The 54,958-nt window shown below is 66.6% G+C and carries 54 protein-coding genes, 1 tRNA gene and 1 CRISPR repeat array (1 of these 56 cut by a window edge); of the genes, 35 read left to right on the top strand and 20 right to left on the bottom strand.

Translation table 11 applies throughout. The annotated features are described in order from the left end of the window. The 3 genes in view from astD to ED208_RS13845 are tightly spaced (at most 10 nt apart) and all read right to left on the bottom strand, a layout consistent with a single transcriptional unit that may run on beyond the window. On the bottom strand, positions 1 to 578 hold the beginning of the coding sequence (gene astD / locus ED208_RS13855; protein ID WP_123212518.1) for a succinylglutamate-semialdehyde dehydrogenase. It extends 895 nt beyond the left edge of the window; the window shows 578 of its 1,473 coding nt (coding positions 1-578); the start codon lies at positions 576 to 578; its stop codon lies beyond the left edge, outside the window. After that, on the bottom strand, positions 575 to 994 hold the full coding sequence (locus ED208_RS13850) for a type II toxin-antitoxin system death-on-curing family toxin (protein WP_199720624.1): 420 nt from the start codon (positions 992 to 994) through the stop codon (positions 575 to 577). Before ED208_RS13850 ends, astD begins: the two co-directional genes overlap by 4 nt. A gap of 10 nt (positions 995 to 1,004) precedes the next feature. Next, the gene (locus ED208_RS13845) at positions 1,005 to 1,232 is read right to left on the bottom strand and encodes an AbrB/MazE/SpoVT family DNA-binding domain-containing protein (RefSeq protein WP_123212517.1); all 228 of its coding nucleotides are present in this window, start codon (positions 1,230 to 1,232) and stop codon (positions 1,005 to 1,007) included. 257 nt (positions 1,233 to 1,489) lie between these two features. Here ED208_RS13845 and cas1f point away from each other — a divergent pair, with 257 nt between their 5' ends. The 6 genes from cas1f to cas6f are packed head-to-tail and all read left to right on the top strand — an operon-like array spanning position 1,490 to position 9,858. Next, complete coding sequence (gene cas1f / locus ED208_RS13840) at positions 1,490 to 2,467, top strand: type I-F CRISPR-associated endonuclease Cas1f (protein WP_123212516.1); 978 nt, start codon at positions 1,490 to 1,492, stop codon at positions 2,465 to 2,467. Beyond that, positions 2,464 to 5,868 (top strand): type I-F CRISPR-associated helicase Cas3f, encoded by a 3,405-nt coding sequence (gene cas3f, locus ED208_RS13835; protein WP_123212515.1) that lies wholly within the window; start codon positions 2,464 to 2,466, stop codon positions 5,866 to 5,868. Before cas1f ends, cas3f begins: the two co-directional genes overlap by 4 nt. A 32-nt stretch (positions 5,869 to 5,900) precedes the next feature. Continuing rightward, positions 5,901 to 7,232, top strand: a complete 1,332-nt coding sequence (csy1, locus tag ED208_RS13830) for a type I-F CRISPR-associated protein Csy1 (RefSeq protein ID WP_123212514.1) — start codon at positions 5,901 to 5,903, stop codon at positions 7,230 to 7,232. Next, on the top strand, positions 7,229 to 8,227 hold the full coding sequence (gene csy2 / locus ED208_RS13825) for a type I-F CRISPR-associated protein Csy2 (protein ID WP_123212513.1): 999 nt from the start codon (positions 7,229 to 7,231) through the stop codon (positions 8,225 to 8,227). The genes csy1 and csy2 overlap by 4 nt, the downstream gene beginning before the upstream one ends. A gap of 27 nt (positions 8,228 to 8,254) precedes the next feature. Continuing rightward, complete coding sequence (gene csy3 / locus ED208_RS13820; RefSeq protein ID WP_123212512.1) at positions 8,255 to 9,295, top strand: type I-F CRISPR-associated protein Csy3; 1,041 nt, start codon at positions 8,255 to 8,257, stop codon at positions 9,293 to 9,295. A 5-nt stretch (positions 9,296 to 9,300) separates the two neighbouring features. After that, positions 9,301 to 9,858 carry a type I-F CRISPR-associated endoribonuclease Cas6/Csy4 gene (cas6f, locus tag ED208_RS13815; RefSeq protein ID WP_123212511.1) on the top strand — a complete coding sequence of 186 codons (558 nt, stop codon included), beginning with the start codon at positions 9,301 to 9,303 and terminating at the stop codon, positions 9,856 to 9,858. A 128-nt stretch (positions 9,859 to 9,986) separates the two neighbouring features. Beyond that, positions 9,987 to 13,376: a CRISPR direct-repeat array (repeat unit 28 nt; unit sequence GCGCACTGCCGCGTAGGCAGCTCAGAAA). 166 nt (positions 13,377 to 13,542) lie between these two features. Here cas6f and astA read toward each other — a convergent pair. The 4 genes from astA to ED208_RS13795 form a co-directional block, all read right to left on the bottom strand. After that, complete coding sequence (astA, locus tag ED208_RS13810; RefSeq protein ID WP_123212510.1) at positions 13,543 to 14,556, bottom strand: arginine N-succinyltransferase; 1,014 nt, start codon at positions 14,554 to 14,556, stop codon at positions 13,543 to 13,545. 119 nt (positions 14,557 to 14,675) lie between these two features. Then, a complete protein-coding gene (locus ED208_RS13805) occupies positions 14,676 to 15,029 on the bottom strand; it encodes a tRNA-binding protein (RefSeq protein WP_123212509.1) in 354 nt (117 codons plus the stop codon). Beyond that, positions 15,026 to 15,838, bottom strand: coding sequence for a DUF3298 and DUF4163 domain-containing protein (locus ED208_RS13800; RefSeq protein ID WP_123212508.1), 813 nt, complete (start codon positions 15,836 to 15,838; stop codon positions 15,026 to 15,028). Before ED208_RS13800 ends, ED208_RS13805 begins: the two co-directional genes overlap by 4 nt. Further along, positions 15,829 to 17,043: a hydrolase gene (locus ED208_RS13795; RefSeq protein ID WP_123212507.1), complete on the bottom strand. Its 1,215-nt coding sequence runs from the start codon at positions 17,041 to 17,043 to the stop codon at positions 15,829 to 15,831. Before ED208_RS13795 ends, ED208_RS13800 begins: the two co-directional genes overlap by 10 nt. A 243-nt stretch (positions 17,044 to 17,286) precedes the next feature. Between ED208_RS13795 and ED208_RS13790 the strand changes: the two genes are divergently transcribed. The 3 genes from ED208_RS13790 to ED208_RS13780 all read left to right on the top strand — a co-directional run bounded on the left by ED208_RS13790 (position 17,287) and on the right by ED208_RS13780 (position 19,922). Next, a complete protein-coding gene (locus ED208_RS13790) occupies positions 17,287 to 18,093 on the top strand; it encodes a transporter substrate-binding domain-containing protein (RefSeq protein WP_123212506.1) in 807 nt (268 codons plus the stop codon). Continuing rightward, positions 18,090 to 19,025, top strand: a complete 936-nt coding sequence (locus ED208_RS13785) for an amino acid ABC transporter permease (protein ID WP_123212505.1) — start codon at positions 18,090 to 18,092, stop codon at positions 19,023 to 19,025. The genes ED208_RS13790 and ED208_RS13785 overlap by 4 nt, the downstream gene beginning before the upstream one ends. A 144-nt stretch (positions 19,026 to 19,169) precedes the next feature. Then, on the top strand, positions 19,170 to 19,922 hold the full coding sequence (locus ED208_RS13780) for an amino acid ABC transporter ATP-binding protein (RefSeq protein WP_123212504.1): 753 nt from the start codon (positions 19,170 to 19,172) through the stop codon (positions 19,920 to 19,922). Positions 19,923 to 19,946: 24 nt separating this feature from the next. On the opposite strand, the gene ED208_RS13775 is transcribed toward ED208_RS13780, so the two are convergent. Continuing rightward, a complete protein-coding gene (locus ED208_RS13775) occupies positions 19,947 to 21,236 on the bottom strand; it encodes a lipase family protein (protein ID WP_158608564.1) in 1,290 nt (429 codons plus the stop codon). A 104-nt stretch (positions 21,237 to 21,340) separates the two neighbouring features. On the opposite strand from ED208_RS13775, the gene ED208_RS13770 reads away from it, so the two are divergent. Next, positions 21,341 to 21,417, top strand: a tRNA-Arg gene (locus ED208_RS13770). Positions 21,418 to 21,477: 60 nt separating this feature from the next. On the opposite strand, the gene ED208_RS13765 is transcribed toward ED208_RS13770, so the two are convergent. Next, complete coding sequence (locus ED208_RS13765) at positions 21,478 to 22,041, bottom strand: TetR/AcrR family transcriptional regulator (RefSeq protein WP_123212502.1); 564 nt, start codon at positions 22,039 to 22,041, stop codon at positions 21,478 to 21,480. 90 nt (positions 22,042 to 22,131) lie between these two features. Between ED208_RS13765 and ED208_RS13760 the strand changes: the two genes are divergently transcribed. Further along, complete coding sequence (locus tag ED208_RS13760; RefSeq protein ID WP_123212501.1) at positions 22,132 to 23,421, top strand: flavin monoamine oxidase family protein; 1,290 nt, start codon at positions 22,132 to 22,134, stop codon at positions 23,419 to 23,421. Positions 23,422 to 23,434: 13 nt separating this feature from the next. Here the strand turns inward: ED208_RS13760 and ED208_RS13755 are convergent, their stop codons facing one another. Further along, positions 23,435 to 25,234 carry a CocE/NonD family hydrolase gene (locus tag ED208_RS13755; protein ID WP_158608563.1) on the bottom strand — a complete coding sequence of 600 codons (1,800 nt, stop codon included), beginning with the start codon at positions 25,232 to 25,234 and terminating at the stop codon, positions 23,435 to 23,437. Between the two features lie 206 nt (positions 25,235 to 25,440). On the opposite strand from ED208_RS13755, the gene ED208_RS17380 reads away from it, so the two are divergent. From ED208_RS17380 to ED208_RS13735, 5 genes are all read left to right on the top strand, one after another. Then, on the top strand, positions 25,441 to 25,710 hold the full coding sequence (locus tag ED208_RS17380; protein ID WP_158608562.1) for a hypothetical protein: 270 nt from the start codon (positions 25,441 to 25,443) through the stop codon (positions 25,708 to 25,710). A gap of 29 nt (positions 25,711 to 25,739) precedes the next feature. Then, complete coding sequence (locus tag ED208_RS17375; protein ID WP_158608561.1) at positions 25,740 to 26,303, top strand: nitroreductase family protein; 564 nt, start codon at positions 25,740 to 25,742, stop codon at positions 26,301 to 26,303. Between the two features lie 187 nt (positions 26,304 to 26,490). Continuing rightward, positions 26,491 to 27,297: a metallophosphoesterase gene (locus ED208_RS13745; RefSeq protein ID WP_123212498.1), complete on the top strand. Its 807-nt coding sequence runs from the start codon at positions 26,491 to 26,493 to the stop codon at positions 27,295 to 27,297. A gap of 79 nt (positions 27,298 to 27,376) precedes the next feature. Continuing rightward, positions 27,377 to 28,183 carry a crotonase/enoyl-CoA hydratase family protein gene (locus tag ED208_RS13740; protein ID WP_123212497.1) on the top strand — a complete coding sequence of 269 codons (807 nt, stop codon included), beginning with the start codon at positions 27,377 to 27,379 and terminating at the stop codon, positions 28,181 to 28,183. A gap of 224 nt (positions 28,184 to 28,407) precedes the next feature. Continuing rightward, the gene (locus ED208_RS13735) at positions 28,408 to 30,330 is read left to right on the top strand and encodes an Ig-like domain-containing protein (RefSeq protein WP_123212496.1); all 1,923 of its coding nucleotides are present in this window, start codon (positions 28,408 to 28,410) and stop codon (positions 30,328 to 30,330) included. Positions 30,331 to 30,441: 111 nt separating this feature from the next. On the opposite strand, the gene ED208_RS13730 is transcribed toward ED208_RS13735, so the two are convergent. Next, on the bottom strand, positions 30,442 to 30,786 hold the full coding sequence (locus ED208_RS13730; protein WP_123212495.1) for a hypothetical protein: 345 nt from the start codon (positions 30,784 to 30,786) through the stop codon (positions 30,442 to 30,444). A gap of 94 nt (positions 30,787 to 30,880) precedes the next feature. Here ED208_RS13730 and ald point away from each other — a divergent pair, with 94 nt between their 5' ends. Next, entirely contained in the window at positions 30,881 to 31,999 is a 1,119-nt protein-coding gene (ald, locus tag ED208_RS13725; RefSeq protein WP_123212494.1) for an alanine dehydrogenase, read from the top strand. Positions 32,000 to 32,201: 202 nt separating this feature from the next. Here the strand turns inward: ald and ED208_RS13720 are convergent, their stop codons facing one another. Genes ED208_RS13720 through flgA form a run of 5 tightly spaced genes read right to left on the bottom strand, consistent with a single transcriptional unit; the run spans position 32,202 to position 34,551 of the window. After that, the gene (locus ED208_RS13720) at positions 32,202 to 32,954 is read right to left on the bottom strand and encodes a flagellar brake protein (protein WP_123212493.1); all 753 of its coding nucleotides are present in this window, start codon (positions 32,952 to 32,954) and stop codon (positions 32,202 to 32,204) included. Further along, positions 32,951 to 33,412 carry a flagellar export chaperone FlgN gene (flgN, locus tag ED208_RS13715; protein WP_158608560.1) on the bottom strand — a complete coding sequence of 154 codons (462 nt, stop codon included), beginning with the start codon at positions 33,410 to 33,412 and terminating at the stop codon, positions 32,951 to 32,953. The genes ED208_RS13720 and flgN overlap by 4 nt, the downstream gene beginning before the upstream one ends. 13 nt (positions 33,413 to 33,425) lie before the next feature. Next, positions 33,426 to 33,731 carry a flagellar biosynthesis anti-sigma factor FlgM gene (gene flgM / locus ED208_RS13710; RefSeq protein ID WP_123212491.1) on the bottom strand — a complete coding sequence of 102 codons (306 nt, stop codon included), beginning with the start codon at positions 33,729 to 33,731 and terminating at the stop codon, positions 33,426 to 33,428. Further along, positions 33,728 to 33,907, bottom strand: a complete 180-nt coding sequence (locus tag ED208_RS17155) for a hypothetical protein (RefSeq protein ID WP_148044765.1) — start codon at positions 33,905 to 33,907, stop codon at positions 33,728 to 33,730. The genes flgM and ED208_RS17155 overlap by 4 nt, the downstream gene beginning before the upstream one ends. After that, positions 33,904 to 34,551 carry a flagellar basal body P-ring formation chaperone FlgA gene (gene flgA, locus ED208_RS13705; RefSeq protein WP_158608559.1) on the bottom strand — a complete coding sequence of 216 codons (648 nt, stop codon included), beginning with the start codon at positions 34,549 to 34,551 and terminating at the stop codon, positions 33,904 to 33,906. Before flgA ends, ED208_RS17155 begins: the two co-directional genes overlap by 4 nt. 160 nt (positions 34,552 to 34,711) lie before the next feature. Here flgA and flgG point away from each other — a divergent pair, with 160 nt between their 5' ends. The 9 genes from flgG to ED208_RS13660 all read left to right on the top strand — a co-directional run bounded on the left by flgG (position 34,712) and on the right by ED208_RS13660 (position 42,708). After that, positions 34,712 to 35,497, top strand: coding sequence for a flagellar basal-body rod protein FlgG (gene flgG / locus ED208_RS13700; RefSeq protein ID WP_123212490.1), 786 nt, complete (start codon positions 34,712 to 34,714; stop codon positions 35,495 to 35,497). Between the two features lie 19 nt (positions 35,498 to 35,516). After that, entirely contained in the window at positions 35,517 to 36,206 is a 690-nt protein-coding gene (gene flgH / locus ED208_RS13695; RefSeq protein WP_123212489.1) for a flagellar basal body L-ring protein FlgH, read from the top strand. Positions 36,207 to 36,341: 135 nt separating this feature from the next. Further along, positions 36,342 to 37,502 carry a flagellar basal body P-ring protein FlgI gene (locus ED208_RS13690; protein WP_123212488.1) on the top strand — a complete coding sequence of 387 codons (1,161 nt, stop codon included), beginning with the start codon at positions 36,342 to 36,344 and terminating at the stop codon, positions 37,500 to 37,502. 5 nt (positions 37,503 to 37,507) lie between these two features. Then, positions 37,508 to 38,431 carry a flagellar assembly peptidoglycan hydrolase FlgJ gene (gene flgJ, locus ED208_RS13685; protein ID WP_123212487.1) on the top strand — a complete coding sequence of 308 codons (924 nt, stop codon included), beginning with the start codon at positions 37,508 to 37,510 and terminating at the stop codon, positions 38,429 to 38,431. Positions 38,432 to 38,635: 204 nt separating this feature from the next. After that, positions 38,636 to 39,775: a flagellin gene (locus ED208_RS13680; RefSeq protein ID WP_123212486.1), complete on the top strand. Its 1,140-nt coding sequence runs from the start codon at positions 38,636 to 38,638 to the stop codon at positions 39,773 to 39,775. 63 nt (positions 39,776 to 39,838) lie between these two features. Then, the gene (locus ED208_RS13675) at positions 39,839 to 40,225 is read left to right on the top strand and encodes a flagellar protein FlaG (protein WP_123212485.1); all 387 of its coding nucleotides are present in this window, start codon (positions 39,839 to 39,841) and stop codon (positions 40,223 to 40,225) included. A gap of 10 nt (positions 40,226 to 40,235) precedes the next feature. Further along, positions 40,236 to 41,600, top strand: coding sequence for a flagellar filament capping protein FliD (gene fliD, locus ED208_RS13670; protein ID WP_123212484.1), 1,365 nt, complete (start codon positions 40,236 to 40,238; stop codon positions 41,598 to 41,600). Positions 41,601 to 41,715: 115 nt separating this feature from the next. Beyond that, positions 41,716 to 42,144, top strand: coding sequence for a flagellar export chaperone FliS (gene fliS / locus ED208_RS13665; RefSeq protein ID WP_123212483.1), 429 nt, complete (start codon positions 41,716 to 41,718; stop codon positions 42,142 to 42,144). A gap of 9 nt (positions 42,145 to 42,153) precedes the next feature. Then, positions 42,154 to 42,708: a PilZ domain-containing protein gene (locus ED208_RS13660; protein WP_123212482.1), complete on the top strand. Its 555-nt coding sequence runs from the start codon at positions 42,154 to 42,156 to the stop codon at positions 42,706 to 42,708. A 36-nt stretch (positions 42,709 to 42,744) separates the two neighbouring features. Here ED208_RS13660 and msrB read toward each other — a convergent pair whose 3' ends face one another. After that, positions 42,745 to 43,176 carry a peptide-methionine (R)-S-oxide reductase MsrB gene (gene msrB / locus ED208_RS13655; protein ID WP_123212481.1) on the bottom strand — a complete coding sequence of 144 codons (432 nt, stop codon included), beginning with the start codon at positions 43,174 to 43,176 and terminating at the stop codon, positions 42,745 to 42,747. A 115-nt stretch (positions 43,177 to 43,291) separates the two neighbouring features. Here msrB and ED208_RS13650 point away from each other — a divergent pair, with 115 nt between their 5' ends. The 4 genes from ED208_RS13650 (at position 43,292) to ED208_RS13635 (ending at position 47,547) form a co-directional block, all read left to right on the top strand. Then, positions 43,292 to 43,948: a response regulator gene (locus tag ED208_RS13650; RefSeq protein ID WP_123212480.1), complete on the top strand. Its 657-nt coding sequence runs from the start codon at positions 43,292 to 43,294 to the stop codon at positions 43,946 to 43,948. 187 nt (positions 43,949 to 44,135) lie between these two features. Further along, complete coding sequence (gene rpoN, locus ED208_RS13645) at positions 44,136 to 45,602, top strand: RNA polymerase factor sigma-54 (protein ID WP_123212479.1); 1,467 nt, start codon at positions 44,136 to 44,138, stop codon at positions 45,600 to 45,602. Positions 45,603 to 45,650: 48 nt separating this feature from the next. Next, positions 45,651 to 46,037 (top strand): response regulator, encoded by a 387-nt coding sequence (locus ED208_RS13640; RefSeq protein WP_123212478.1) that lies wholly within the window; start codon positions 45,651 to 45,653, stop codon positions 46,035 to 46,037. A gap of 1 nt (position 46,038) precedes the next feature. Next, positions 46,039 to 47,547 carry a sigma-54 interaction domain-containing protein gene (locus ED208_RS13635; RefSeq protein ID WP_123212477.1) on the top strand — a complete coding sequence of 503 codons (1,509 nt, stop codon included), beginning with the start codon at positions 46,039 to 46,041 and terminating at the stop codon, positions 47,545 to 47,547. A 64-nt stretch (positions 47,548 to 47,611) separates the two neighbouring features. Here the strand turns inward: ED208_RS13635 and ED208_RS17480 are convergent, their stop codons facing one another. The 3 genes from ED208_RS17480 to ED208_RS13620 all read right to left on the bottom strand — a co-directional run bounded on the left by ED208_RS17480 (position 47,612) and on the right by ED208_RS13620 (position 50,683). After that, on the bottom strand, positions 47,612 to 48,403 hold the full coding sequence (locus ED208_RS17480; RefSeq protein ID WP_199720623.1) for a hypothetical protein: 792 nt from the start codon (positions 48,401 to 48,403) through the stop codon (positions 47,612 to 47,614). 91 nt (positions 48,404 to 48,494) lie between these two features. Continuing rightward, entirely contained in the window at positions 48,495 to 49,745 is a 1,251-nt protein-coding gene (locus ED208_RS13625; RefSeq protein ID WP_123212476.1) for a hypothetical protein, read from the bottom strand. Next, positions 49,742 to 50,683 carry a CE1 family esterase gene (locus tag ED208_RS13620; protein ID WP_123212475.1) on the bottom strand — a complete coding sequence of 314 codons (942 nt, stop codon included), beginning with the start codon at positions 50,681 to 50,683 and terminating at the stop codon, positions 49,742 to 49,744. Before ED208_RS13620 ends, ED208_RS13625 begins: the two co-directional genes overlap by 4 nt. A gap of 258 nt (positions 50,684 to 50,941) precedes the next feature. On the opposite strand from ED208_RS13620, the gene rpsF reads away from it, so the two are divergent. The 5 genes from rpsF to alr all read left to right on the top strand — a co-directional run bounded on the left by rpsF (position 50,942) and on the right by alr (position 54,757). Then, positions 50,942 to 51,361, top strand: coding sequence for a 30S ribosomal protein S6 (gene rpsF, locus ED208_RS13615; RefSeq protein ID WP_123212474.1), 420 nt, complete (start codon positions 50,942 to 50,944; stop codon positions 51,359 to 51,361). Continuing rightward, the gene (gene rpsR, locus ED208_RS13610; protein WP_123212473.1) at positions 51,361 to 51,591 is read left to right on the top strand and encodes a 30S ribosomal protein S18; all 231 of its coding nucleotides are present in this window, start codon (positions 51,361 to 51,363) and stop codon (positions 51,589 to 51,591) included. The genes rpsF and rpsR overlap by 1 nt, the downstream gene beginning before the upstream one ends. Positions 51,592 to 51,606: 15 nt before the next feature. After that, positions 51,607 to 52,059, top strand: coding sequence for a 50S ribosomal protein L9 (gene rplI, locus ED208_RS13605; protein WP_123212472.1), 453 nt, complete (start codon positions 51,607 to 51,609; stop codon positions 52,057 to 52,059). A gap of 126 nt (positions 52,060 to 52,185) precedes the next feature. Next, positions 52,186 to 53,634, top strand: coding sequence for a replicative DNA helicase (gene dnaB, locus ED208_RS13600; protein ID WP_123212471.1), 1,449 nt, complete (start codon positions 52,186 to 52,188; stop codon positions 53,632 to 53,634). A 34-nt stretch (positions 53,635 to 53,668) separates the two neighbouring features. Next, on the top strand, positions 53,669 to 54,757 hold the full coding sequence (alr, locus tag ED208_RS13595; RefSeq protein ID WP_123212470.1) for an alanine racemase: 1,089 nt from the start codon (positions 53,669 to 53,671) through the stop codon (positions 54,755 to 54,757). Positions 54,758 to 54,958 lie beyond the last annotated feature (201 nt).

Genomic DNA, 54,958 nt, shown 5'->3' with positions numbered 1-54,958 from the left:
GGCAGGCCGGCCTCTTCCCAGAGCTTCACGGTTTCCTGCGCCACCATCGGCGTCAGTTCGCTGGGTTTGAACACCACCGCATTGCCCGCCAGCAGCGCCGGCACGATGTGGCCGTTGGGCAGATGGCCGGGGAAGTTGTAGGGCCCGTAGACCGCAACCACGCCGTGCGGCTTGTGGCTCAAGAAATGGCGGCCGAATTCCTGCGGCTGCTCGCGGCTGCCGGTGCGCTCCTGGTAGGCCGCGATGGAGATGGGGATCTTGCCAGCCATCGCCGCGACCTCGGTGCGCGCCTCCCACACCGGCTTGCCGACTTCGCGGGCGATGGCGCGCGCCAGGTGCTCGCTGTTGGCCTTCAGCAGCTCGGCAAACCTCTTCGCAATCGCCGCCCGCGCCTCGAAGCCCAGGTCGGCCCAGGCCTCGAAGGCGTGGCGCGCGGCCCTGAAGGCGAGATCGACATCGTGAGCGTCGGCGCTGTTGCCGCTCCAGAGGGTTTCGCCAGTGGAGGGATTGACGCTGGCAAAGGCCGGCCCGTGACCGGGCAGCCAGTGGCCGTTGAGGTAGTGGACGGGAGTGGTCATGGGGTTTCGTTAGTCGGGAGGATGACGAGCGCCCGCAGACGCTCGGTGGTCCGGTCGCGGTCCAGCAGGCTGGCGCCGACATCGACCATCAAGGCTTCCCATTCGGGACCATCAGCGGCCGTTTGCAGACCGTTGATGCGCAGGAAAACGATGGCCGTCAGCATGGCGGTGCGCTTGTTGCCATCGAGGAAGGCGTGGTTGCGGGCCAGGTAGTACAGATAGGCGGCGGCGACTTCCACCAGGTCCGCGAATGGAGACTGTCCGCCGAACGTCGCCTGCGCTGCCGCCACGGCAGACTGGAGCAGAGCCTCTTCGCGAATGCCCTGCAATCCTCCGTGGCGCGCCAGTGCCGCATCGTGCAGCGTCTTGACGATATCGACGGTGAGATGCGTGCAGTTGTCGGGAGTCAGGCTCACGCGGTAGCTCTCAGGCCAGCTTCTTCAGCGTGTCCTGGTAGTCATCCAGCGTCTTGGCGATGGTTGCCTGCACCGCTGCCAACGGTGGCGCCTTGCGGATGGGCGTGATCACCATCGAGCCACCCGGGGAGACTGTGATGTTGACCTGATCGCCGACCCGCAGGCCTGCGAGGTCCAGAAGGGCGCTGTCGAAGATTAGCCCCTGGGAGTTGCCGATCTTGCTGATGGTTTTGAGCATAAGGGCTCTATGCGGAGAGAGGCTGGGGAGAGTATAGCCCGCAGTAAAACAATGTTTAACAACCTCGACCCGCTCAGGACGACAGACGGTACGCATCAGTCTCGCCTTTTGAGACGTCGCTTGCTTAGCGTATGTCAGTGACATTGATTTTCCGCAGCGGCGAATCGATCAGGCCTTTTCCCGGTGGCTCCTGGAGCTCAGGCTGGGATTGTTGAAAATCAACACATAACTAGCCACGCATTACAGGGAATCAGGGAATGTCCGAAGCAGAAGGCTCGAATCTAAAGTCGATCCTCCACTCGAAGAGGGCAAATCTTTACTACCTAGAGCATTGCCGTGTGTTGGTGAACGGTGGTCGGGTGGAGTTCGTTACCGAAGAAGGCCGGCGTTCCGTCTACTGGAATATTCCCATCGCCAACACCACAACCGTGCTGCTCGGTACCGGCACCTCGCTGACGCAAGCGGCCATGCGTGAGCTGGCGAAAGCTGGCGTGCTGGTGGGCTTCTGCGGCGGCGGCGGCACGCCGTTATTTGCAGCCAATGAAGTTGATGTAGAGGTGGCTTGGTTGTCGCCGCAGAGTGAGTACCGGCCTACGGAATACCTGCAGCTCTGGGTTAAGTTCTGGTTCGACGACGCACAGCGACTCAAGGCGGCCAAGGCTTTTCAGGTGGCGCGGCTGGACCGCGTGCGCCGTTTGTGGACTGACGCGCGCTGGTTGCGTGAGACAGGTTTTGCCGTTGATGTACGCGCACTTCAGACAGCGCTGGACGAGTCGCTGCGCCGCATCCAGGGTGTGCCGGACAATCCCAATCTTCTGGCAGAGGAGGCTCGGCTCAGCAAAGAGTTATTCAAGCTAGCGGCGCGCGCGGTGAGCTACGGCGACTTCGTGCGTGCCAAGAGGGGCATAGGCGCTGATCCGGCCAATCGCTTTCTCGATCACGGCAACTATCTGGCCTATGGTCTGGGCGCCACCGCTACCTGGGTGCTGGGCTTGCCGCATGGCCTGGCCGTCCTGCACGGCAAGACCCGGCGCGGCGGATTGGTCTTCGATGTGGCGGATCTGATCAAAGACGCCACAATCCTTCCGCAAGCCTTCCTATCGGCCATGCGTGGCGACGAGGAGCAGACTTTCCGCAGTGCCTGCATCGAGGCGTTGACGCAGTCCGAATCTCTGGATTTCATGATCGACACGCTCAAGGCGGTTGCCGAGCGGGTGGGATTGCAGGCGCAGTGAATATCCTACTGATCTCGGAATGCGACAAACGGGCGCTGAAGGAGTCGCGGCGCATTCTGGATCAGTTCGCCGAGCGCCGGGGTGAACGCACTTGGCAGACCTCCATCACGCAGGCAGGGCTTGATGCGCTCCGGAGCCTGTTGCGCAAGACCGCCCGCAAGAACACCGCTGTAGCTTGCCACTGGATACGCGGCCGCGACCGCAGCGAATTGCTGTGGATCGTGGGCGATGCCAGTCGCTTCAATGCGCAAGGCGCTGTGCCCACCAACACCACTGCGCGCGATGTGCTCAAGAAACAGGGCGAGAACGACTGGCATACCGGCGAAGCGATCCGCCTGCTCGCCGCGCTGGCGGCACTGCTTCATGATCTGGGCAAAGCCTCTCTTGCCTTCCAGCAGCGGCTGAGGGGGCGGCTTCTGGAACGCAATATTTATCGTCACGAATGGGTTTCGTTGCGCTTGTTCCAGGCCTTCGTAGGCGATGACGATGACGACGCCTGGCTGCGGCGCCTGGCCAATCCCGATGCGTATGATGAAAAGCAGTGGACTGCGCCGGGCCGCTATCAACGCGACGGCATAGACGCTGTAACTCCTTATCCCTTCCAAAAGCTGCCACCCCTGGCTGCGGCGGTCGGCTGGCTTGTGGTGACGCATCATCGTTTGCCTGTGGTGCCCGTGAGGGACGACGAAGGCCACCAGCGCAGGCTAGGGCAACGCGCCCCTGACTTCAATCAGGTCTGGGTGCAGGAGCCGATGCGTCTTGTGGCCCATGACTGGAACGAGGTTTGGCAGGATGCGTCCTTGCAGCAGATCGAACCGTTCTGGAAGCTCGCCGGCACGCTGCCCGTCATGGAGCCAAAGTGGCGCGCGCAAGCCGTGCGGTTGGCCAAACGTTTGCTGACGTTGAGGCAGCGAGACCAGAGCAACTGGCTGGACAATCCTTATGTCATGCATCTGGCGCGCCTGAGCCTGATGCTAGCGGATCACTACTACTCCAGTTTGCTCAGAGATTCGACAGAGCGAGTCGAAGGCGACGGCAAAACCAAGCTGTATGCCAATACCGACCGGGATGGCCTCAAGCAGCCGCTGGACGAACACCTGCTGGGCGTGGCGCGCGATGCTAGTCTGATCGTCCACGCGCTGCCCGGCTTCGAGCGGTATCTGCCGCGCCTTGCGCATCATCGCGGTCTGCGCAAGCGTAGTGCCAATCCGGGCTTCTCCTGGCAGGACAAGGCAGCTGATGCCGCTGTGTCCTTGCGCGAAACAGCGCGACAGCACGGTGCATTCATCATCAACATGGCGTCCACCGGCTGCGGCAAGACCCTGGCCAATGCGCGAATCTTCAACGCGCTGGCCGATCCACAGCTGGGCATGCGCGCCACTTATGCGCTCGGTCTGCGTACGCTGACACTGCAAACCGGACGCGCCTATCGGCAGGACTTGCATCTGAGCGAGGACGAACTCGCGATTCGGGTCGGCGGTTCCGCCAGCCGGGCGCTGTTCGAGTACTACGAGCAGCAAGCGGAAGCCAGCGGCTCGGCATCTGCGCAAAGCCTGCTGGAGGAGGACAGCCATGTGCTTTACGAGGGCAATACGGCCGACCACCCCTTGCTGTCTCGTGCGCTGCATGACCCGGAAATCCGCAAGCTGATATCCGCGCCGATGCTGGTCTGCACGGTCGATCACATTGTGCCGGCAACGGAATCCCTGCGCGCTGGCCGCCAGATCGCGCCGATGCTCCGGCTGATGAGCAGCGACCTGATTCTGGATGAGCTGGACGACTACGACATCAATGATCTGCCGGCCCTGACCCGACTGGTGTATTGGGCCGGCATGCTGGGCACGCGTGTGTTGCTTTCCTCTGCGACTCTGCCCCCGGCTCTGGTGGAAGGCATGTTCCTGGCTTATCGCCATGGGCGGGCGCAATACCGTCGTAATCGTGGCGAGGCAGGTGGGCAGGCCAGCAGCGTGTTTGACTTGCCTTGTTTGTGGGTGGACGAGTTCGGCGTGCAGACGGCGATATCCGCACAAGAGCACACCTTTGCGGAGCAACATCGGCAATTCGTGCAGAAACGTGCCAAAGCTTTGTTGCAGGCGCCACCTCTGCGCCGTGGAGAACTCTTGCCGCTCGATATCGACAAGAACTTGGAGCGGGAAGCTGTGCATGTCGAGTTTGCCGCGCAGGTTCATGGAGCCTGCCTGCGGCTGCACGGCGATCACGCCGAGACCGACCCCGTCAGCGGCAAGCGCATCAGTTTTGGCTTGGTGCGCATGGCCAATATCGATCCGCTATTCGATGTGGCCAAAGCCCTCTTCGCGCTCGGCGCCCCGGAAGACTGTCGCATTCATCTGTGCGTGTATCACGCACGCTTTCCGCTGGTGCAGCGCTCTGCTATCGAGCATCAGTTGGATGCGGCATTCAACCGCCGTGGCGATCAAGGCCAGGCGGTGTATCAGCTGCCGGAGATTCGCAAATGCATTGACGCGCATCCTGAGCATAACCAGTTGTTCGTCGTGCTGGCTTCGCCGGTCTGTGAGGTGGGGCGCGACTGGGATGCCGATTGGGCAATGGCCGAGCCCTCCTCCATGCGCTCGCTGATCCAGCTTGCCGGTCGCGTGCAGCGGCATCGCGGCAAGCTGGGGGATAAGCCGAATGTGCTGATCTTTGAGTTCAACCTTCGGCATTTCCGGGCGGGCATGGGCCGGGACGGTAAGCCGCCGGCAGCTTTCGTGCGTCCGGGATTTGAGCTGCTAGATAAACCCGCCAGCCATCACTTTCGCTTGAAGGCCCATCGCCTGAGCAAATTGATGCAGCCGGATGAGTATCAGGTACTCAATGCGCTACCCCGCATTCTCCAGCGCTCGGAAGATCAGTGGAAGCCAGCGCGCTCCCTGGTTGATCTGGAGCAGGCCAGGATGATCGCCGCCATGCTGCCCCGCTCCCGCGCGCCCTCAGAGATTGCGCTGGACTCTGAAGCCGATATGCAACGCGATGAAGCCGCCTGGGCTTGGCAGCACGCACAGGCCAACTTGACCGGCGTGTTGTCGCAGCAGCAGCCGTTCCGCGACAACAGTCTGCGGACTACGACGCTAGTACTGCTGCCGGATGAAGAAGAGGATTCTCTGATTTTGCATCGAGTGGAGGAGTTGGGAAAAGGTACAGAAAGACTTTACGTCCGAATCGAAGAGGGGCAGCGGCGAGGGTTGGTGATTCGGTTGGGTGAGCGTATCGGTCCCTGGGGTGAATTTGATGCCTTGACTCTTTTGTGTGAGCAGGCTTCGTATTCGGAGCGCAACCTGCAAGAGGTGGCCAGACAGTTTTCAACGGTTGAAGTGCCGAACAGCACGTATGGTTGGAATTGGCATCCGTGGCTTGGATTTTCTGTTTTTGTGGGGCAGTGAGCCTCGAATCTGTAAATCGGGAGGCGTTGAGGATGGAGGTCACGAACAGGTCTCTGAAATTCCGCTCAGCCATCAAGGCATTCATTGATGCGCGACGCGACGATAAACTTAGAGGTAAAGAGGGAGGGGACAATGCCGCAGCCAAATACGAGTATGGAGTCTGGCTCGCTGATGCGGCGCGCCGGGTGCTGCAGATTCAGGCTGTTACTCATGTTCTCAAGGCGACGCATCCGGACGCACGCGGCAGCAGCCTCCATGCGCCGCCCTCGGCGCTTTCCGTGCGTACCGAAATTGGCACGCACAGCCTGGGCGCCGAGTTTGTCGATGACATCGTCGGCAATGCGGCGGCTCTGGACGTGTTCAAGTTTCTCAAATTGGAAGTCGATGGGCGTCGCCTGCTGGATTGGATGCAGGATGGCGATGCCGACTTGCTGGCCGCGCTGCACGAGGATGAAACGGTAGCGGTTGGTTGGGTGAATGCATTCAAGGGACTCGTGCGCAGTGACGTGCAGGCCAGCTCACATCAAGCGGCCAAGCAGCTTTACTGGCTGGTTGGTGATGATCCCGCCGATGATGCGCATTACCAGCTGCTGCAGCCACTGTTTTCCAGCAGTCTCGCGCATGCCGTACATGCCCGGATTCAGGACGCCCGCTTCTCCGAGGCGAGCGTTGCAGCGCGCAAGGCCCGACGCGAGAAGCAGCCTCATGCGAAGGGCTACAGCGACTACCGCAATTTGGTGGCACGCAAGCTGGGAGGCACCAAGCCGCAGAATATCTCGCAGCTCAATAGCGAGCGCGGCGGCGTGAACTACCTGTTGGCCTCCTTGCCGCCGAAGTGGGATCGGGATAACCGGCCGGCTGTGCTGGGCGTCGAATCGGCGATGAAGCGCTTTGCCCGTTTTGAAGGCGTGGCGGAACTGGTGGACCAGCTGGCCAAGTTCCTGCTCAGCAACCCGGACCGCAACGCAGAGACACGCGACAAGCGCGAGGCCATTGAGCAGGCGCTGGGTCTACAGCTGCCGATCTTTGCCGCCTCTGTGTTTGCACACATGGAGCCGGGATGGACGCGTGACGAACGCTGCATGCTGCCGTTGTGCGAGCAGTTGTGGCTGGACCCGGAGCGGACTCAGCTCGCCGTCCGCGAGGATCACCGGCAGGACGACGAAGACTTCAAGCGTGCCTATACCTGGGCCGATTGGCCCGATGAAGTGGCGGGTCGCTTTGCCAACTGGCTCAACGAGCAACTGCGCAGCAAAGGCTTGCCTGCGCTCGGCGATGCCGAGTTCAAGCACTGGGGCAAGCAGGCCATCATCGAAGCGGACTGGCCCGTGCCGATTCAGCGTCGTGCCGAGGTGGCGTCATGACGTCCCGTCCGAGCTTTAACAGGCTTTTGGTGCTCCCGCATCTGCAGGTGCAGAACGCCAACGCCATCTCCAGCGCGCAAACGCACGGCTTTGTTGCGGCAACTGCACTCCTAGGATTGATGTGGGCCTTGGAGCGCAAGGCGCGCAAGAGCGGTTTGGATATCCGCTTTCAGGCCGTCGGCGTGGTGTGCCATGACTATCAGGAGCAGGTGACCGATAGTGCTTTCGTGAAGGCATTCCGGCTGACCCGGAATCCTGTAGACAAGGACGGCAGCACCTTGGCGATTGTGGAAGAGGGCCGCATCCACCTGGATCTGAGTCTCGTCTTCGCGGTGCGTTCCGAGCGCTGGAAGTCGGAGCCAGAGCGGCAGGCACCAGACTTGGCAACGGTGGCGAATCTGCTAGCTGGTATGCGCATTGCGGGCGGCTCGGTGGTAGCGCCGCAACACGCTTGGCGTTATCGCTACCAGCCGCAGCTAGTCGATATGACGGGGACCGACGAGGATAAGGCGGCGAAATTTCGCAAGCTCTGTTTACGCCTATTGCCCGGCTTCGCGCTGGTAGCGCGTGATGATCTCATCGACCAGCGCCTTGCCCAGTTGCAGGCTGAGCAAGCCAGCGTCACCCGGCTAGATGCTTGGCTTTCTTTGTCGCGTATCAACTGGCGCCATGATCCGGAAGCGGCGTCTGGAAAAGGCGAGTGGGTTCACGACCGTAAAAGCCTGGGCTGGGTGGTGCCGATTCCCGTTGGCTACGGCGCGCTCAGCGAACTGCATGCAGCTGGAACTGTTGCCAATGCACGCGACACCGAAACGCCATTTCGCTTTGTGGAGAGCCTTTACTCGGTCGGGCAGTGGATTAGCCCGCATCGAATCAAAACCTCTGAGCAGCTGCTTTGGTATGCGGAGAGTCGGCCGGAGCAAGGCCTGTATCGATGTCGCAATGACTACATCGCTGCGCCGGACCCGTTTGAGTCCGAGTGCGACTACAACTGATCGTCATCACGAACAAGGAATTCCATCATGGCTACTGAAACACTCAAGACCGCTTCTGTTCTTGCTTTCGAGCGCAAGCTTGATCCTTCCGACGCACTGTTCTTTTCTGGCGGCTGGGAAGCGCGCGACAGCGCGGACAGCTGGCAGTCCGTGAAGCTTCGTGAAAAATCGGTGCGCGGCACCATTTCCAACCGGCTCAAGACCAAGGATCAGGACCCCGCCAAGCTGGATGCGGCGATTGAAAATCCAAACCTTCAGACTGTGGATGTGGCGGCGCTGCCCTTGGCGGCCGATACCCTCAAGGTGCAGTTCACGCTACGAGTGCTCGGCGGTGTGGGCGAGCCATCGGCCTGCAACGATTCCGACTATCGCAAGAAGCTGGTGGCAACGGTGCAGGCCTACGTGCAGAAAAACTGCCTGGCGGAGTTGGCCAAGCGGTACGCCGCCAATATCGCCAACGGCCGTTTCCTGTGGCGCAATCGCATTGGTGCAGAGCAGGTGGAGGTGCGCGTGGCGCATCTGCAGGACGGAAAGCCCGCAACGCAGTGGACCTTCCAGGCGCTGGAGCATTCGGTGCGCGAGCTCAGCGCGCCCGCTGCCGAGGCTGCCAGCGCCACCGCCCTTGCCAGGCTGATTGAGTCCGGTCTTTCCGGAACGGCGCATGTGCTGCTGCAGGTGACGGCCTTCGTGCGTGTGGGTGCCGGCCAGGAAGTGTTCCCGTCACAGGAGTTGATTCTGGACCGCGGCCGAGGTGACAAGAGCAAGACCCTTTACGCAGTGGGCGATGGCGACAAGGCGGTGGCCGCGATTCACTCACAGAAGATCGGCAACGCACTGCGCAGTATCGACTCCTGGTATCCCGGTGCCGAAGAGAACGGACCTATCGCCGTTGAGCCCTACGGTTCCGTCACCACGCAGGGGCGGGCTTATCGTCAGCCCAAGGAAAAGCGGGATTTCTATAGCCTGCTGGACGCCTGGATCATCAAGGACAAGGAGCCGGACTTGGTGGATCAGCACTTCGTCATCGCCACGCTGATCCGTGGCGGTGTGTTTGGTGATGCAGGCTGAGTGTCATGGATCATTATCTGGATATTCGGCTTCGGCCTGATCCCGACTTTGTAGCCATCGACCTGCTAAGCGCCCTGGTGTCCAAGCTGCATCGGGCGCTGGCGCGGCTGGCTGATGGCAAGGTGGGCATCAGTTTCCCTGACAGCAAGGCCATGTACTTGGGTGATCGTCTGCGGCTGCACGGCGGGCTCTCGTCCTTGCAGTCGCTGATGGGCAGCGACTGGCTCAAGGGCATGCGCGACCATGTTCAACTAAGTGAGCCGGTGGCTGTGCCTGTCGGAGCCAAGCACCGTGTGGTGAAGCGAGTGCAGGCAAAGAGCAGCCCTGAGAGGTTGCGGCGGCGACAGATCAAGCGTCATGGAATGACGCCGCAGCAAGCGCAAGAGAAAGTGCCGGACAGTGCGGCGGAAACCTTATCGCTGCCTTATTTGCTGCTGCGCAGCGCAAGCACGGGGCAACGGTTCCCGCTTTTTGTCGAGCATGGTCCACTGCTTGAAGCGGCAGTACCGGGCAGCTTCAGCAGCTACGGCCTGAGCGACGTCGCGACAGTGCCTTGGTTCTAACCCTTTTTTTAGGCGACGTAAGCCGCTTAATGCAATCAAGCGCTTACGTCGCTCTCAAAAAATGGGGCGTCACGCGGTAAAGGATTTATTCTCTTTAACAATCAGTAAGATGCTGGTTTAATTGCACAGCGCACTGCCGCGTAGGCAGCTCAGAAAATCGGCGTGAATGCCGATGCCCCGCTGAACGTGCGCACTGCCGCGTAGGCAGCTCAGAAACCGAGCTGGGTCAACAGCGCCTGGTCGCTCAGGCGCGCTGCCGCGTAGGCAGCTCAGAAATGCGCCGACCCGGAAGCGGCAGGAAACACCTAGCGCACTGCCGCGTAGGCAGCTCAGAAAATGCTCGAAACGCCGGCACGGTAGTTATAGATGCGCACTGCCGCGTAGGCAGCTCAGAAAAAAGCTGCGGCCACTGATCGAGCCGTATTCCAGCGCACTGCCGCGTAGGCAGCTCAGAAATCGCGCTGCGACTGCCCGGCAGCTACGGCCCGGCGCACTGCCGCGTAGGCAGCTCAGAAATCGCCAAGCGCGGAGGCTGATATGCGCTTCACGCGCACTGCCGCGTAGGCAGCTCAGAAAGTCCAGGAACCGCCGCTGTAGCGGTAGCGAATGCGCACTGCCGCGTAGGCAGCTCAGAAAATGGAGTGTGTTCGCGCCATGCGCGATCCGCAGCGCACTGCCGCGTAGGCAGCTCAGAAAAGTAGAGAACACAACCGATGGCAAGCAACACCGCGCACTGCCGCGTAGGCAGCTCAGAAAACCCGTTGGAGTCACCGGCAGCATAAAAACGTGCGCACTGCCGCGTAGGCAGCTCAGAAATGGCCTGGCATGCGCTGGACATCGACTGCAATGCGCACTGCCGCGTAGGCAGCTCAGAAATCCTCGAACACCGCGATCAGCAGGGTGGCGCAGCGCACTGCCGCGTAGGCAGCTCAGAAAACGAAGCTGGCTCGCGGCCAAATATGGGAAGCGCGCACTGCCGCGTAGGCAGCTCAGAAATGGCAGAAGTACCTGGCCATGTGGAACGAGCCGCGCACTGCCGCGTAGGCAGCTCAGAAAGAACCCCCAGCTCACCGCCCGGCGCTCGCAGCGCGCACTGCCGCGTAGGCAGCTCAGAAAGATAGGAGTGACATGAACGACCTCACCGAGTTGCGCACTGCCGCGTAGGCAGCTCAGAAAATGAAGCGCTACGTCGGCACCTGGGGCTTGGCGCGCACTGCCGCGTAGGCAGCTCAGAAAACCCTGCGCCTGCTTGTAGGTGCGCACATATCGCGCACTGCCGCGTAGGCAGCTCAGAAATAGCCCAGCGCCTGCAATGCCACCCAGATACTGCGCACTGCCGCGTAGGCAGCTCAGAAAACTTCATCCCGCGCCGCCTTGGCCTCCACTGCGCGCACTGCCGCGTAGGCAGCTCAGAAAAATCCGCCGCTGGCCCTCTGCTGTGTCTACCTGCGCACTGCCGCGTAGGCAGCTCAGAAAATCGACGCCAGCCGGCTATCGGTTGAGGACGTGCGCACTGCCGCGTAGGCAGCTCAGAAATCAAAGGCGTCCAGGTCCAGCGCCGCGTCGCCGCGCACTGCCGCGTAGGCAGCTCAGAAATCGCGCGCTTCCTGCGTGGTGACGTTCAACATGCGCACTGCCGCGTAGGCAGCTCAGAAAAATGCCATAGTGGATCTCGGTAAAAGGCAGCAGCGCACTGCCGCGTAGGCAGCTCAGAAAGTCTCGTTGCTGACCGCATCACCAGCGAGCACGCGCACTGCCGCGTAGGCAGCTCAGAAAATCGGGCAGGGTGATCTGCTCCAACAGTTCGAGCGCACTGCCGCGTAGGCAGCTCAGAAACGGCAAACTTCCCGCCGCCAATCAGATCCAGAGCGCACTGCCGCGTAGGCAGCTCAGAAAATGGCGCGCAGGCCGTTGGCCGGCGTGTCGAAGCGCACTGCCGCGTAGGCAGCTCAGAAAATTGAGGCTGCGAAGTGAGCGCCAAGAGCATCGCGCACTGCCGCGTAGGCAGCTCAGAAAAGTAGAAGGGGTTGGCAGAGACGTTCACTGGAGCGCACTGCCGCGTAGGCAGCTCAGAAAAAGTATGAGCGCACGCGAGGCGTGTGCCCGGCTGCGCACTGCCGCGTAGGCAGCTCAGAAAAACGAGATCGAGGCAGCGCTTGAGGAGCCGCGGCGCACTGCCGCGTAGGCAGCTCAGAAATGCGCCGACCCGGAGTCCGCAGGGAATACCTAGCGCACTGCCGCGTAGGCAGCTCAGAAAAGCGGCTTGGATGATCTGCCAGTAGTCGCCGAGCGCACTGCCGCGTAGGCAGCTCAGAAATTGTTGGACTGCTTGGCCTCGAACAGCACGGTGCGCACTGCCGCGTAGGCAGCTCAGAAATTGTTGCCGTTGCTGTCAGTCGTGATCGTCGTGCGCACTGCCGCGTAGGCAGCTCAGAAAAAGCACGTGCATTTTTGAGCACTTAGTGAACAGCGCACTGCCGCGTAGGCAGCTCAGAAACTGCCGTGTCCGTCGATCTTCGGCCGCAAGAAGCGCACTGCCGCGTAGGCAGCTCAGAAAACCATGCCCTTGAGCGTGCGCAGAGCGCTGGCGCGCACTGCCGCGTAGGCAGCTCAGAAATGCCCAGCACGAACAACGTCGCCGCTTTCGAGGCGCACTGCCGCGTAGGCAGCTCAGAAATGGGCAATCTATCTGCCGTACAGAGTTGAGGAGCGCACTGCCGCGTAGGCAGCTCAGAAAATGACGGCGCCTCCCGGTTGAGAGGCCGAACCGCGCACTGCCGCGTAGGCAGCTCAGAAATAAACCGTGTCAATGCAAAACGACGACCGTTTGCGCACTGCCGCGTAGGCAGCTCAGAAAGTCAGGGAGTGACGGCAAGTCGAGTTGGAAGCGCGCACTGCCGCGTAGGCAGCTCAGAAACGACCACTGCCGCCGGCATCGGCCTAGGTGTTTGCGCACTGCCGCGTAGGCAGCTCAGAAATTGCGTTCCGCTGAACTGAAAGTCACCACCAAGCGCACTGCCGCGTAGGCAGCTCAGAAATCTCTGCACAGCAGGTCATGGCCCTGGGCCTCGCGCACTGCCGCGTAGGCAGCTCAGAAATCCAGGTACGCGCGCTGCGTGGCCGAGCACAGGCGCACTGCCGCGTAGGCAGCTCAGAAAAGCGCCCGGGCGATGGCATCGCGCAAGCTCTCGCGCACTGCCGCGTAGGCAGCTCAGAAAACTGGAAACCGGGTGCTGACGTGCAACCACAAGCGCACTGCCGCGTAGGCAGCTCAGAAAAAACGTGATGAGCAAGAACGATCCGACAGTCAGCGCACTGCCGCGTAGGCAGCTCAGAAAGGTCGTAGCGCTCCAGCACGGATTGCCAGGGCGCGCACTGCCGCGTAGGCAGCTCAGAAATGACGAATTGAGGTGCAAGCCGTCTGCCCAAAGCGCACTGCCGCGTAGGCAGCTCAGAAAACGCAGGCCCAGGCAATGCTGCTGGTCGTTTGGCGCGCTGCCGCGTAGGAAGCTCGGAAAATTCGCGGGAGGTGCCGACTGTGCGCCTTGGACGCGCATTGCCGCGTAACCGATCACTTCGGCCCAGCCTCGAGTAGCACACCCAAGCTACCAACACCTCCATTGCTGCGCCCCAAGTAACGTGATTGCGGCGACTGCAGGGTATACGCCGGAGGAGGGCGCCGGTCTACAAGGCGGTTGCTCGCACGGGGTCGCCTTCGTCGACGGACAGAATCTTCGCCAGGCTTGCCGGCACCGCCACCTTGCCGCCCTCGACATACAGCGCCGCCTGCGCGCAGCGGAAGCCGTGCAGATCGCCGTTCGATACCAGGCAGGGCACCCCGCCGCCGGCGGGCTCGGCGATTACCGCCTCGAACAGGCGTGAGCGCTTGATCGAGCGGATTTCGTTGCGGGGGACTTCCACCGAGGGGCCGCCGTCGAAGATGTCGATGTAGCCCTGGTAGCGGAAGCCTTCCTGTTCCAGGAGGTGCAGGGCGGGCGCGGTCTGCGGGTGCACCTTGCCCATCACCGCCTGCGCGCTCTTCGGTAGCAGCACGGTGTAGATGGGGTGGGGCGGCATCAGTTCGGCGATGAAGGCCTTGTTGCCCATGCCGACGATGTGCTCGGCGCGCTCGTAGTCCACCGAGAAGAAGTGCCGGCCCAGGCCCTCCCAGAACGGTGAGTGGCCCTCCTCGTTGCTGACGCCGCGCATCTCGGCGATCACCTTGTCGGCGAAGCGCTCGGGGAACTGCGCCATGAACAGAAAGCGGCATTTGCTCAGCAGCTTGCCGACGCCGGCGCCGCGAAACTCCGGCGTCATGTACAGCGAGCAGAGCACGCTGGTGCCGGTGAGGTCGTTGCTCAAGTAGAGGGTGGGCACCTGGTTGTAGATGCCCAGCTCGCGCGAGGCATGTACGGTGAGGCCGACGCGGTAGTTGTAGAAGGGCTCGTCGAGTCCGCAGGCGGCTTCGATGGCGCAGCAGGCGCCAACCTCGCCGGTATCGGTCTCTTCCATCACGAACATGTAGCGCTCGTGGCCGGCCACCTGCACGGCGCGGTCGAAGGAGGCCGTCGACAGCGCGATCTTCTCGCGCAGATAGTTTTCGTCGGGCGGCAGCGAGGTGAAGCCGGCGCCGGCGGTGCGCGCCATGTGCAGCAGGGCCGGCAGGTCTTGAAGGGCGATGGGACGGATGATTTTCATGGCGGGCAGTGTCGGTGATCGCCGCGCGGTCCGCAGCCGGGAGGGCAGGGCTGATCTGGTGCTGTGATGAGCGCCGAGGGCCAGCAGCGGGGCGAAGAGGGCATCGACGGCCGCGCCATTCAGTACACCCGCTGGCCGTTGGCCACCGGTCGCTCCACCGCCAGCAGCACCAGGCCGCCGTCGCCATCAACGGCCAGGGTCAGGCAGTCGCTGACCACGCCAGCGACATTGCGCGGCGCGAAGTTCACCACCGCCAGTACCTGCCGGCCGACCAGGTCTTCCGGCGTGTAGAGCTGGGTGATCTGGGCGCTGCTGGTGCGCGGGCCCAATGGGCCGAAGTCCAGACTCAGCACGTAGGACGGCTTGCGCGCCTTGGCGTTGGGCCGGCAGGCGGTGATCGTGCCCACCCGCAGGTCGCAGCCAAAAAACTGCTCGACGGGAATGGTCGGCGCGGTGGTGGTTTCGTGGTTCATGGCAGCAGTCGGCGGATCGGCGAGTCGGGCGCCAGTTGCCCGGCCAGGGCGCTGTAGGGCAGGTGGATGTTGGGCAGACCCATGGAGTACGGCGCGATTTCGTAGGCGCCGTAGGTGAAGCGCAGGCCCTCGCCGTCGAGCGCGACGTTGTCGGTGAGCGGCAGTTGGTCCTCGAAGAAGCCGCTGGCTTTCAGCGAGGCCTGCGGTGGCACGTTCAAGGCCAGCCGTAGTTGCTGCTCCAGCAACGCGCGCAGTGCTGGCTCGGGGATCTGGATCAGGTCGGCGAGCGCCAGCGCCTTGCCGCTGCGACGGTCGATGTTGAGGTAGCTGACCGCAGGCATGCCGTGGGCGCCGCCAGTGTCGGCATAGCTTTCCAGTGCCAGGCTCAGCAGGTAGTCGCGGTTGAGCAGCACCTTGGTTTCGGCGCTGAAGCTGCAACGGGCGGGGGTGCCGGTGCCGGCCAGGGCGGCGGCCTGCTTCAGACAGCCGTCCATCCACAGCCTGAGGCAGGCGGCGCCGCTGTCCGGCACCGCGCTCTGTTCGGGATCGCGCGGGCAATGGCTGCCGACCCAGCCCTCGATCTGGCGGTTGAGGCCGGCTTCGCTGGTCTGGATCAGGCTCAGCTCGGCGCGCAGGTCTTCGCCCGGCAAGGGTTTCGGCGACTGGCGGCGGTCCTTGAGCAGCAGGCTGCGGACTTCCACCTTGCTGTGATCGCTGGCCGCAGCCGGTGCCGCCGGGGTCTGGTCGCGGCAGCCGGCGAGCGCCAGCAGCAGCGCCAGTCCGATGCATTGGCGGCGGCTCAGGGCCATGACAGCTCGCCGCTGGCGAGGCGCAGCAGCAGCAGGGCGCTGAGCTTGGCGCGCTCGGCGAGCGAGTCCAGGCGCATCCACTCGCGGTCGCTGTGGATGTCGCCGCCGACCACGCCCATGTTGTCGAGATTGGGCAGACCGTAGGCGGCGAGGTTGTTGCCGTCGCAGCAGCCGCCGGTGGGCTTGAACTGCAGGCCCAGGCCGAGCTGGCGGCCGCAGTCGCCGACGTAGTCGATCAGCCGCTGCATCTGCGCGTCCACCACCTTCGGCGGGCGGGTGAAGCCGCCGACCAGCTCGCAGCGCAGGCCCTCGCGTTCGTTGAGCCGGGTCATCAGCAGATCGAGCTGGTCCTGCATCCAGCATTCGTCGCTCGGCTCGGCGGTACGGACGTTGAACTTGAACACCGCCAGGTCGGGCACGACGTTGAGCGCGCCGCCGCCATGGATATAGCCGGGGTTGATGGTCAGCTCGCCGCGCTGGCCGTTGAGGGCGTTGAGCTCGCGCACGAAGTCGGCGGCGGCGACCAGGGCGTTGCGGCCGGCGGCGAAGTCGCGGCCGGCGTGGGCGGCGCGGCCGTGGACGATGAGGTCGAAATTGCCGCTGCCCTTGCGGGCGCTGGCCAGGTTGCCGTCCGGATAGGCCGGTTCGTAGATCAGCCCGAGCTGGTGCTGTTGCGCGGCCTCGCGCAGCAGCGGCGCCGAGGAGCGCGAGCCGATCTCCTCGTCGGGGTTCATCAGCAGCGTCCAGCCGATGCGTTCGCGCAGCGGGCTCTGTTCCAGCGCCGACAGCGCCAGTTGCAGTGCCACCAGGCCGCCCTTGAGGTCGGCGACGCCAGGGCCGTTGAGGGTGTTGTCGTCGATCAGCCGCGCGGTCTGGAACGGCGAGTTGGCGGCGAACACCGTGTCCAGGTGGCCGCAGAAGAACACCTGCAAGGGCGCCTCGGGCCGCTGGCGCAGGCGCAAGGCCGGGCCCAGCGGCTTTTGCAGACGCTGGCCCTGATCGTTGGTGGACTCGTAGGGCGCGACCTCCAGCCATTCGGCCCGCGCGCCCAGCGGCGCGTAAAGCGCGGCAAAGGCCTCGGCGGTGGCGCGCACCCCGGCGGCGTTGAAGCTGCCGGAGTTGATGTTGGACAGACCCACCAGGCTGTCGCGCGCGGCGGCCTGCTGCTGGTCGATCAGGGCGAGGGCGGCGGCGTGCGGACTCATGGCGGGATTCTAGGGCCTGTAGCTTTGCGAAGGTTTTGCGATCAGCCACCGCTGGACCCCTCTGGCGCTACGCGCCACCTGCCCTACAAGTAGGGGAGGCACAGCGAATGCCTCCCCTGTGTGCAGGGGAGGTGGCGCCGAAGGCGACGGAGGGGTGGCCGCCACGCAAGCAGCGCCGAAAGGAATGTTTATTGCCTGCATGCGGCTAGACTAAAAACCAATGCTCCCGAATACCGACCGCTCATGAAACGCTGGTTCACCGCGCTGCTTGCGCTCGTGCTCGCCGTCCCGGCCCTGGCCTCGGACCAGGCGCTGTGGGAAAAATCCACGCTCAACCAGATCATGAAGCGCGGCGAGCTGCGGGTGGGGCTGGAAGCCGGTTACATGCCCTTCGAGATGCGCGACAAGAACGGCAACATCATCGGCTTCGACGTTGATCTGGCCAAGAAGATGGCGAGCGTGCTGAAGGTGAAAGTCAGCTTCGTCAACACCCAGTGGGACGGCATCATCCCGGCCCTGCTCACCGACAAGTTCGACATCATCATGGGCGGCATGACCATCACCCCGGAGCGCAACGCCCAGGTGAACTTCAGCCAGCCCTACATCGTGGTCGGCCAGGCGGCGCTGCTCAGCAGCAAGCTCAAGGGCAAGATCAGCGAGGCCCGGCAGCTCGACGACCCCAAGTACACCATCGCCACCAAGCTGGGCACCTCCGGCGACATCACCGCCACACGGATGATGACCAGGGCCAGGATCAAGCGCTTCGAGACCGAAGCCGATGCCGCGCTGGAGGTGAAGAACGGCCGCGCCGATGCCTTCATCTACGACTTTCCGTTTCTCGCCATCTACGCCAACCAGTATCCGGAAGGCGTCAGCCTGCTGCCCGAACCCTTCACCAAGGAGGCGCTGGGCTGGGCGTTCCGCAAGGGCGATCCCGACTTCGAGAACTGGCTGAACAACTTCCTGCTGTCGATCAAGAACGACGGCACCTACGACGTGCTCTACCAGCGCTGGTTCCAGGGCACCGCCTGGCTGAAGAACGTGCAATGAGGCCGGCCAGTCCCTGGTGGCGCCTGCTGACGGTGGCGCTGGTGCTGTTGATCGGTGCCGGCATGTACTGGGCGACGCTCAAGGTCAATTACCAGTGGCGCTGGGAGCGGGTGCCGGAATACCTGCTGGTGACCGGCGGCGAGGAAGTCCCCGCGCCGTTTGACGGCACCGTCGCCGTGAGCGGCAAGCAGATCCGCATCACGCCGCTGCTGGGCGGTGAGGCGCAGGTGATCCCCGAGATCGACGTGGTGCAGGTCTCCGACGGCGAGATCGTGTTCGCCGGCAATACCGTCGGCAAGAAGGCCGGCATCACTCCGGGGCCGCTGCTGGTCGGCCTGTGGGTGACGCTGAAGATTTCGGCGCTGTCGCTGGTGTTCGCGCTGGTGCTGGGCCTGATCGCCGGCCTCGGCCGGGTGGCGCACAACCCGGCGGCGCGCGATCTGGCGGCGATCTACGTCGAGCTGATCCGCGGCACGCCGTTGCTCGTGCAGATGTTCATCGTCTATTTCTTCCTCGGCACGGTGCTGAATCTTTCCGGCTTCGTCGCCGGCGTCACCTCGCTGGCGGTGTTCACCGGCGCCTATGTCGCCGAGATCGTCCGCGCCGGCATCGAGGCGGTGCCCAAGGGCCAGATGGAGGCGGCGCGCTCGCTGGGCATGAGTCACTGGCAGGGCATGCGCAAGGTGGTGCTGCCGCAGGCGCTCAAGCGCTCGCTGCCGCCGCTGGCGGGGCAGGGCATTAACCTCATCAAGGATTCCTCCCTGGTCTCGATCATGGCGCTCACCGATCTCACCAAGGCCGGTCGCGAGGTGGTGAGTTCCACCTTCAGCCCCTTCGAGGTCTGGTTCACCGTCGCACTGATGTACCTGCTGCTCACCGGCGCGCTGTCGGTGTACGTGCGCAAGCTTGAAAAGAAGATGGCTCATGACTAGCGGCGCTTTGCTTTTAGCCTCCTCCCTCGCTTGCGGGGGAGGATTGAGGAGGGGGCGTTGCTGTTCCCTCTGCGGCGGGGGCACCGCCCCCACCCTAACCCTCCCCCGCAGGCGGGGGAGTGGACTGTCGTAGGCCAAGCTGCCATGAATACCGAGCAAGAAGTGCTGATCGAAGCCCGCGAGGTCGAGAAGCGCTACCCCAACGGCACCCTTGCACTGAAGGGCGTGTCTCTGGCGATCAATCGCGGCGAGGTGGTTTGCATCATCGGGCCTAGCGGCTCGGGCAAGTCCACCCTGCTGCGCACGCTCAACGCGCTGGAGAGCATCAGCAGCGGCGAGATCCTGATGGACGGCATCTCGGTGCACGCCGCCAAGACCGACCTCAACGCGCTGCGCACCCATGCCGGCATGGTGTTCCAGCAGTTCAATCTGTTTCCGCACATGACCGCGCTGGAAAACATCATGCTGGCGCCGGTGGAGGTGCTAAAGCTGCCGGCGGCACAGGCGCGCAGCCGCGCCGAGGCCCTGCTGGCGAAAGTGGGCCTGGCCGACAAGGCTGGCAACCGGCCCGCGCAACTTTCCGGCGGCCAGCAGCAGCGCGTCGCCATCGCCCGCGCCCTGGCGATGCAGCCTCGGGTGATGCTGTTCGATGAACCCACCTCGGCGCTGGACCCGGAAAAGGTCGGCGAGGTGCTGGACGTGATGAAGGATCTCGCCGCCGAGGGCATGACCATGGTGGTGGTCACCCACGAGATGGGCTTTGCCCGCGCGGTCGCCGACCGCGTGCTGTTCATGGATCGCGGCGAGCTGGTCTATCAGGACGCGCCCGAAGCCTTCTTCACCAGCGCCAGCAACGAGCGCCTGCGCGCCTTCCTCGGCCAGGTGGCGGCGCGCTGAGTGTCGCCGCTTCCGGTCATTGGTCTAGTTGCAGCTCTCGGTGCCGGGCGGTAGCACCGGCTCGGTCGCGCCGGCGAAGCGGCTGAGCAGATACAGCCACTGCCCCGGCACCGCCAGCGCGCCGCCGGCGGTGTGATTGCCGGGGCTGGCACGCTGGAAGTGCACCGGGGTGCCGGCCGCGCACCAGTGGTCCGCCAGGGCGGCGGTTTCCTCGACGGGGACCAGCTCGTCGTCCTCTTGATGGTAGAGGTAGACATCCGCACTCGGCGCCACTCCGGCCTGCTTGAGGTCCAGTAGCGGGAACACCTGCCGCGCGCCCGGCGTCGCGTAGAAGTCCTCGACGCTCAGATAGTCGCTATAGAGACCCGTTGGCACCGCCGAGCCATCGGTGGTGGCGCCGCCGCAGCCGTCCTTCACCGCCTCGGCGCTACGCTCGCCTGCGGCGTTGAGCAGCCCCGGCGGCAGAAATTGCGGGTAGGCGCGCTGGATGCCGATCAGCATGCTGAAGGCGAGCTTGAAATTGCTGGCGGCGGCCTCGAAGGCCGGGAAGGAGGCCTCCAGATTGGCCGGCAGGCCGCCGGCGGCGACGCCCACCAGATTCAGCTCCGGCGCGTAGCGCGGCTGTAGCGCCGCCGCCCAGCCGGTGGCGATGGCGCCGCCGGAGTAGCCCATCATGCCCACCGGCGTGTCGCGGCCCGCCAGGCCCAGCGGCTCGAAGGATTCGGCAGCGCGGATGCCGTCGAGAATGATCGGCGCGTAGACGCGGCCGACGCCGAAGGCGGCGTCCGGCCCCTGGTAGTCGGGGAAGATCAGCGTCCAGCCGAGGGCCAGCAGTTGCGGCAGGTATTCCAGCGTTTCCACCTGGGTATCGCGGTTGGCCAGGCTGCCGGTGACCTGCCGCGTCGGCTGGCATTGCAGGCCCAGGCTGTCGGTGAAGAAGTGGTAGGAGAGCAGCGGGCGTTGGCCGCTCAGGGCCGGCGTCAGCGGCTGCACCACCACGGCGGTCTGCGCCTGCGGCCGGCCATGGACATCGGTGGACAGGTACTGAAGCTGCCAGGCCGGGTAGGGCAGCGGCAGGCCCAGCGGCGCGAAGCGGACCTCGCGCGAGCGCAGGAGGCTGCCGGGCGGCAGCGCCAGCAGTGGCGTGGGCGGCGCGTAGAAGGGATCGGGGTCCGGCGTCGGCAGGTAGCGCGAGTGCTGGGCCGCTTCGGCGCCGTCGCTGACGGCCGGTGCTTCGGACGAGGCGCCGCAGCCGGTCAGGCCGAGCGTCAGCAGCAACAGGCCGCAGGCAGATCGCGTGGGTGCGCTGTTCACGGCGGGCTGATCCAGAGTGGTGAGGCCCGCATTCTCGCCATCCCGGTCCGCGCTCGCCAGACGAGACGTGCCGCGTCCCTAGGCTTTACCATGGCGTCCCCCACGCGCCCGTAGCTCAGCTGGATAGAGCACGCTCCTCCTAAGAGCGGGGTCGCAGGTTCGACTCCTGCCGGGCGCACCATCCGTTTCGGCCGCCGCCAGCGACCTCCGGGCCGGCCTTCGTCGGTGAGCGCAGACCTCGCTACTGGCCGACCGCCCGCCAGACCGCCTCCAGCAGCCGCGCGCGACGGTCCTGGGCCCAGGGCTGGCCGGCGTCGAAGGCGCTGACGATCAGGCCATCGACCACGACGTTCAGCAGATCGACCAGCAGTTCCGGCCGGGCCGGGCGGATGCCATCGACGCGCCGCTGGATCTGCTGGCTCCACCAGGCGTTGAAGCGGTCAAGTTCCTCGCGCAGCACCGGGTCGCTGCCGGCGCCGAGCACCAGTGCCAGCCATAGTCGGTGGCTCTGTTCGTCGCGGGTCAGCACCGCCCATTCGATGAAGGCGCGCAGGGCGGCGGCATCGTCCAGGCCGGCGGTCGCGCGTTCGGCGTTTGCCTGCAGCAGGCCGATTTCGCGCCGGATCGCTTCGCGGAGCAGTTCATCGCGGCCGCTCAGGTAGTGGGTCACGGCCGAGGTCGAGGCACCGATGTGCTGGGCGACGGCCCGGATCGTGACGGCCGCGAAGCCGGACTGCACCGCGATCGCGATCACGGCGTCGTGGATCAGGGCGAGGCGGTCTTCAGGGTTGACTTGCCGGGGCATGGCGCAGTCTATCGTTATAAAACGTGAGTTGCATAACCTGACCTTTTTGTGAGACGGTTGTTTTATTACGAATCCGTCGGGAGGTCCGGAATGCAGACTGTTGATGTGATTGTGGTGGGCGCCGGCCTCTCCGGCCTGGTCGCGGCCCGGGTGCTGCGGCAGGCCGGTCGCCGCCTGTGTGTACTCGAAGCGGCGGACCGGGTGGGCGGCCGCGCGCTCACCGTTTTCTCGGCGGCCGGCACCCCGGTCGATCTGGGTGGCCAGTGGATCGGACACGGTCACGACCGCGTCACCGCGCTGGCACGGGAGTTCGGCATGCACCTGTTCCCCACGCACACCCGTGGCCGGATGCTGGTCCGCGAAGCGGGCCGTCCGGTTTCGCTGCTGTCACCCGGTGGCTTGGCGGCGGTGCTGGCGCTGCTGCGTCTCCACCGGATGGCGGGTCGCGCTCCGGAACTCAGTGACGAACAGACCCTCGCCGACTGGCTGTCCGGCATCCGGTCGCCGCGCGGGCGACGCCTGGTGGAGATCGCCGCCTCGGCGCTGAGCTCGACCGATCCGCAGCGGATTTCCCTGCGCGCGCTGGCCGCGACCCTCAACACCTCGGGCGGGCTGTTCAAGATGCTCCGCTTCAAGGGCGGAGGGCAGGAGTCGCTGCTATCCGGCGGCGCCGGTGGCCTGGCCACGGCGCTGGCGGCGGAGTTGGGGGCGGACCTGATGCTCAAGCAAAGGGTTGTGGAACTGGTTCGCGACGAGACCGGGGTGACGGTACGCACCGCCGATCAGCTGCTGCGCGCGAGGCGGGTGGTGATCGCCTGCGCCCCACCGGTCGCCGAGGCGATCCACCACCATCCGGCCTTGCCGGAGCCGCGTGCCCGGGTGCAGCGCGACAGCTTCATGGGCACGATCTACAAGCTGATCGTGGTCTACGACCGGCCGTTCTGGCGCGAGGCCGGGCTCAGCGGCGAACTGCTGCTGCTCGACGGCCCGCTGTCTGCCGTGGTCGATGTCTCGCCTCCCAACGGTCCCGGCCACCTCTGCACCCTGGTGCCAGGGCAGGCGGCGCGCGAACTCGATGCGCTCGACCCCCAGCAGCGACGTGATCTGTTGCTGGCGACCCTCGCACGCCATTTCGGCGAGCGCGCACGCAGCCCGCTCAGCGTTCACGAGAAGTCCTGGCATCTGGACCCCTACGTGCTCGGCGGCTATCTGGCCTGGCCCCGGCCGGGTGCCTACGCGGCGCTGGCGGCGGCCGGTGCCGAGCCGGTCGGCAGGCTGCATTGGGCGGGCACCGAAAGCGCCGCCCGCTATGCCGGCTACTTCGAAGGCGCGGTGCGGGCCGGCGAGCGCGCGGCGGCGGAAGTGCTCCGTGCGCCCTGATCGCCCGGCGCCGTCAGCGGCTCACCAGCGGCAGACTCACCGTGCCGCTGACCGTCACCGGCACCGGTGCCAGCGAGAGAATGGAGTTGTTGAGGTAGTAGGGGTGAAAGCCGTAGAGCAGCAGGCCGATCTCGTCGCCGGCCGACAGCGCCGCGCGCACGCCGGCCAAATCCAGCGCTACCGCGCCGCTGGCCCGCACTGGCGTCACCTGATCGCTCACCGCCACCGCGTCGCCAGCCGCGCCACGGCGCAGGCCCAGTCCAACGAACAGCGGCGGGCTGTTGAGGCCGCCGGCGAAGCTGAGGCTGGCCTGCGGGATGCCGGCCAGCGCCTGATCGCCGCTGACGCTGTACAGCGGCACGTACACCGGCGCGGCGGTGAGTTGCTGTAGCAGCTCGTAGGGCAGCAGGTTGACGATGCGCGGCAACAGGGCGAGGAAGTCGGGGCCGTAGCCGGCGTTGCTGCCAGGCGGGTTCTGGAGGATGTCGAGGATCAAATTGATCGCCTCCGGGCCCAGGCCGGCGAGGCTGCTCAGCAAGGTTTGCAGCGGCAGGCCACGCAGCAGATTCACGATCTGGCCGACGGCGCCGGGGATCACCTGGGTCTCGGCAACGGCAAGGGTCTGACCGCCGCGCGGCAGGCTCGTCAGCAGCAGGCCCTGATCCGGCGTCAGCGAAACGCACAGGGCCGGCGGCGACTGGGCGCCGGGTGCCTGGCGCTTCAGCTTCTGGTCGAGGAAGTCCAGCATCATCGCTGCGGTGCTGTAGCTCTGGCCACCGCAGCGGAGGTTCTCGTCGACGCCGAACAGGATCTGCCGGCCGGCCGACTGCAGGGCCGGGATGATGTGGCCGTTGGTCTGCACCAGCAGACGGGCGTCGTGGCCACGGCTGCGCAGGCAGTCGAGATTGGCGGCCGCCTCGTTCATGTTGAACAGGACATCGTTGGCGCCCTGCACGAAGAAAGCATTCACCGCCGGCACCCCGGCACCGTCGGCGCGCGTGCCGGCGCAGTAGGAGGCGAAGCTGCGCTTCTCGAACTCGTCCAGGCTGGCCTGGCTGACCGTGCCCAGCGTCGCCTGCAGGAAGGCGGTGTAGACGAAGGGCTCGAATTGGAAGCCGGCGGTGGCGCCGCCGGCGGCCACCAGGATGTCGAGCCAGATGGTCTTGGGCACGCCGGCCGGCGCCAGGCTGTAGCGGAGATCGTTCCAGGTGGCGGTGGGCACCAGGGCATCGAAGCGCGCATCGACGGCGCTGCCGATCAGTTGGAAGCCGCCGCCATAGCTCAGGCCCACCGCGCCCACCACCGGGTCGCCGCGCCGGCGGGCGAGGTGAGGCAGGTTGGCTTCCGCCCAGTCGAGGATGGTGCTGATGTTGCGACCGTCGACGGCCGGGTCCATCACCGTGATCGGTCCGCTGGAATCGCCGAAGCCGCGCTGGTCGAAGCTGATCACGTAATAGCCGCTGTTCCAGGCCAGGCGGCCGGCATCGCTGGTGACATCCGCGCCCAGGAAGGCGGCCACCGGGTTGGCCGTGTCGAAGTCCTTGTTGCGCGACAGGCCGAAGCCGTGGCCGTGGATCACCAGCGGCGCGGCGGCATCGGCGGCCAGCGCCGGCTGGTAGACGGTGATGCCGATGGTCTCGCCGTCGGCGGCGGGGATGGTGCCGTCGTAGACGATGGCCTTATCCACCGCCGGCGCCCGCAGGGCGTCGTAGCCGGCGGTGTTGCTGCGGCCCCCGGAGGCCGGTTGGCTGGAACCGCAGGCGGACAGCAGCAGGGCGCCGAGCGCGCAGAGCAGGAATCGGGAGAAGGGCATGGCAGTGGCGTCCGGCAGCGGGAGGCGGAGCTTAGCGCCGTCCGCACGGCCGCGAAACCGGCCAAGACCTGAGTAAACCGTCATGAAAATCAGGTACTTGCCATCGGTCCGGGCTGGTCGTTCGAGACGATTGACCCAGGTCAAGGCGTGGCCGGGGCTGGGCCAGCAGACTGCTGCCACGCCCACCGCTCACCGAGGTTTTCGCCATGTCCCAACTCAAGCAAGCTCTCCACAACGACGTCCAGGCGCTGGAACTGATCCGCGACGAACTGGCCCTGCAGGCGCACCTGTTCAAGGCCGATGCCAAGGACCGCTGGTCCGAACTGGAAACCAACTGGGACAGCCTGAAGCATCGCCTGGGCGCCGCCCAGCGCGCCGCCGCCGGTGCCGAGCCCAAGGTCGACGCCGCCGCCAAACAGCTGCTGGACGCGCTCAAGGCCGGCTATGCCGAGCTGAAGAACGCGCTCCGCAAGTAAGCCCGACGCCACCGCTGCGGAGCCCGCCCATGAAACTGATGGAAGCCCTGAAGCAACGTCGCGCGGTGCGCGAATACCTGCCCGATCCGGTCGATCCCGCAGTCCTTGCCGAACTGGTCGAGGCTGCCTGTCTGGCACCCAGCCACATGAATACCCAGCCCTGGTCGTTCGTGGTGGTTTCGGAGCCGGCGGCGGTGGCTCGCCTTGGCCACAGCGCCACCGAGGCGCTGCGCCGCTCCGGGCACGGTGCCAAGTGGGAACACGAGACCACGCCGGACGCCTTGGGCGCGGAGTTCAATCTGTTCTACCGGGCCCCCGCGCTGGTGGTGGTCTGCGCCACCCAGACTGGAGGGATGGCCGAGATGGACTGCGCGATGGCGGCCCACAGCCTGATGCTGGCCGCCGAGAATGTCGGTCTGGGCAGCTGCTGGGTCGGTAGCGCCCAGCCCTGGCTGGCCTCGCGCGAAGGCCGCGAGGCCCTCGGGCTGGACGCCGACGAGCGCCCGGTGGCGCCCATCGTCATCGGTGCGCCGGCCGGTGAGCCGCTGTCGCCCGGGCGCCTGAAGCCGCAGTTGCGCTGGATCCGCCGCTAGATCCGCCGCTAGATCTGCCGCCAGATCTGCCGCAGGCGACTGGGCGACCTCTCCCCGGGCCGGGGGCGCGTCTACAATTCCTCCCGAAGGCGCGTGGTCATCGGCAAAGTGCCAGGCCGCGCGTCGCGAAAACCAGGCAGCCGCAACGGGGACGGATGAGCGCTTACCAGGGCCAGATGGCCCAGCCATGCTGAAGCTGCCGGCCAACACCGAGGGGCGCGACTACTACGTCGGCGACATCCACGGTCACGGCGAAGCGCTGTGGAAGCTGCTGGATGCGGTGCACTTCGACGACCGCTGCGACCGTCTGTTCTGCACCGGCGATCTGGTGGATCGCGGCCCGGACAGCGAGCGTCTTTTGCGGATCCTCGACGACGCGCCCTGGTTTCATGCGGTGATGGGCAATCACGAGGCGATGCTGATCGTCGCCGGCAGCGCTCGCGACGAGACCACCCGCAAGCGTTGGTCGGTGCGCGATTCCACCTGGTTCTTCCGCCTGCCGGCCGAGCAGCGCAAGCAGTTGGTACGTATTGCCATGCGGATGCCGCTGGCGATCGAGGTCGCGCAGCCGGAGGGCGAGCCCATCGGCCTGATTCATGCCGATCTGCCGCTGGGCAAGACCTGGGCGGCGCTGGAACGCGCCCGCTTCGGCGTCGGCGCGGCTTTCGACAACGACGGTGACACCCTCGCCAGCCATCTGCTCTGGGGGCGCAGCGCCGCCATGCAGCTGGGCCAGGCGCTGAGCAGCGGCCGGCGGCCTTCCGGCCTGTCGGCGCGCTTGCAGGTGGAAGGCGTGCAACTGCTGGTCAGCGGTCACACACCGATGCTGGCGGCCAAGCCACGGATCGCCGGCAAACGCCTGTTTCTCGACACCGGCGTCTATCTCGCCGGCGGGCGCCTGACCCTCACCGAGCCGCTCAGTCGCCGCTACTGGCAGACCAATGCCAATGCCGTCGAGGTGGCGCCGCCACGGCGCATGCGGGTGCTGGCCTGAAGTCTGGGGCCGCATGCTCTCGGTCAGCCGGAACTTTTCTTAGACTGGGCGCCCATCGCCACCGTCGCCGAAGCCGTCCATGCCAAGCCCCTTTGTCAGCACCACCTGGCGCGCCGGGGTGGCGACGCTGCGCTTCGAGCGCCCCGAAACCCGCAACGCCATCGCCAGCCTGGAGGATTGCCAGCAGTTCGCTGCGGCGCTGGAAGCTGCGGCCGAACGCGCCGAGGCGCGCTGCCTGATCCTCACCGGCGCCGGCACGGCGTTCTGCGCGGGTGGCGACATCAAGGCGCTGCGCGAGCGTCGCGGCATCGGCCCGATGGACAGCCCGGCCGCCACCCGCGACAACTACCGTCGCGGCGTGCAGCGGATGATCCGTGCGCTCTGGGACTGCGAGCTGCCGGTGATCGCGGCGGTGAACGGCCCGGCCATCGGCCTGGGCTGCGATCTGGCGGCCTTGGCCGACATCCGCATCGCCGCCGAATCAGCGCGCTTTGCCTCCACCTTCATCAACCTGGGCCTGATTCCCGGCGACGGCGGTGCCTGGATCTTGCCGCGCGCGGTGGGCTGGTCCAAGGCCTCGGAGATGATCCTCACCGGCGAGGCCCTCGACGCCCCGGACGCGCTGGCCTGCGGGCTGGTCTCGCGGCTGGTGGCGGATGGCGAGCTGCTGCCGGCCGCCGCCGCGCTGGCGGACAAGATCGCCGCCAAGCCGGCACAGGCGGCGCGGCTGGCCAAGCGTCTGCTGCGCGAAGCCCAGCACCAGCGGCTCGCCGACGTACTGGAACTATCTTCTGCCTACCAGGCGCTGGCGCACGAAGCGCAGGACCATCGCGAGGCCGTCGATGCGTTCCTGAGCAAACGCGCGCCTGGTCTTACCGGGCGTTGAGTCGGCGCCTTGCCAGGCAACGCGGGCGGTGGGCCTGATCGGCCAAGCCAACCAAGCTCTCGGTGCGGTCTCGCCGCCGCCCGCTCAAAGCTTCGAATCTGGCGTCTGGGAAACTTGCGAAATTGCTTGGAGTTTGAAGCGGATTTGCTTGTTTCAATTGATTTTCCCGGTTAGCATCAAAACGATATCAGCCACGCCGCAGCGGCGGCGAGTAAGGGAGTGCCATGGGCAAGCTCGGATTGGGGAACGCGGCGATTGCAGGTCTGTGCGCACTGCTTATTTCGGCTTGCGGTGGCGGGGGTGGGTTTTCCGACGGCGCTGGCGGCAGTAGTTCTGGTGGGACCAGTTCCGGTGGTACCAGCTCTGGCGGTACTAGTTCTGGCGGTACCAGTTCCGGTGGGACCACGGTCACGGTTGCCAAGCTGACGCTGCTGGCCAGCGCCCCGCAACTGTCATCCAGCGCATCGGCGATTGCCGACGGAGTCACGTTGACGGCGATCCTCAAGGATTCCAGCAACAACGTTGTTCCGGGTGCGACCGTTCGGTTTTCTACTCCAGACTCGGCCGAAATCAATGTTGTTAATCCGGCTATTTCCGACGCCAATGGCCGGGTCAAGGCGACCCTGACCACCGGCGGCGACCCGCAGAATCGCACGATCAGTGTCACAGCGAGCACCGGCACGGGCAGTAGTCTGGTTTCGGCGGTTGTGCCGATTCAAGTTGTTGGCACAACCGTGGGAATTTCCGGTGTCGGCAACACCCAATTTGATGTCGAGACTCTCTACACGGCCTTGCTCGCCGACTCTCAGGGAGGAGCGATTGTCGGCGCGGCGGTTACCGCCAGCACTGACGATGAGAACACGGTCACTCTGGTCTCTCCGGAGACGGATTTGTCCGGACAGGTACAGATCAAGCTCAAGGCAAAGAAAGCTTTGACGACGTTGACTGTCACGGCGTTGGGGCAAAGCGTTTCGAAGAAGATCAATGTTTCGACGGATAGCTTCAAGCTCGCCGCTGCGGCGCCGGGCTCGTCCGTGAACTTCGACGAGTCCGATGCCGAAGTCGATATCGGAACCAGCGAAGAAATTACGACGCGTTGGTTCCAGGGCGGGAATCCGGTCCCCGACGGGACCGTGGTGAACTTCGCCGCGACGCGGGGCAGCATCGGTACCTCGAAGACCACGACGGGGGGACTCGCCACGGTGTCGATCAGCTCGACCCAGGCAGGCGTTTCAACCATCGTCGCTAGCAGCGAGATGCTGAGCAAGCCGACCGCGACGATCCAGTTGGAGTTTGTCGCCGTGGACCCCACTTTGATCGAAGTGCAGGCTAGTCCTGCGGTGATCGCGACCAATCAGAGTAGCGAGATCTCCGCCGTGGTTCGTGACAAGGACAAGAACCTTGTCAAGAACGCGATCGTGGAGTTTTCACTTTCAGATTCTAGTAGCGGAGTGATTTCGTCCGCGACGGCGGTGACGGATAGCCAGGGTTTGGCAAAGGTCACGTATACGTCCAGCTCGCAGTCGAGCGGCACTCACTCCGTGGTTGTCTCCGGCAAGATTCGCGGGACCTCTGTTCAGAACACGGCGCAGATCACGGTGGGCGGACGCGCGGTTGGCATCACGATCGGTACGGGCGCCGACGTCGTGATCAAAGACACCTCCACCTACCAGTTGCCCTTCACTGTTTTGATCGCTGATTCGGCCGGAAATCCGGTGCCTGATGCAAAGTTCACGCTGAGCGTCAGGTCGATTTCCTTCTTCAAGGGAATACGCGGCGCCACCGTTTCTGAGATCAATGGCGTAAAGGTTGACGGCTGCCCCAATGAGGATGTTGATCTCAACAGCATTCTGGAAGGTTCGGAAGACACGAACGGCAATGGTCAGATCGACCCAGGCCAGGTTTCTTCGGTGCCCACGACAATCAGTATTGACGAGGACGGTGCCGGTCAGTTCTTCCTGACCTATCCGAAGGACTACGGCTCCTTTGTCAAAGTGAGGATCACGGGCGTTGCCACTGTCGCCGGTACCGACACCACGGAAACCCGCGACATTCTGCTGCGGATCGCGGACGTGGACGCTCCGTTCCTCGACCCGAATAGCCCGTATGGGGCGACGGCCGACTGCGCTACTTTCGATCCCAAGTGAGCGTTGATGGATATTCCCGATTGGGGTAGCCGCACGGGTGACGCAAGTCGATAGCTGTGCATTGAAAATGCACGGGGCCTAAGGTCTGGTCAGGGTGTTCGCCGCAGTTGCTCAGCGCCCTGCCAGACGTCGCAGCCACAGCATATGGCACAGCGATAGCAACAGCGCTGTTGTTCCGGCGGCGAGGCCACGCAGGATGTCTTCACGATCCCTGGCGATGGCGGCGCGCACTTCCTGATCAACTTGGTGGCGCGTAGTCTCCAGCGATGCGGAGTCCTGCCGCGTACTGCCGCCTTGCCGTTGCAGATCCATGGCCAGATTCAACTCCACCGAAGCGGCAATGTCCTCCTCGCTGTAAACCGGCATGCGCCACCAGGCATGGCCGTAGTGCAGGCTCAGTCCCAGACCAACCAGGAACAGGACGGCGGGCAGCGCGGTGAGTCTGGGCTTGGACATTGCTAACGATAAAGATGACGGGTCGGGCAGGTTAGCCAGCCAGGGAATAAACTGCCAGGCATCGGCCTCCTGGCCTCCTCCATCGAGTCACACCATGCGCATCGGAACCCCCAAAGAGATCAAGAACCACGAGTATCGCGTCGGCCTGACGCCGGCCGGCGTCCGCGAACTGCGGAGCCACGGCCACGAGATCCTCATCCAGAAGGGCGCGGGCCTGGGCATCGGCCTGGCCGATGCGGCCTATGTCGCGGCGGGTGCGGAGATCGTCGAAACCGCCGTCGAGCTATTTGCCCGCGCCGAGATGGTCATCAAGGTCAAGGAGCCGCAGCCGGTGGAATGCCAGATGCTGCGCAAGGGCCAGGTGCTGTTCACCTATCTGCATCTGGCGCCGGACCCGAAGCAGACCCAGGGTCTGGTCGACTCCGGCTGCATCGCCATCGCCTACGAGACGGTCACCGACGGCCGTGGCGGGCTGCCGTTGCTGGCGCCGATGAGCGAGGTAGCCGGGCGCATGTCGATCCAGGCCGGCGCCCACGCCATGGAGAAAGCCCAGGGCGGCAACGGCGTGCTGATGGGCGGCGTGCCCGGAGTCGAGCCCGCTAATGTGGTGGTGATCGGCGGCGGCGTGGTCGGCTACAACGCCGCGCGGGTGGCGGTGGGCATGGGTGCGAAGGTGACCATTCTCGACCGCTCGCTGCCGCGCCTGGGCTGGCTGGACACGGTGTTCGAGGGCCGCCTGAAGACGCTCTACTCCACCGCCGATGCGCTGGAAACCTGCCTCGCCGATGCCGATCTGGTGATCGGCGCGGTGCTGGTGCCGGGCGCGGCGGCGCCCAAGCTGGTGACCCGCGCCATGCTGCGGCACATGAAGCCGGGCACGGTGATCGTCGATGTCGCCATCGACCAGGGCGGCTGCTTCGAGACCTCGCGCGCCACCACCCACCAGAACCCGACCTATGTGGAAGAGGACATCGTCCACTACTGCGTCGCCAACATGCCCGGCGGTGTCGCGCGCACCTCCACCTTCGCGCTCACCAACGCCACCCTGCCGTATGCGATTGCGCTCGCCAACAAGGGCTATCGAAAGGCGCTGATCGACGACGCCAACCTGCGCGAGGGCTTGAACGTCCACGAGGGGCGGGTGACCTACAAGGCGGTGGCCGAAGTGCTGGGCTACGACTACCAGCCGGCCCTGGAAGCGCTCAAGGCCTGAGGCCCGGTCGGGACACAGTCAGCCGGCCACGCGGGCCCTCTCGCTGGGGCGGCTAGGCTGCGGTGCAGCAGGGTGTAGGTCTGAGCTGGCAGAACGCTCTCCCAGGCAGGCGGGGAGGGCGGTCCGGGTGACAGGCGCTAGGGCCTGTCACCAACTAGAACGTCGCTGCGTTGCCGGTCAAAAGCGCGTCAGGCAACAGGCCCTAGAACCCGAGCCGGGTGCGGCGCTCGGCGGCGCGGCGCAGTTGCAGGCGTTCCAGGCGGGCTACCGCCGCCGACAGCCGCTCCGCCGACACGGCCGAGAGGCGCGCGAAGCGCAGGCCCATGCGGGCGCGGTCCAGGCGATTCAGCCGCGAACGCACCTCGACCTCGGCGTGGATTTCCAGCTCGGCGATCCGAAGGCTGCACTGCAAGAGACTGCCTTCCCGCACCGGGGCCGAACTCGGAACCAGAGCACCTGCGCCCTGGCGGGAGAGGTCCACCAGGGTGCCGGTGAAACGCAGCGATTCGGTCTCGAAGCGCACTGCCGGCGCGGGGATGTCGCGCGGCACGTCCAGACGGTAGGCGCTGCGGCGCTGCAGATAGCGCGCGCGGGACGGCCAGTGCAGACGCAGCGCCGGCTCGGACTCGAACTGGCAGTGCCCGACCAGATCGGCGGCGAAATCGAGGGCGCCACCGTCGATCCGGGTCGACAGCGCCAGCCGCGATGGCAGCGGTTCCAGCAGCGGCGGTTGCGGCGGGTCGATCAGCAGCATCTGCTCGATCAGATCGACCTGCAGCAGCAGCGAGTTGCGCGCGCCGCCGCCGGCGGCACCGACAGCCAGAAGCGGTCGCAGCTCGCCGGCCCGCAGCAACAGGGGCGCCAGCTCGGACGGCCCTTCCAGCCAGCGCGCCGTTGGCGCCGGGTTGAGTGTTCCGATGGCGTTGGCGCCGGCGGTGTTGGCGGCGAGGCTCATGCCTGCGCCAGATGCCGGCCAAGCCCGGCAGGCCGCGCCGCCTGGGTGCCCGGGCCATAGAGTGTCGGGGTCGGTTCCAGGCCGGCCTGTTCGGCGATCCAGCGCAGCCGGGTCTGGCGCTCGCTGAGCAGGGCGCCGTTGTGGAGATTCACCTTGCGCAGCAGCTCGGCGGTTTCGCGCAGGGTCTGCCAGCGGCTGCTGGCCTGCTCGCCGAGATTGGGGATGCGCTCGGCCGGCGCGCCGCCGGTGGCCTCGGCGAGCGAGCGGCTCAGCTGCTCCAGGGTTTCGGCCGCTTGTTGCTTGCGCTGCACCAGCTCGGCCAGCGCATTCAGATCGGCGGCCAGCAGCGCCTGGGTTTCGGCATCGAGGATGTCCTGCAGTTGTCGCGCGCAGTCGATCTGCGCGTCGAGCAGCGAGGGCACATTGGTACTGGGGGTGGCATCGCTGTGGTCGCTCATTCGTCCGTGCTTGCTAGCTGTCCAGCTGCCACTCGAAGTGGCTGAGCCGGTCGGCGATGGCGGCGGGGTCCACGCTATAGCGACCCTCCGACAGCGCCTGCTTGATTGCGGCCACGCGCCCATGGTCGACCACCGGAATGCTGGCCAGCGTCTTGTCGAGCTGATGCAGGTTCACGGCGTCACCGGTCAGGCGGACGGTGTCGGCGGCGGCAACCGCCGCTACCGGAGTGGAGGACGACGAGCCGGCCGCAGTCCGCGCGGTCGTCCGGTACAGATCGGCCACGGTGCTGGTGGCGGTGCCGTCGATGCGCTGGCTCATGGCTTGACTCCCATCAGGACCCGGACTGGGCCGTTGAGCCGGCTATCGGCGGCAAAAATCGAAACTTGAGGGCCGGCGACAAAAAAATGTCGCGACGCCGGCAGGCGGGGTGTGCGGATTTTGACGCCGGCGCAGATCAGGGCCGGTTTCGCCTGCGGATGGCAGGTGGTACTCACGGTGCGATCTCCACCCGGCCGCCGCTGCGCGCCAGGCCTTCCACCACCCGCCGGGATTCGCGGTTGCGCACCTTCAGGCGGCTGCCTTCGGCGGCATCGGCCAGTGCCTCGCCGACCGCGCGCACTTCCAGGCCGGCGGCGATGCCGATCAGGGTGACGCTGTCACCCCGACGGATCGCCAGCGGCGCCATCAGCATGTCCTGGCTGAGCAGGCTGCCGGCCGCCAGGGCCCGACGCGCCAGCTGGCCCTGGGCCTGCTCGGGACGACTGAGCAGGCCGCCGGGCAGGCGGGCGAGATCGCGCGGCTCGATGCTCAGCAGTTCAGCGCTCAGCGGCTCGCCACGCGCCAGTGCGCGGCGCAGCACCAGCACTTCGCCCGGGCGCTGCACCGGCAGGCTGAGAAAGCGGGTCCAGCCGGGGCTGGCCTCGCAGCGCAGCCGTAGCTGGGCGCGGCCGTCGCGCAGGGCGCCCGGCGCCTCGGCGCTGACCGTCCCGGCGCAGGCCGGCGGGGCTTCGCTGGGGGCGCCGATCTGGGCGTCCGGCCAGCGTTCGCTGAGCACCGCGCGTGCCGCCGCCAGCGCGTCGGCCGCCCATAGCGGCGGAGCGACAAGCAGGGAGCAGCAGAGGGTGAGCAGCAGACGCATGGCGGTCCGTGGCGGGAGGTCGGCAGGCCCACCGTGCAGTCCGCGTGCCAGCGCCCGGCGCCGGGTTTGCGTCGGTGCCGGCACCGGGGCTGGTCCGGAACTTGGAGCAGGCCGCCTGCCCGGCGCCCCGCGCCCGTTTCGTCCGTTGATAGGAGCCCCGATGAATCCCGCCCTCTGGATCGCCAAGACCGGCCTCGATGCGCAGCAGACGCGCATGGCCGTGGTCTCCAACAATCTGGCCAACGTCAACACCACCGGCTTCAAGAAAGGCCGGGCGGCGTTCGAGGACCTGCTCTACCAGACCCGCACCGCGCCCGGTTCGGCAGTGACGCAGGACAGCGTCGCGCCCACCGGCCTCACCCTCGGCACCGGCGTGCGGGTGGTCGCCACCGAGAAGAACTTCACCCAGGGCAATCTCCAGCAGACCGGCAACAGTCTGGATCTCGCCATCAACGGCCGTGGCTTCTTCCAGATCCAGCAGCCCGACGGCAGCGTCGCCTACACCCGCGACGGCTCGTTCCGGCTCAGCCCCGACGGCGAGCTGGTGACCAGCGGCGGCTACCGCTTGCAGCCGTCGATCACCATCCCGCAGGGCGCGCAGAGCGTCAGCGTCGGCGCCGACGGCACGGTCAGCGCGACGCTCGCCGGCCAGGCCGCGCCGACCCAGGTCGGGCAGATCCAGATCGCCGACTTCCTCAACCCCGCCGGCCTCTTGGCGCGCGGCGAAAACCTCTATGTGGAGACCGCCGCCAGCGGCGCGCCGCAGACCGGCACCGCCGGCAGCAGCGGCTTCGGCGCGCTGAGCCAGGGCTCGCTGGAGGCCAGCAACGTCAATGTGGTGGAGGAGCTGGTGAGCATGATCGAGACCCAGCGCGCCTACGAGATGAATTCCAAGGCGATCTCCACCACCGACCAGATGCTGCAGTTCGTCACCAACCATCTCTAGGTTCGGGTCGGAGCAGGTCATGAACAGTGCGAAATGGTTCCTGGGTATCAATGCCGGTGGCAGCCTGCTGCTGATGCTGGCGCTAGTGCTGCTCGCCGGCTGCGCCGCCGGGCCGATTCCCGAAGGGAAGATGCCACCGCCGCAGATCGTGGTGGCGCCCGCGCCCGCCGTCGCCGGCAGCGAGGGCTCGCTGTACACGCCCAACCGGGGGCTGGCGCTGTTCGAGGACACCAAGGCACGGGCGGTCGGCGATCTGGTCACCGTGCTGCTGGTCGAAAGCACCCAGGCCAGCAAGAGCGCCACCACCTCCACCAGCAAGGCCAGCAGCGTCGAGCTGGGCGACATCCGCGCCTTTGGTCAGCCGCTCAATTTCGACAGCTCGGTGTCGGGCAAGAACAGCTTCGGCGGTGCCGGCGCCAGCGCCCAGAGCAACAAGCTCTCCGGCAGCCTGACAGTCACCGTCGTCGAGCGTCTGCCCAACGGCGTGCTGCGGGTACGCGGCGACAAGCGCCTGCGTCTGAACCAGGGCGAGGAGCTGATGCAGATCGACGGCCTGGTGCGCGGCGCCGACATCACCCCGGCCAACACCGTCACTTCCGACCGCATCGCCGAGGCGCGCATCAGCTACCAGGGCAAGGGCGCGCTCGCCGACGCCAATGCCCAGGGCTGGCTGCAACGCTTCTTCAACTCGCCCTGGATGCCGTTCTAGCTTTTCTCCTTCCTCCGCGAGCGGGGGGAGGTCGGGATGGGGGCGTTGTCAGCGCCACGCGATTGACCGCCCCCACCCTAAGCCTCCCCCACGGGCGGGGGAGGGAGTCGTGATCCGCTTTCAAGGAGAGTCTGTATGGCCGTCATCCCCGAATATCTGCCCCACCGCCGACCGCGCCTGCGCCTGCCGCGTCCGTTGCAGATCGCGCTGCTGGTGCTGGTTCTGATGCTGCTGGGCGTGCAGTCGGCGCGCGCCGAGCGCATCAAGGATCTCGCCAGCGTCGCCGGCGTGCGCGGCAACGCCCTGATCGGCTACGGCCTGGTGGTGGGCCTGGACGGCACCGGCGACCAGACCTCGCAGGCGCCGTTCACCGTACAGAGTCTCAAGGCGCTGCTGCAACAGCTCGGCGTCACCGTGCCACCGGGCGTCAATCCGCAGCTCAAGAACGTCGCGGCGGTGGCGGTGCATGCCGAGCTGCCGGCCTTCGCCAAGCCGGGGCAGAGCATCGACGTCACCGTGTCTTCCATCGCCAATGCCGGTTCGCTGCGTGGCGGCGCGCTGCTGATGACGCCGCTGAAGGGGCCGGACGGCGAGGTCTACGCGCTGGCCCAGGGCAATCTGGTGGTCGGTGGCCTGGGCGTCAACGGCAAGGACGGCTCGCGCATCTCCATCAACATTCCCAGCGCCGGGCGCATCCCCAACGGCGCCAATGTCGAGCGCGCCGCGCCCACCGCCTGGAGCGCGGCGCCGGAGATACGGCTCAATCTGCACGAGGCCGATTTCACCACCGCCACCCGCCTCGCGGCGGCGGTCAACGGCCTGCTCGGCGCCGACAGTGCCCAGGCGCTGGACTCGGTGACGGTGGCGGTGCGTGCGCCGGCCGATCCCGGCCAGCGCACCAGCTTCGTCGCCGCCCTGGAAAATCTCGACGTGCAGCCGGGCATCGCCGCCGCCAAGGTCATCGTCAACTCGCGCACCGGCACGGTGGTGATCGGCTCCGAGGTGCGGGTGATGCCGGCGGCGGTCACCCACGGCTCGCTGTCGGTGACCATCACCGAGCGCACCGCCGTCAGCCAGCCCGGCGCCTTCTCCAACGGCCAGACGGTGGCGGCGCCGCAGTCCAGCATCGACGTCAGCCAGGGCAGCGGCCGTATGTTCAAGTTCGACGCCGGCGTCTCGCTCGACGAGATCGTGCGTGCGGTCAATCAGGTCGGCGCCGCACCGGGCGATCTGGTGGCGATCCTCGAAGCCCTGAAGGAAGCCGGCGCGCTGCGCGCCGAGCTGCTCATCATCTAGCCGCGATGAGCCTGCGCCCGGAAAACACGGTCACCGACTTCGCCGGCCTCAACGCCCTCAAGGCGAAGGCGGCGGGTAATGGCCGCGATCCCGAGACCCTGCGCGCGGTGGCGCGCCAGTTCGAGGCGCTGCTGATGCAGCAGGTGCTGAAATCGGCGCGCGCGGCGGGTCTGGGCGACGATCTCGGCAGCGGGCCGGGCGCCGATACCTACAAAGATTTGTTCGACCAGCAGATGGCGCAGCAGCTCAGCGCCGGCCGTGGTCTCGGCATCGCCGACCAGCTGGTACGGCAACTGAGCGGGCAGCAGGGTAAGGCCGCGTCGCCGCCGCCGAGTTCGGCCCTGCCGGGCATTGCTCCCTCCCCCGCAAGCGGGGGAGGGTCGGGGTGGGGGCGTTCGCTGGCCGCTGCTGACGCCGCCTCCGTCTGCAACGCCAGCGACGCCCCCCGCCCGCGTGGGGAGGAGACGCCAGCCGCCGACCCCGACCAGTTCGTGCGCCAGGTCTGGCCGCAGGCCGAAGCCGCCGCGCGCGAACTCGGCCTGCCCACCGAAGTGGTGGTCGGCCACGCCGCGCTGGAAACCGGCTGGGGCCGGCACCAGCCCGCCGGTGACAGCCATAACCTGTTCGGCATCAAGGCCGACGCCAGTTGGCGCGGCGCCAAGGCCAGCAGCGAGACGCGCGAAGTCCGCGCCGGTGTCGAGCAGACCGAGCGCGCCGATTTCCGCCGCTACGACAGCCCGGCGGACAGCATCGCCGACTACGTGCGCTTCCTGCGCGGCAATCCGCGCTATGCGCAGGCGCTGGCGCACGGCGGCGACGCCGCGCAGTTCGCCCAGGGTCTGCAGAAGGCCGGCTATGCGACCGATCCGCGCTATGCCAGCAAGCTGCTGGGCGTGATCGAGCGCGTGCGCAGCCTGCGCGCCGCCTGATGGCCCGCCCGCGCACCGCTCGCCGGCTTCGCTATGCCATTCATCGGTCCTGTCCCCACCGCCCTCAAGAAACGCCGGTGGCGGGCGCTAAGGGCAGTGAAGCGGTGGAACGGGAAGCCGGCCACCGAAGCCTGAAGCCCTTACACCTCGCAGCAACACCCTCCGGCGCAACCGCTGCCGGCACGATCAACCAGGAGCCGTCCCATGCAAGTTATCAACACCAACGTCGCCTCGCTGAACGCGCAGCGCAACCTCAACGCCTCGCAGTCCAGCCTGAACACCTCCCTGCAGCGCCTGTCTTCCGGCCTGCGTATCAACAGCGCCAAGGACGACGCCGCCGGCCTCGCGATCAGCGAGCGCATGACCTCGCAGATCCGTGGTCTCGACCAGGCCTCGCGCAATGCCAACGACGGCATCTCGCTGGCGCAGACCGCCGAAGGCGCGCTGGTGGAAGTGAGCAACAACCTGCAGCGTATCCGCGAACTGGCGGTGCAGAGCCGCAACGCCACCAACAGCCAGACCGATCGCGACGCGCTGAACACCGAAGCCCAGCAGCTGATGTCGGAAATCAACCGCGTCGCCGGCCAGACCAACTTCAACGGCGTGAAGCTGCTCGATGGCTCCTTCACCAACCAGTCCTTCCAGGTCGGCGCCAACGCTGGCGAGACGGTGGACATCGCCTCCATCGTCAACGCCAACGCCAGCAACCTCGGCACCTACAGCCGCGCCGAAGTGACCGGTGTCGCCGCCACCACCTTCACCGCGATCACCGCCGGCGACCTCACCATCAATGGCACCAGCGTCGGCGCGGTGGCGGCGGCCACTTCCGCCAGCGAGCGCGCCGGCGGTATTCGCGACGCGGTGAACTCGGTGTCCGATACCACCGGCGTCTACGCCATCAACGAGACGGCGACCACGGTCACCCTGGTGTCCGCCAGCGGCAACATCGTCACCGCCTTCGCCGGCGCCACCGCCACCGCAGCCACCACCGGCCTCGCCGCCGGCACCACGACCGCTACCAGCAGCACCGGCTTTGCCTCGCTGGATCTGTCCAGCGTCGCCGGCGCCGATACCGCCATGCAGTCGATGGATGCCGCGCTGTCGGCGGTCAACACCGCCCGCGCCAGCCTCGGTGCCTACCAGAACCGCTTCACCTCGGTGGTGGCCAGCCTGGCGACGCAGAGCGAGAACCTGTCGGCCTCCCGCAGCCGCATCCAGGATGCCGACTTCGCCAAGGAAACCGCCGCCCTGACCCGTGGCCAGATCCTGCAGCAGGCCGGTACCGCGATGCTCTCGCAGGCCAACTCGGCGCCGCAGAGTGTGATGTCCCTGCTGCGCGGTTAAGGCAGGCCGGTGCGGCGCCGGAGTCGAATCCGGCGCCGCACTCCGGACAGGAGGAGGTTCGCCATGTCCAATCCAGCAATTTCCAATTTGAACGCGGTTGCGCCGGGCTTGGTCCCGGCGTCGCCCGTGGTGCGGCTGCCGACGCCGCCAGCGCCAGCCGGCGGAGAGCCCTCGCTGCTGCCGGCGGCACCCGGCGACACGGCGGAAACGGCCGCCACGCCGGTGCCGGCCTCGCAGCTGCAACAGGCGGTCGGCGAGCTGAACCGCTACGTGGCCGGCTCCCGCACCGATCTGCAGTTCCGGGTCGACGAAGAGGTTGGCCGCGTGGTGGTCAGCATCGTCGACTCCGAAAGCGGTCAGGTGCTGCGCCAGATGCCCAGCGAAGACGCCCTGCGTATCGCCCGCTATCTGGAAAGCGGACCGCTGCAGCTGCTCAACAAACAAGCCTAGAGGAACTTCCATGGCCAGCATCACCTCCGCCGGTGTCGGTTCCGGTCTCGATGTCGCCACCCTGGTCAGCCAGCTGGTGGCGGCCGAGCGACAAGCCCCGGCCGCGCGCCTGTCCACTGCGCAGACCAAGGCGCAGACCCAGCTCTCGGCCTTTGGCACTTTTCGTTCGGCCCTGGCGAGCCTGCAGGACGCCGCCAAGGCGCTGCGCGACGGCGGCACCGCGACGCTCAAGGCCAGCACCTCGGAAACCGGCTACGCCAATGTCGTCACCACCACCGGAGCCGCCGCCGGCGACTACCGTCTGGAGGTGGTGCAACTGGCCAAGGCGCACAAGCTGGCCAGCGGCACCTTCGCCAGTTCCAGCACCACGGTCGGCGAGGGCACTTTGACCATTGGTGTGGGCGACAAGAGCTTCGAGGTGCAGATCGACAGCGAGCACTCCACGCTGGCCGGCATCCGCGACGCCATCAATGACGCCAGCGGCAACAAGGGCGTGCGCGCTTCCTTGCTCAATACCGCCGGCGGCGTGCGGCTGACGCTGACCTCCACCACCACCGGTGCCGACGGGGCGCTCACGGTTCAGCACGGCGACGGCGAGACTGCGCTCGACGCCCTGGTCTACGACCCGCTGGGCAGCAGTACCCTGAGCCAGGTCGATCCGGCCCAGGACGCCAAGATCCGCCTCGACGGCTACGACTTCGAGAGCAGCGACAACATCTTCGAGGATGCGGTCGCCGGTCTCACCATCACCGCCACCAAGGCCGAGGAGGGCAAGCAGATCAATGTCTCCATCGGCCGCGACGGCACGGCGGCGAAGGCCGCCATCGACAACTTCGTCAACCGCTACAACGCCCTCAACGCCACGGTGGCGACGCTCGGCCGCTACAACGCCAGCACCCAGGATTCCGGGCCGCTGCTCGGTGACTCGACCTTGCGCAGCCTGTCGCAGCAGCTGCGGGCGGTGCTCAGCAGCGGAGTCGACTCCGGCAGCTACAAGCAGCTTTCGCAGATCGGCATCAGCTTCAGCACCGATGGCTCGCTGAAGACCGACGCCACCAAGCTCAGTGCCGCGCTGGACAGCGATCCCACCGCAGTCAGCAAGCTGCTCGGCAAGGATGGGCTGGGCAGCAAGGTGTTCGACCTGGCGGCGCCGTTCCTGGCAAGCGATGGCCGCATCCAGGCGCGCCAGGACGCCGCCAACGCGCGCCTGAAGGAAATCAGCAAGCAGCAGAGCGCGCTCGATGACCGCATGAGCCGGGTGCAGAGCCGTTACCAGACCCAGTTCGGCGCGCTCGACACCCTGATCGCGCAACTCAAGACCACCAGCAGCTATCTGACCCAGCAGCTGGCCAACCTGCCGAGCAGCAGTAGCTGATTTCCGCCCCGCTTGAAAACAGCCGGCCTGGAGCCGGCTTTTTCTTGCCTCTTGCCGCCTCAAGTTCCGCGCGTGACTGCCGATGCAGGAGGAGACGCGAACGACGGAGTCGAACATGGCCACCTCCTACAACAGCATGCTGCACCAGTACCAGCAGGCCAGCGCCTCGGCGGTGTTCACCGCCAGTCCGCACAAGCTGATCGAGATGTGCCTGGCCGGCGCGCTGGAGCGGATCGCCATCGCCCGTGGCGCCATCGCCCGTGGCGACAGCGCCGAGAAAGCGCGGCGGATCAGCGCCAGCGTCGCCATCGTCGAGCACCTGCGGGTCTCGCTCGACAAGGCGGCCGGCGGCGAGCTGGCGGCCAACCTCGACCGCCTCTACGACTACATCGTCCGCCGCCTGGCCCAGGCCAATGCCGGCAACGACGCGAGCCTGCTTGACGAGGTGGCGGAGCTGCTCGGACAGATCAAGTCCGGCTGGGATTCCCTGGCCAGCCACGAGGTCCGCGCGGTCACCACCCGCGCGCTCGGCGCCGCCGCCTGAGGCCGGGGCGTGGACCGCGGCGACAGCAGTGCCATCGACACCGCACCGGCGGCGGTGCGGCCGCTGCCCCTGCGCTGGGTGGCCGGGCCGTTCGATTTCGATACCCCGGCGCAGGCCGAGGCCCTGCGGGTCCTGGCCACCGTCGCCGTGCTGGAAGAGCACGCCAAGCCGCAGGCCGAGGAGGCCGGTGGCATCGAGGCCGAAGTCGCCCGCCTGCACCAGAAGGTGCAGCTGCTGATGGAGATGGTTGGCAGCCTGGTCCGCGCCCAGCTGGCGCTGCCGGCCGCCGTGCCGGTACGGCTGACCGCCGGCGGTTTGCGCTGGCAGAGCCCGACGCCACCGGCGGTGGGTAGTCAGGGGTTGCTGGAGCTGTGGCTGCATCCCGCCTGCCCGGAGCCGCTGCGGCTGCCGGCGCGGGTGCTGTCGGCGAGTACGGAGACGCCGACGCAGGTCGAGGCGGTCTTCGAGGGCTTGCCGGAGGCGCTGGCCGGGGCGCTGGAAAAGCTGGTGTTCCTGCGCCACCGCCGGGAACTCGCGGAAACCCGGCAGCTGCGGCGCGGCTAGAGGCCGTTCACCGGGACAGCGTCCCGGCCGGCGCCATCAGGTCCGCAGCGCCGGTAGCGGTTCGCCGGCCGGCACGAACAGCAGGGCCTCGCCGTTGTTGCAGTAGCGCAGCCCGGTCGGACGCGGACCGTCCTCGAACACATGCCCCTGATGGCCGCCGCAGCGGGCGCAGTGGTACTCGGTGCGGGGATAGCCGATGTGATGGTCGATCTTGGTTTCCAGCCGGCCCGGCAGCGGCGCGAAGAAGCTCGGCCAGCCGGTGCCGCTGTCGAACTTGCTGTCGGAGACGAACAGCGGCAGGAAGCAGCCGGCGCAGACGAAGCTGCCGGCGCGCTTCTCATGGTTGAACGGATGGGTGCCGCAGACCTCGGTGCCTTCGCCGCGCAGCACCCGGAACTGCGCCGGGGTGAGCAGAGCCTTCCATTCGGCTTCGGTCTTCTTCAGCGGTTCGATCGGCGGGTTGGTCATGGTGGTGATCTTGGCAGCAGGGCAGGGCGCCTATGATGCCGCCGTCCAGGCGGCTCCGGGGCCCCGTGCCGCCCGCGCTTGCGCAGCCGCCAGTGGCGATCCTTAGACTGTCGGGATGCGCCCCCTTCTCCGACTGATACTCGCCGACGAACTCGGCCTGGTGCGTGCCGGCCTGCGCCGGCTGCTGGAAGACATCCACCACCCGCGCGTGGAGGTGCTGGCCGAGACCGGCGACGGCCAGGAGCTGCTGGAACTGGTATCGCGCCTGCGCCCGGATCTGGTGGTTACCGACATCGCGCTGCACCGCATCAGCGGCCTGGAGGCCAACCAGCAGATCCGCCGCCACTACCCGGAGGTGGCGGTGCTGTTTCTTACCGCCCGCAGCGAGCCCAGCCATGTCCGTCAGGCCATGCAGCACGGCGCCGCCGGGTACGTCGTCAAGGACGGCGAGCCGCTGGAACTGACCCTGGCGCTGCGGGCCCTGGCCAAGGGCCAGCACTACCTCAGCCCCAAGGTTTCCGGTGCCGCTTTCGAGCGTCGGCTGCGTGCCGAAGGCCTGGGACAAAGCGAGCTGACCGCCCGCCAGCGGCAGGTGCTGCGGTTGATGGCGCGCGGCAAGTCCACCAAGGAGATTGCGGCGCTGATGGGGGTGTCGGCGAAGACCGTCGAGACCCACCGGGCGCGAATGGCGCAGACCCTGGGGCTGTACGGCGTCAACGCCCTGATGCGCTATGCGATCAAGGACGCCATCGACTCCGGCGAAGTTGGCTGAAGTCAGCTAAGTCACAGAAATAGAAGAACAAACTATCGGTGCCGAGGGCGCCGACGAAAGTTTGACGGCTGTCGGGGATTCCCTGACAGGAGGTCGGGAACGTTCCTATGTCTGGGCGCGGCTGCGGGGCCAATGATGCTTGCACATCAACGGCGCCGCGACGCCGGAAACCCCAGGAGAGTCCCGCATGAAAGCCAAGCTCAAGCTCCACGTCAGCCAGCAGATGAGCCTGTCGCCGCAGCTGGTGCAGTCGATCCGTTTGCTGCAGCTGTCCGCGCAGGAACTGGAGCAGGAAGTGGCGCAGGCGCTGGACGCCAACCCGCTGCTGGAGAACGACCCGGAGCCGGCGCCAGCGGATCTGAGTGCCCAGCTCGACAGCGAGGCGCAACTGGTCGGCGAACACGTCGCCCAGGTGGCGGAAGCGCCGCTGGAAGCGGTGGCTGCGCCGGCGCCGATCAGCGAGGTGGACATTGACGACAGCTTCGCCGTCGCCGAGGCCTGGAGCGCCGCCGGCGGCGATAGCGAGGACGAGGACACTCCGCTGCGCCAGGCGGTCGCCCCCGGCGCCGGCCTGCGCGCCCGCCTGGAAGCCGAGCTGAGCGCGGAACTGGAGGACGCTGAAGAAGCGCGGGCGGTGATCGCCATACTGGAGCGCATCGACGACGCCGGCTACCTGCGCGCCACCGGCGCCGAACTGGTGGCCGCCACCGGTCTGGCGCTGGACCTGCTGCGCCGGGCCCTGGCCCGCATCCGCCGGCTGGCGCCGACCGGCTTTGCCGCCCGCGACCTGCGCGAATGCCTGCTGCTGCAGCTGGCCGAGCTGCGGGTGGGCACGCCCGGCCGCAATCTCGCCGAGCGGCTGGTGATGGACCATCTGACCGAGCTGGCCGGCCGCGATCTGGAGGGCCTGCGCCAGCGCCTGGGGGTCAGCCCCGAGCAGTTCGCCGCCGCCCGCGAGCTGATCCGCCAGCTCGACCCCAAGCCGGGGCTGGACCCGGAGCAGGACGACAACCGTTACCTGACCCCGGATCTGCTGGTCAGCGGCAGCCCCGGCGCCTGGAAGGTGGAGCTGAACCCGGCGACCCTGCCCCGGGTGCGTCTGAACCGGCTCTACGAGCAGGTGCTGGGCAACGGTGGCTCGCGCGGCCTCAAGGACAAGCTCAACGAGGCGCGCTGGCTGGTGCGCGGTCTGGAGATGCGCCACGAAACCCTGCTGAAAACCGCCAAGGTGATCTTCGAGCGGCAGTGCGAGTTCCTGCGTCGCGGCGAGGTGGGCATGAAGCCGCTGACCCTGCGCGAGGTGGCGCAGAGCATCCAGATGCACGAATCCACCGTTTCCCGGGTGACCACCGCCAAGTTCGTGCTGACGCCCTGGGGCCTGTTCGAGCTCAAGCATTTCTTCAGCGTGTCCCTGGCCGGTGGTGAGTCCGAGGCCTCGGGCGTGGCGGTGCGCGCCATGATTCGTCAGTTGGTTGATACCGAAAATCCGGTCAAGCCTTTGTGTGACGGCGCAATCAGCGCAATCTTGGCGCGGCAGGGTGTCCGGGTAGCCCGGCGCACCGTTGCCAAGTACCGGGACGTCATGAAGATCGCCGCGGCACCGGAACGCAAGATCGGCCAGGCCAGTGCCGGACGCAGCGTGAAGGCGCTCTAGCTCTGGGCGTACAAGGGGTCGCTGGATAAATCTGATGCTGGAGGGGTGATGCACCAACTGAAGACGCTGCTGGTGGACGACAACGAGGCCTTTCTGGTGCTCGCCGGCCATCTGTTGCAGGGCAATCCGCGGATCAAGGTGGTCGGCCGTGGCTTCAATGGCTACGACGCGGTGCGGTTGGCCGAGAGCCTGAAGCCGGAACTGATCCTGATGGATCTGTCGATGCCGGGCATGGGTGGCTTGCAGGCGACGCGCCTGATCAAGGCGCAGGACGATCCGCCGCTGATCCTGATCACCTCGCATCACGACGATGCCGAGCACCGCGAGCACTCCGCACGCGCCGGCGCCGACGGTTTCCTTTCCAAGCAGGACTTCGACAAGACCCTCGACGGGGTGCTCGACAGCCTGAGCCAGTTCATCCGGCAGGAGGTCTGAAATGGCCGAATCACGGGTGCTGATCCTGGATGCCAACGAGGAGCGCGCGGAGACCCTGCGCGGCCTCTTGCAGTTCATCGACTACCAGCCGATGCGGATGGAGAGCTGCGGCCAGATCGCCGCCTCCGGCGCCAAGCCGGCCGACTGGCTGGCGGTGATCGTCGGCAAGCTGCTCGACCCGGCGGCGCTGCCGGCCTTCGTCGACTGGCTCAAGCGCGACCATCTGCATCCGCCGCTGCTGCTGCTGCCCGAGCACCACGCCCAGGGTGCGGCGCGCTTCGAGCTGCACGAGTCGGCCTGCCTGCCGATTGATTACCCGGTTAAGTACGCCCAGCTCAACGAGGTGTTGAAGCGTGCCGGCCTCACCCGCATGGAGCGCGAGACCGCCGAGCAGGTCGCCTCGCGCGGCCCCACCGGCAATTCGCCGGCGATCCGCCGGGTGCGGCGGATGATCGAGCAGGTGGCCGGCTTCGACACCACGGTGCTGATCACCGGCGAGTCGGGCACCGGCAAGGAGGTGGTGGCGCGCGCCATCCACTGCCAGTCCGGGCGCAAGGACAAACCCTTCGTCGCGGTCAACTGCGGCGCGATTCCGGCGGAACTGCTGGAAAGCGAGCTGTTCGGCCACGAGAAGGGCGCCTTCACCGGCGCCATCACCGCCCGCAAGGGCCGCTTCGAACTGGCCGATGGCGGCACGCTGTTTCTCGACGAGATCGGCGACATGAGCCTGCCGATGCAGGTGAAGATCCTGCGCGCGCTGCAGGAGCGCAGCTTCGAGCGCGTCGGCGGCACCCGCAGCCAGCGCTGCGACGTGCGGGTGATCGCCGCCACCCACCGCAATCTGGAAGAGGGCATCGTCAAGGGCAGCTTCCGCGAGGATCTCTACTACCGCCTCAACGTGTTTCCGATCGAGACGCCGCCCTTGCGCGAGCGGCTGGAGGATCTGCCGCTGCTGCTGGACGACCTGATCGGTCAGCTGGAGCGTTCCGGGCGCGGCAGCGTGCGGCTGGCGCCGGAGGCCATCAACGTGCTGCGCGGTTATCACTGGCCGGGCAATGTCCGCGAGCTGTCGAACCTGGTCGAGCGGCTGGCGGTGCTGCATCCGGGCGCGGTGGTGCGGCCGCAGGATCTGCCGGCGCGTTACCGGCCGGCACCTCTGGATACGCCGGTGGAGTTGCCGGAGCCGGCCGATGCCGGGCCGGCCGAGTCGTCGGCGACCACGGCGGAAGCAGACGGCGAGACCGGCCTGCTGCGCGACCTGCGCCTGCGCTCGCTGTTGCCGCCCAGCCGCAGCGAGCCGTTGCTGCCGCCGGCCGGGGTCGATCTCAAGGACCACATCGAGCACATCGAGTCGAGCCTGATCAAGCAGGCCCTGGCGCAGTCGGGCGGGGTGGTGGCGCATGCCGCCAAACTGCTCAATACCCGTCGCACCACCCTGGTCGAAAAGCTCCGTAAATACGGCCTGCAACGCGAGGACAGCGAGGTCGGCAGCGCCAGCGAGCTGGGCTAGACGCAGGCCGCAGGCAAAAAAAGGGGAGCGCTCGGCGCTCCCCTTTTTGTTGCCGCGTCGCGCCTCAGTGGCCGAGGTCGCCCATCTGGCCGCTGCCGCCATCCAGCCACTGCTGGTACTCGGGGCTGATGCCGCGCATCTCCGACTGATCCAGCTCCGGCGCCGTCGGCCGGCCGTTATAGCCGGTGCCGCCCAGCGGCAGCCCGGTACCGGAACCGCTGCTGGAACCACTGCCGGAGGAGCCGCTGCCGCTGGTGGAACCGCCACTGCTGGAGCCGCTGCCGGAAGAGCCGCTACCCGAGGAGCTGCCGCCGCTGGAGCCACTGCCCGAAGAACCACTACCAGACGAGCCACTGCCAGAGGAGCTGCCGCCCGAGGAGGAGCTGCCGGAACTGCTGCCCGAGCCACTGCCGGACGAGCCGCTGCCAGAGCCGCCGGTGGTGGCCGGCGGATCGTTCTTGGTGGTTTCCTGGGTGACCAGCACCACGGTCCCGACGCCGACGGCGGCGGCACCGGCGACGGTGAGGATCGTGCCCAGGCTGGCCCCTTCGACCTGCCCCAGGCTCAGCGCCATGCCGCGCAGGTTGCTGCCGTTGAGATAGGTATCGACGCCACCGGAGCCGGCGACGTTGATCCGCAGCAGCGGCGGCAGACCACGGATCTGGGCGCTGTAGGCGTCGTAGTCCAGCCGCAGTCCGTAGTGGAAGCGGTCGCCGCTGCGCGCGCTGTCCTGGGCGCCGAATTTCCAGATCAGATAGCTGCCGAGCTGGGGATCGTTGTCCCGGGCCCCGGCTGGCAGTACCGCAATGCTGCCCAGCAGCAGGCCGCCAGCGACGGCCTTGAGTTGTTGACGCATGTTCTCCTCCACTTTCCAAGATTGAACGGATGCTCTTGCGGCATCCCGAAAAAACCACGGCCGCGTGACGGCGGCCGTGCCATGACTCGTCTTAAGGGATGCTCAGCTCGCGGCCGTAGATGCCGCGACCGTCGCCGTCCTGGCCAAAGCTCTGCCAGGCCACCAGCGCCTTGCCGGCGGCGGACGCTGCCACGGCCGGGAACAAGGCCGGAAAGCCGGGGTTGCTGAAGCGCACCGGGCCGCGCTGGCTGCCGTCGGCACCGATCACCGCCAGACGGGTCTGGTCCAGCGCCTGCGCCACCAGCAGGTAGTCGCCGGTGCTGCTCAGGCTCAGGCCGGCGCGCTCGACCAGACCGGCCGAGGGCGAGGCAACGGTGAGGAGCGGCCCGTCGGTGACCTGTGCCGCCGAGTAGCGCTGCATCTGGATGCCCTGCGGCACATTGCCGTAGGTGAAGGCTTCCCAGGCGATGGCATAGGCGCCGTCCGGGCGTACCGCCAGCGTTGGTTGATCCACCGCGCTGTCGGCGCTGGTCTGATTGACGTTGTAGGGCGCGCTGAGGGCGGTGCCGGCGAGGTCGTAGTGCCGGGCGCGGACCTGGGTGCCGTTGATCCAGACCAGCACGATGCGGCCGCTGGCGTCGAGCCCGACGCGCGGGAAACGCGGGCTGCCATCGTCGGTGGCGTCGGAGGCGGTGATCGGATCGGTGCGTGGACTGCCGTCGGCGGCGTAGATGCGCAGCTGCACGAAGCGGGTTTCCAGATCGTTGCGGCCCAGCGCCGTCGCCACCTGGTTGAGTTCGCGGTTGCTGAAGGCGACCACGAACTCGCCGCTGTCGGCCAGCGCGACCTGCGGCTCCGACTGCGAGTCGAGCTTGGAGTCGCCCGGGCCGATCAGAAACTCGCCGCCGACCCGGCTGCCGTCTGCGGCATAGCGCTGGCCGTAGATGTTGCCGCCGGGGCTGCTTTGCAGGGAGCTGCGCCAGACCACCACGAAATCGCCCTTGGCGTTCATGCTGACGTTGGCGAAGCTCTGCCGGCTGATGGTGTAGCTGTTGACCTGAAACTCGTCGCCGACCGGCTTCCCGTTCTGCAGGCGGCGGGCAAAGATGCCGAGGTGGCTGCCGTCCTGGCCGAAGCTCTCCCAGGCGACCACGCCCTGACCCTGGGCATTGCCGCTGGCCACCGGCCGTTGCTGGTCCTTCTGGGTGTACTGGTTGAGCTGCTGCTCGGCTCCGCCGCTGGCACGCGGGCCGGCGGAGTCGCCCGCGCCGCCGCCGCCGCAGGCGCTGAGCAGCACCGCCAGCAGGGCGGTCGCAGGACGGATGGTGAAAGCGCGGCTCATCGGCTGAACCTCAGGAAGAAGTTCCACATCTCGTCATTGGCGCGGATGTTCTGGGTGGTCAGGCCGGTGCGCGGCACGAAGTCCAGCGAGCCTGGCCAGTTATGGCCGCCCTCGACGATGGTGTAGATCTCGGTGCCGCGTCCGGCCGGGCAGTCGGTGTAGCGGTCCACGTAGACGCTGGTGCCGTCGGCCACCGGGGTGGGCAGATTGCTGCGGGTGGTGGTGCCCGGGCACTGGTTGACCTCGGACCAGTACTTGGCGGCGTCCTGCGCCGGCAGGGCGCCGACACCGGTGAGGTCGCGTTGCAGCGAGATCAAGCCCACCGAATAGGGCACCTGGTCGTCGGCGGTGCCGTTGAAGAACATCATCGGCGTCGGCAGCGAGGGCGCGCAGACGCGCTTCAGCGACTTGCGCATGGTGGCGGCGATGACCGCGCCGGCGGCGATCTTTTCCGGATGCTCGCAGGCGAAGCGCACGGTCATGTTGCCGCCCTGCGAGTAGCCGGTCATGTAGATGCGCTTGGGGTCGATGGGGTAGCGCGCCACCAGATTGTCGATCAGGGCGTTGAGATAGCCGACGTCGTCGGTGGGGTCGGTGTCGTTGGGCGCGTGCGACCAGGTCAGGTCGTGCGCCTCGGGCAGGATCACGAAGGCGCCCTTGTCGCGGGCAAATTCGCCGACCTCGGTAAGGTTGGCCATGGTCGCCGAAGGGCCAAGGTTGTAGTGCAGCACGATCAACGCCGGCGACTTCGGCGCCGGATTGGCCGGCACCAGGAAACCGACCGTGCGGGTGATGCCGCCGAACTCGAAGGCCTCGTAATAGGCGCGCACGTTCTCCCAGGGCAGAAAGGAGACGGCTAGCGCCGGGGCGGTGGACAGAAGGCCGGCAAGCGCCAGCAGCAGGCCCGCCATCCTTCGCGGGCGACCAGCGAACAGCATGGTGTATCTCCTCGGCAAATCCTTGTGCTCGCGAGCCCGGTCAGGGCTGAGCGCCCGCCGGGTTCGTCGCCGCTCCAGACGGAGCGTGACGTCATATTAACCGTCTGCATGCAGCGACGCCGCCCCCTGGTCGTCAGGTTTCTGGTTGTCAGGGGAGGGGGTTTTACGTATCCTTCGCGCCCCTCGTCGGAGTCCCGGCGGGGTTTTCCTTGCCCCACCGCCTTCAATTCGCGGGGGGCAATCCCACAAGGAGCAAGCATGCGTCACTACGAAATCGTGGTCATGGTGCACCCGGATCAGTCCGAGCAGGTGCCCGCGATGACCGAGCGTTACAAGTCGTTCGTTGAAGCCGATGGCGGCAAGGTCCACCGTCTCGAAGATTGGGGCCGCCGTCAGCTGGCCTACCCGATCGCCAAGCTGCACAAGGCCCACTACCTGCTGATGAACCTGGAGTGCTCCGACAAGGCCCTGGCCGAGCTCGAGAACGCCTTCAAGTTCAACGATGCCGTGATCCGCAAGCTGGTCATCCGCAAGGAGACCGCAGTCACCGTGCAGTCGCAGCTGTTTAAGAATCCGGAAGACGACAAGCCGAAGCCGGAATACAAGTCCCGCGAGCGCGCTGCCGAGTCCGCTCCGGCTGACGCCGATGCCGAAGCCGCCACCGAGGAGGCCGTCTAATGTCCCGTTTCGTTCGCACCAAGCGCAAGTCCTGCAAGTTCTCCTCCGACAAAGCGGTCGAGATCGACTACAAGGACCTCAACCTGCTGAAGCAGTACATCAGCGAAAACGGCAAGATCCAGCCCGCGCGCGTGACCGGCACTGTGTCCTTCTACCAGCGCCAGATCACCAACTCCATCAAGCGCGCGCGCTTCCTGGCCCTGCTGCCCTACACCGACAAGCACGAATAAGCCGGAGCCACGCACATGGAATTGATTCTGCTGGAAAAGATCAAGCACCTGGGTGACCTGGGCGATGTCGTCGACGTGAAGCCGGGCTACGGCCGCAACTTCCTGTTGCCGCAGGGTAAGGCCTTGCAGGCCACCGACAGCAACAAAAAGGTGTTCGAAGACCGCAAGGCCGAGCTGGTCAAGAAGGCCGTTGACTCGATCAACGCCGCCAAGACCCGCGCCGCCAAGCTGGAAGGCGCCGTGGTGGTGGTGACCGCGCTGGCTTCGGAAGAAGGCAAGCTGTACGGCTCGGTGGGCCCGGCGGAAATCGCCCGCGCCGCCGAAGGCCAGAAGCTGGATGTCGAGAAGAGCGAGATCAACCTGCTCGCCGGCCCGATCCGCACCACCGGTGAGGTGAAGGTTCTGGCCCGTCTGCACTCCGAAGTGGAAGTGGAGTTCAGCGTCAAGGTCGAGGCCGAACGCGCTTAATCGGCGTTCCGTTGGTCCAGAACGGCCCGCGATTGCGGGCCGTTTTGCTTTGGGTCGGGAGTTATCCACCGGCCATGCACGGCCTTGTGCATACCTCCCGGCAGCCCCCCGCAGTAGAGTGTCTCCATGAGCGAATACGAACCCGATCCCCGCGACTACCGCGGCGACAAGCTGCGTCGCCTCCCGACGGCGGCGCGGCTGCCGCCGCACGCGCTGGAAGCCGAGATGTCGGTGCTCGGCGGCCTGATGCTCGACAACCGCAAGCTCGACGAGATCATGGACCTCCTGCGCGAGGAGGATTTCTACACCGAGCCGCACCGGCTGATTTACCGCGCCATCCGCACCCTGGCGGGTCAGGGCCGGCCGTTCGACTGGGTGACCGTTTCTGAAGCCCTGCGCGACGATGTCGAGGACGACCGCAAGGACAACCCGCAGGGGCTGGACAGCCTGGAACGGGTGGGCGGGCAGGGCGCGGTGGCGCAGCTCACCCTCGACGTGCCGGGGGCATCCAACGTCCGCGCCTACGCCGAGATCGTGCAGGAGCGCAGCATCCAGCGCGAGCTGATCGCTACCGGCCTCGACACCGTCGCGCTCGGCCAGAGCCCGGACGGCCGCAAGGCCGGCGAGCTGATCGACGAGGCCGAGCAGAAGGTGTTCGCGATCCGCAACCGCGCCGCCAAGAGCCGCACCGCCTACCACACGATGGCGCCGCTGATGGAGGCCATCGAGAAGAAGCTGGTCTACGCCCGCGACAACCCCGGTGGTGCCGCCGGCCTGCCGACCGGCTTCACCCGCTTCGACGAGATGACCAACGGCCTGCACAAGGGCGATCTGGTGATCGTTGCCGGCCGTCCCTCGATGGGCAAGACCAGCTTCGCGATGAACATCGCCGAGTACGCGGCGCTGGAGCGCGGCACGCCGGTCGCCGTGTTCAGCATGGAAATGTCGGCCGAGCAGTTGGCGCTGCGCGTGCTGTCCAGCTTCGGCCGCATCGACCAGCAGCACCTGCGCACCGGCGAGATGGACGACATGGAATGGGCCAAGCTCGCCTCTGCCAGCGGCCTGATCCGCGAGGCGCCGCTGTTCATCGACGAGACCGGCGCGCTGTCGCCGCTGGAACTGCGCTCGCGTGCCCGCCGTATCGCTGCCAAGAATGGCCTGGGCCTGATCGTGGTGGACTACATCCAGCTCATGCAGATTCCCGGCTCGGAGAGCCGCACCAACGAGATTTCCGAGATCTCCCGCAGCCTCAAGGCCCTGGCCAAGGAGCTGGAGGTGCCGGTGATCGCGCTCTCGCAGCTCAATCGCGGCGTCGAAAACCGCGACAACAAGCGGCCGCGCATGGCCGACCTGCGCGAGTCCGGCGGTATCGAGCAGGATGCCGACGTCATCGTCTTCATCTACCGCGACGAGGTCTACAACAAGGAGAGCCCGGACAAGGGCCAGGCCGAGATCATCATCGGCAAGCAGCGTAACGGCCCCACCGGCACCTGCAAGACCGCCTTCCTCGGCCAGTTCACCCGCTTCGACAATCTCGAATCGCTGGCGCCGCCCGGCTACGAGGACTACCAGTGAGCACGCGCGGCCGGCCCTGCGTCGATCTTCGGTCATGACCCCGCGCGTCACCGCCACCGTCGATCTGGCGGCGATCCGCCACAACCTGCGGGTGGTGCGCCAGACCGCGCCGCGCTCCAAGGTGATGGCGGCGGTGAAGGCCGACGCCTACGGCCACGGCGCGGTGGCGGTGGCGCGCGCGCTGGAGGCCGAGCAGGTCGATGGCCTGGCCGTGGCCTGCATGGAAGAGGCCTTGAAGCTGCGTGAGGCGCACCTGCTGCACACGCCCATCGCCCTGCTCGAAGGCGTGATCTCCATCGAGGAGGCGGCACTGGCGGTCTACGAGCGCTTGCAGGTGGTGGTGCACGATCACTGGCAGATCGCCCTCCTGGAACAACTGCCGGACTCGGCCGAGGTGCAGGTCTGGTTCAAGCTCGATTCCGGCATGCATCGTCTCGGCTTTCCCTTGTCCGACGTGCCGCGCCTGGTGGCGACCCTGCAACGCCATCCCGGCTGGAAGCTGCAAGGCTGGCTCACCCATCTGTCCTGCGCCGACGAGCTGGACTCGCCGGTCACCGCCCAGCAGATCGCCGTCTACCGGGCCGCCCTGGAGGGCGTGCCCGGTCCGCGCTCCATCGCCAATTCCGCCGGCCTGCTGGCCTGGCCGGACGCGCGGGTGGACTGGGTGAGGCCCGGCCTGATGCTCTACGGCGCCAGTCCCTTGCCCGGCAAGACCGGTCGCGAGCTGGGCCTGGTGCCGGCGCTGACCCTGGAAAGCCGGTTGATCGCGATCCGCGAATTTGCCGCCGGCGAACCCATCGGCTACGGCCAGACCTGGCGCACCCCGGAGCGCATGCCGATCGGCGTGGTGGCGGTGGGCTATGCCGACGGCGTGCACCGCTGCTTGCCTAGTGGCACGCCGCTGATGGTGGGTGGCCGGCGGGTACCGCTGGTGGGACGGGTATCGATGGACATGGTCACCGTCGATCTGCGGCCAGCACCGCAGGCGGCGGTGGGCGATCCGGTGCTGCTCTGGGGGGATGGGCTGCCGGCGGAGGAGGTGGCCAGCTATGCGGGGACGCTGGCGTATGAGTTGTTCTGTGGGCTGACGCAGCGGGTGCGGTTTCGGTATCGGAACGGGTAGCTGCTCTTTGGGTTCTCGCCTGCTGGGTTGTGCTTCGCGCGTTCGCGCTCTTTTGACGGTGTGCTGTTTGCTGTCTTTTTTTCGCCTATTGGCGACTCACTTTTCTTTGCTTGTGCAAAGAAAAGTAAGGCGGATTCTAAGATCAAGTGCAACGCTTCCTGAGACTGGAGGTGAAGCATGGGGAAGGCGTACCAGCACCTG

It is taken from the genome of Stagnimonas aquatica (genome assembly GCF_003730135.1).
Lineage (GTDB): Bacteria > Pseudomonadota > Gammaproteobacteria > Nevskiales > Nevskiaceae > Stagnimonas > Stagnimonas aquatica.
This window is presented reverse-complemented; position numbering and strand designations above follow the sequence as displayed.

Coding starts and splice junctions, on each gene's coding strand:
- flgH (WP_123212489.1), top strand. CDS start 35,517: ATGAACAGTGCGAAATGGTTCCTGGGTATCAATGCCGGTGGCAGCCTG.
- ED208_RS13805 (WP_123212509.1), bottom strand. CDS start 15,029: ATGAACCACGAAACCACCACCGCGCCGACCATTCCCGTCGAGCAGTTT.
- rplI (WP_123212472.1), top strand. CDS start 51,607: ATGGAATTGATTCTGCTGGAAAAGATCAAGCACCTGGGTGACCTGGGC.
- ED208_RS13650 (WP_123212480.1), top strand. CDS start 43,292: ATGCGCCCCCTTCTCCGACTGATACTCGCCGACGAACTCGGCCTGGTG.
- ED208_RS13785 (WP_123212505.1), top strand. CDS start 18,090: ATGAGGCCGGCCAGTCCCTGGTGGCGCCTGCTGACGGTGGCGCTGGTG.
- ED208_RS13620 (WP_123212475.1), bottom strand. CDS start 50,683: ATGCTGTTCGCTGGTCGCCCGCGAAGGATGGCGGGCCTGCTGCTGGCG.
- ED208_RS13635 (WP_123212477.1), top strand. CDS start 46,039: ATGGCCGAATCACGGGTGCTGATCCTGGATGCCAACGAGGAGCGCGCG.
- ED208_RS13845 (WP_123212517.1), bottom strand. CDS start 1,232: ATGCTCAAAACCATCAGCAAGATCGGCAACTCCCAGGGGCTAATCTTC.
- csy1 (WP_123212514.1), top strand. CDS start 5,901: ATGGAGGTCACGAACAGGTCTCTGAAATTCCGCTCAGCCATCAAGGCA.
- cas6f (WP_123212511.1), top strand. CDS start 9,301: ATGGATCATTATCTGGATATTCGGCTTCGGCCTGATCCCGACTTTGTA.
- ED208_RS13790 (WP_123212506.1), top strand. CDS start 17,287: ATGAAACGCTGGTTCACCGCGCTGCTTGCGCTCGTGCTCGCCGTCCCG.
- rpoN (WP_123212479.1), top strand. CDS start 44,136: ATGAAAGCCAAGCTCAAGCTCCACGTCAGCCAGCAGATGAGCCTGTCG.
- flgJ (WP_123212487.1), top strand. CDS start 37,508: ATGAGCCTGCGCCCGGAAAACACGGTCACCGACTTCGCCGGCCTCAAC.
- fliD (WP_123212484.1), top strand. CDS start 40,236: ATGGCCAGCATCACCTCCGCCGGTGTCGGTTCCGGTCTCGATGTCGCC.
- ED208_RS13730 (WP_123212495.1), bottom strand. CDS start 30,786: ATGTCCAAGCCCAGACTCACCGCGCTGCCCGCCGTCCTGTTCCTGGTT.
- ED208_RS17375 (WP_158608561.1), top strand. CDS start 25,740: ATGAAACTGATGGAAGCCCTGAAGCAACGTCGCGCGGTGCGCGAATAC.
- csy3 (WP_123212512.1), top strand. CDS start 8,255: ATGGCTACTGAAACACTCAAGACCGCTTCTGTTCTTGCTTTCGAGCGC.
- fliS (WP_123212483.1), top strand. CDS start 41,716: ATGGCCACCTCCTACAACAGCATGCTGCACCAGTACCAGCAGGCCAGC.
- ED208_RS13675 (WP_123212485.1), top strand. CDS start 39,839: ATGTCCAATCCAGCAATTTCCAATTTGAACGCGGTTGCGCCGGGCTTG.
- ED208_RS13625 (WP_123212476.1), bottom strand. CDS start 49,745: ATGAGCCGCGCTTTCACCATCCGTCCTGCGACCGCCCTGCTGGCGGTG.
- ED208_RS13735 (WP_123212496.1), top strand. CDS start 28,408: ATGGGCAAGCTCGGATTGGGGAACGCGGCGATTGCAGGTCTGTGCGCA.
- alr (WP_123212470.1), top strand. CDS start 53,669: ATGACCCCGCGCGTCACCGCCACCGTCGATCTGGCGGCGATCCGCCAC.
- ED208_RS13720 (WP_123212493.1), bottom strand. CDS start 32,954: ATGAGCCTCGCCGCCAACACCGCCGGCGCCAACGCCATCGGAACACTC.
- csy2 (WP_123212513.1), top strand. CDS start 7,229: ATGACGTCCCGTCCGAGCTTTAACAGGCTTTTGGTGCTCCCGCATCTG.
- dnaB (WP_123212471.1), top strand. CDS start 52,186: ATGAGCGAATACGAACCCGATCCCCGCGACTACCGCGGCGACAAGCTG.
- flgG (WP_123212490.1), top strand. CDS start 34,712: ATGAATCCCGCCCTCTGGATCGCCAAGACCGGCCTCGATGCGCAGCAG.
- ald (WP_123212494.1), top strand. CDS start 30,881: ATGCGCATCGGAACCCCCAAAGAGATCAAGAACCACGAGTATCGCGTC.
- astA (WP_123212510.1), bottom strand. CDS start 14,556: ATGAAAATCATCCGTCCCATCGCCCTTCAAGACCTGCCGGCCCTGCTG.
- ED208_RS13740 (WP_123212497.1), top strand. CDS start 27,377: ATGCCAAGCCCCTTTGTCAGCACCACCTGGCGCGCCGGGGTGGCGACG.
- flgN (WP_158608560.1), bottom strand. CDS start 33,412: ATGAGCGACCACAGCGATGCCACCCCCAGTACCAATGTGCCCTCGCTG.
- ED208_RS13795 (WP_123212507.1), bottom strand. CDS start 17,043: ATGAGTCCGCACGCCGCCGCCCTCGCCCTGATCGACCAGCAGCAGGCC.
- ED208_RS13680 (WP_123212486.1), top strand. CDS start 38,636: ATGCAAGTTATCAACACCAACGTCGCCTCGCTGAACGCGCAGCGCAAC.
- ED208_RS17380 (WP_158608562.1), top strand. CDS start 25,441: ATGTCCCAACTCAAGCAAGCTCTCCACAACGACGTCCAGGCGCTGGAA.
- cas1f (WP_123212516.1), top strand. CDS start 1,490: ATGTCCGAAGCAGAAGGCTCGAATCTAAAGTCGATCCTCCACTCGAAG.
- ED208_RS13765 (WP_123212502.1), bottom strand. CDS start 22,041: ATGCCCCGGCAAGTCAACCCTGAAGACCGCCTCGCCCTGATCCACGAC.
- flgM (WP_123212491.1), bottom strand. CDS start 33,731: ATGAGCCAGCGCATCGACGGCACCGCCACCAGCACCGTGGCCGATCTG.
- ED208_RS13780 (WP_123212504.1), top strand. CDS start 19,170: ATGAATACCGAGCAAGAAGTGCTGATCGAAGCCCGCGAGGTCGAGAAG.
- ED208_RS13800 (WP_123212508.1), bottom strand. CDS start 15,838: ATGGCCCTGAGCCGCCGCCAATGCATCGGACTGGCGCTGCTGCTGGCG.
- ED208_RS13755 (WP_158608563.1), bottom strand. CDS start 25,234: ATGCCCTTCTCCCGATTCCTGCTCTGCGCGCTCGGCGCCCTGCTGCTG.
- flgA (WP_158608559.1), bottom strand. CDS start 34,551: ATGCGTCTGCTGCTCACCCTCTGCTGCTCCCTGCTTGTCGCTCCGCCG.
- ED208_RS13690 (WP_123212488.1), top strand. CDS start 36,342: ATGGCCGTCATCCCCGAATATCTGCCCCACCGCCGACCGCGCCTGCGC.
- ED208_RS13745 (WP_123212498.1), top strand. CDS start 26,491: ATGCTGAAGCTGCCGGCCAACACCGAGGGGCGCGACTACTACGTCGGC.
- rpsR (WP_123212473.1), top strand. CDS start 51,361: ATGTCCCGTTTCGTTCGCACCAAGCGCAAGTCCTGCAAGTTCTCCTCC.
- ED208_RS17480 (WP_199720623.1), bottom strand. CDS start 48,403: ATGCGTCAACAACTCAAGGCCGTCGCTGGCGGCCTGCTGCTGGGCAGC.
- ED208_RS13760 (WP_123212501.1), top strand. CDS start 22,132: ATGCAGACTGTTGATGTGATTGTGGTGGGCGCCGGCCTCTCCGGCCTG.
- ED208_RS13640 (WP_123212478.1), top strand. CDS start 45,651: ATGCACCAACTGAAGACGCTGCTGGTGGACGACAACGAGGCCTTTCTG.
- msrB (WP_123212481.1), bottom strand. CDS start 43,176: ATGACCAACCCGCCGATCGAACCGCTGAAGAAGACCGAAGCCGAATGG.
- rpsF (WP_123212474.1), top strand. CDS start 50,942: ATGCGTCACTACGAAATCGTGGTCATGGTGCACCCGGATCAGTCCGAG.